The sequence below is a fragment of the Stenomitos rutilans genome, assembly GCF_059505485.1.
Genome location: NZ_JCACKR010000170.1, coordinates 1 through 57671, shown reverse-complemented (window position 1 = coordinate 57671; position 57671 = coordinate 1). Strand labels below are relative to the sequence as shown.

The window sequence follows — 57671 nt, the reverse complement described above, 5'->3', positions numbered from 1 at the left end:
TAAAAGCTTTGTTTGCTATCAGTCGATCGGAACCGTTTTGGCGGTCATGCCCTGGAATTTTCCCTTTTGGCAAGTGTTTCGCTTTGCGGCTCCAGCCCTGATGGCGGGCAATGTGGGTTTGCTCAAGCATGCATCAAATGTGCCGCAGTCGGCATTGGCGATCGAAGACATTTTGCAGCGAGCAGGCTTCCCGAAAGGCGCGTTTCAGACCTTATTGATTGGAGCCGATCAGGTGGCAGCAGTAGTTATGGACGATCGAGTAAAAGCCGCAACGCTTACAGGTAGTGAACCCGCAGGTGCAAGCTTGGCAGCTACGGCTGGCAAACAAATTAAAAAAGTAGTGCTGGAATTGGGTGGTAGTGATCCATTTATTGTGCTGCCCAGTGCTGATCTAGAAACGGCGATCGCTACAGCGGTAACCGCACGCATGATTAACAATGGACAGTCCTGCATTGCTGCCAAACGCTTTATTGTGGCAGACCCAATCTACGATGAGTTTCAAACTCGGCTGGTGGAGAAGTATCAGGCACTTAAAGTAGGCGATCCTATGTTGCCGGACACTGATGTTGGGCCTTTAGCGACTCCTGGCATTCTCAAAGATCTGGATCAGCAGGTGCAGACCGCTTTACAGCAAGGCGCACGGGTACTAGTTGGTGGTAGACCGCTGGATGGCGTTGGAAACTTTTATCCACCAACGATTTTGACGGAGATTCCCGTTGATAGCTCCACCGCTCAAGATGAACTATTTGGCCCTGTAGCCATGCTGTTTCGCGTAACTGATCTTGACGCGGCTATTCAGCTTGCAAACAGCACTCCTTTTGGTTTGGGAGCCAGTGCCTGGACAACTGACGAAGCGGAACAGACTCGTTTAACGCACGAAATTGATGCTGGCTCGGTGTTTATCAACAGCATGGTGAAATCTGATCCACGCTTACCGTTTGGCGGCACCAAGCGATCAGGCTTCGGTCGTGAATTGAGCATTCAGGGCATTCATGAGTTTGTGAATATCAAAACGGTGTGGGTGAAGTAGAAAGACAGAGGGCAGAAGACAAAGGGCTAAAGGAGTTGTAAAGCTTTCGGCATGGCTTCGTTGGAGTAGTTGGTTGTTAGTTTTTAGAAAAAAGCTGATAGCTAACCGCTGACCGCTGAGCGCTTTTACTCGCATTTAAAGGGCAGGGCAGGGGAGTAGGCTAAGTAACTCTACTTACTGCCGCGTTTTTCTGTGGTGGTAATATCAGCGATACGCAACATTTTCCTTTTCATGACTGTGTTCCTTGTAACAAAATAGAATAGGAGCCTTTCTGGATCGTGTTAAGAAGGGGAGAGAACATCCCGAAGAAAGGCGCTGAAAGAGAAGTGGTTTCGCGATCGCGAAAGACGCATGACGATGGGGTGAAGGGAATACTTAGTTTTTGTGAAGGGGGTAACGGCTATGGGAGAGATGAATACGGCTGAACTACTGGTACGCTGCCTAGAAAATGAAGGTGTGCGCTACATTTTTGGGCTACCGGGTGAAGAGAATTTGCACGTGCTAGAAGCACTCAAACACTCATCGATTCAGTTCATCACCACTCGTCATGAGCAGGGGGCCGCATTCATGGCCGATGTGTATGGGCGGTTGACGGGCAAGCCAGGGGTTTGTCTTTCAACCTTAGGACCTGGTGCCACCAATTTAATGACTGGGGTTGCAGATGCGAATCTCGATCGCGCCCCCTTAGTCGCTATCACAGGGCAGGTTGGTACCGATCGCATGCACATTGAGTCCCACCAGTACCTCGATTTGGTGGCGATGTTTGCTCCCGTTACCAAATGGAATGCCCAAATCGTCCGTCCCAGCAATACCCCTGAGATTGTCCGCAAAGCGTTTAAGATTGCTCAATCCGAAAAACCAGGTGCCGTACATATTGATCTGCCAGAAAATATTGCAGCAATGCCTGCTCCCGGTAAGCCGTTGGTAAAAGACAACAAAGAAAAAACCTACGCTTCATTTCATAGCATTGAAAAAGCGGCTGACTTTATTTCTCAGGCAGAAAATCCGCTGATTCTTGTAGGCAATGGTGCCATTCGGGCCAATGCGAGTGAGGCGTTGACGGAATTTGCGACGCGGCTCAATATTCCGGTTGCTAATAGCTTTATGGGTAAGGGCGTCATTCGTTATACCCATCCCTTAGCGTTATGGGCTGTGGGGTTACAGCAGCGTGACTATATTAGCTGTGGCTTCGATCGCGCCGATCTGATTATTTGCGTAGGGTACGATTTAATTGAATATTCACCCAAAAAATGGAATCCTGATGGCACGATTCCGATTGTTCACATTGGGGCTATGTCCGCTGAGGTTGATAGCAGCTATATTCCGGTAGCCGAAGTGGTGGGTGATATTTCCGATTCGCTTCGAGAGATTTTGTACCGTGCCGATCGTGTCAACAAACCCGATCCCCACGCTCTAGAGTTACGCACGGACATCCGCAACGATTACGTGCAGTATGCTAAAGATGACGGCTTTCCCATCAAGCCCCAAAAAGTAATTTACGATCTGCGACAGGTCATGGCACCCGACGATATCGTTATTTCCGATGTGGGCGCTCATAAAATGTGGATGGCGCGGCACTATCACTGCGAGCAGCCCAACACCTGCATTATTTCAAATGGGTTTGCCGCAATGGGGATCGCGATTCCAGGCGCGATCGCGGCAAAACTGGTGCATCCCGATCGGCGAGTGGTTGCAGTGACGGGCGATGGCGGCTTTATGATGAACTGCCAGGAGCTAGAAACTGCGTTACGGGTTGGGACACCGTTTGTCACGCTAATTTTCAACGATGGCGGCTACGGGTTAATCGAATGGAAGCAGCAAAACCAATTCGGCAGTTCTGCCTTTATTAAATTTGGCAACCCTGATTTTGTGAAGCTGGCCGAAAGCATGGGTTTAAAGGGGTATCGCGTGGAATCGTGCCTAGATTTGATCCCCATTTTGAAAGAGGCACTGGAACAAGATGTGCCCGCTGTAATTGACTGCCCGGTCGATTATCGGGAAAATCTTCGCTTTACCCAACGCGCTGGCGATTTGAGTTGCACAATCTAATGACGCTTAAATAACATTGGGAATGGCCGCAGAGGCACAGAGAACGAAGAGTTGTCTTTGTTCCCTCCCTTTTCAGCGATCGATCGATTGAAGTCATTTCAGCAGAACGATCAGCGTTTTCCACGGCTTTTTGCTGCGATTTAAAGAGGCGCAACCAAGACCACCGTTAGAAACGCTGAATCTAGCGCTGCGTAGGCTGTTTGTCTTTTGCGTTAGTGAAAGCTTTCTGAAATAACCGCAGGTCGATAGTCAGACGGCTTGACCTTGTATTTCACCAAATTTGCCAACTCTTGAAGTTGGCTGATGGCTTCTGCGCCTTCTAGCTTCATCAGTTCTCGATCGTCTCGCATCTCAGTCCAGGTGATGCCGTAATCAGACACGAGGAAGCGAATGAGGTGGTTATCTGCCAGACTCACCATAAACGAGGCGCTATTCATCTGCCCGCCACAGGTATAGCAAGATGCCAGATAGCCTTGGCGCTCCAACACGGTGGCAAGTGCCTGAAGATTCATGACGAGATCTTGTACAAACTGACGGTGTTGCTCTGCAAGTCTTAAGAACACGATCGCCCTCCAATCACCACACCTAACCTTATACCTTTTTAATACTTTCTTAAGAGTTTCAGTTGTAAACGTTAGAAATATCTATCAATCGATGCAGCCTACAAGCTAAAATCCACGAATGCAAGGACTTTCCAGCCCTTGTCAGCTTAGAGGTGACCCCAGCCTTAAGGTTAGCGAAATAGCCAGGAAAGAAAGTATTCAGAAAGACACTCACTTAAAAGTTTACGTCTGCCCACTAACCTTTGTAGTGCACTCTGCGAACCATAGCTGAACACAAACAGGAAGCTATGGCTTCTGTGACTCCAATCGCTTAAAAAAGTTCCCTAGTTTGAGACATTTGAAGTCTAAACTAATGTAACAAATATTGGCTTGTGTTGGTTGCTGACAACTAATCCACCTGCCACCACCCAAAAGCCGGACCGACGAAACGAATCGTAATCCAAACGGCAATCAGCGCCCCAATGCCAATCCATGCGCCTTTTGTTGATAGCTGCACAAACTGATTGGCCTGAGTTTTTGTGATTGGCAACCATGAAAAAATGTGATCTTCTTGACCGTATTTTTCTCCTAAAGCTTCTTTCCGCCGCTTTGATTCGCCCATAACTGTTACACACACGACACTCAACTTCTTGATTTTAGTGGAAAGACAACCCATTGTTGCTTGATCTTTCTAAAGCAATCGGAACATAAGTTGACCTTACTGGGAAGCAAACCGCATCGCTGTTCTCCTTGATGCCTTGCAAATTCATGCGGCACTTGCCACTGAGCAATAAGGCGCGTAGTGCTCCTTAATCTAAAATTGAATAGTTTGACTGTGAAAACAAGTTGGGTTCAAGATAGTTGAGGCGTGCGACGGGATGTAGGGCGTTCAGGACTTGCTGTCCATAGTTGCGGTGAACGACCCGGCTATCGAGCAAGGCAACAATCCCTTGATGGTCGCGGACAGGAGCGATCGCGCGCTGTAGCTCTGACAACGCTTCTGGCAGTAGATACAGGCGAAACCAATCTTGCCGCAGCTTTTTGTAGTAAGCGACTCGTCCAGCAACCAACGGGTTTTCGAGTGAGGGAATGGGGAGTGTGGCGATCGCCAGCAAGTGAGGTGCAGGCAAAACGCTTTGATGCTGCCGCCAGAACTCCCAACCAGCCACCAGTACTCCGTTGTCATCTAAACAGGTACGCTCAACCTGCACTCTCGAACCAAACTCTGATGCCAAGGCAGAGCCAACTTGTGCTTTGAGCGGCACATCATCCACTAACAGAACGGTCAGCCCGTTCATGCCTGAGCTAACCCTGAGTAACGAGTGCATTTCTCGAATGAGCGCCCACTGAAACTCTGGCGTATTGGGCATTGGCATCCGCTCAGGTAAATAAAGCTGGATGAGTTCATCCTGGCGATCGGGCGTAAACTTCAAGCACGTCAGATCATCCAGTCCCAACCGTTGACGGTAGACAGTCGCTTCCGCATCGACATCGAGCGCACCCCCAATCAGGATGACCGATTGCTGCGACCAGAGGGATGCTAACTCGGTTGAAACGGAAACGGGGCCACAGTGAAGGGTGAATTGCCCCTGACGACGCGAAATATCTGCCCAAAGAAGCTGATGATCAAGCTGTAAGGCTCGCCCAAACCTTTCCCAGACAGTTGGTAAAGCTTGAGCCTCTGCTTCAGGCGCAGAGCGGTGTGAGTCTTGAGATTGTGGGTCTTGAGACTGTGATTCTTGAGCGTGTAAATCTTGGAAGAGCGCTGCCAGCACCTTTTGCTCAAAGAGTTCCAGCAAGCAGCATTCGTAGGGATTAGCTGGGCGTTGAAAGATGGAGCTTGTAAGCTGAACACGGGCATCTCGAATGGCTTCCGTATGACTGGGACAGGCAAGCATCAACTCATCCCAGTCTGCTGGCTGAATATGCGTGGTCAACTGATCAAACGCCCAGGCTTCCAAGTCATCCACACCATCAAAAATCGTTGGCAGCCCCTCTGGAAAGCGCCTTTGCTGATAGAGCCGATCGCTCAACCAGGCTTCTGGTGTGGTTAATAACAGCCCTTGAAAGTCTGCACTGGGAATACGATCGCCAGTACGAATGGCTTTTGATGTTTGAATGCAAGTACGCAGTTGCGGAATTTCAACCATGAGCAACCGCTGCTGCACTGCTTCAGTCGCTACCAGGACAACAGGGCCTTGCCACATGAGTACTGGAACCAAGTAACTCAGCCTGTAGCGTCCGTGGTAGCGCGAAAGCGCATCTGTTTGCATCAGTGCACTGCGACCCAGGCGTAAAGCACGCGCCACCAACCGCGCCATTGTTAGATGATGCGACCAATAGGGCTTTCCTTGCTCTCTCAGAAAAGCTCGGAGTTGTTGGTGGACTTCTACCTCAATCACGAATCTTCAGTTCTCTCATGTTGGGTGACTTCATTTTGACACAGATGCTGGGCTGACCCTAGAAGGAGATGATTCTAAGGCTCAGTCCTAAATACGGTCGCGATCGTGCAAGAGGAGAGACCGTCTTCGCATGCAGGAGGGAGCGGCATGGCCGACGAGATCGCTGCTAGCCATGTAGATGGTTGACCTTTTCGTAGGGACGTTATGGGTAGCATGCCTACAAAAGGAACTTTACCCGCCGTCAGCCGCTACAGGTTGAGATCTGTGACCGCACCAAGGCTACTGGAGGAGACAAGCTTGGCGTATTTTGCCAACACTCCTGTTGTGTAGCGGGGTTTGGGCGGCTGCCACTGAGCACGACGACGATCGATCTCGGCATCGGCAACATTCAATTGGAGCAGACGGGCATGGGCATCAATCGTGATGGAGTCGCCTTCCTGTACCAGGGCGATCGTGCCACCGACGTAGGCTTCGGGTGCCACATGACCCACGACCATCCCGTAGGTGCCACCAGAAAAGCGTCCGTCAGTGATCAGCCCGACTGAATCACCCAAGCCTGCGCCGATGATGGCAGATGTGGGTGCCAGCATTTCGCGCATACCGGGTCCACCTTTGGGACCCTCATAACGAACGACGACAACATCGCCTGCACTGATTTTGCCTGCCAGAACTGCTTCGAGACAAGCTTCTTCAGATTCAAAAACGCGAGCGGAACCTGTAATTTGAGGATTTTTGACTCCGGTGATTTTGGCGACAGCTCCTTCACTAGCCAGGTTGCCCCGCAAGATTGCCAGATGGCCTTGTGCATAGAGTGGCTTGTCCCACGGACGAATCACATCCTGATCAGGGCGAGGCTCATCGGGAATATCCTTCAGCAACTCGGCAATGGTTTGTCCAGTAATGGTGACGCAATCATCATGCAGCAACCCGTGTGTCAGCAGCATTTTCATAACCTGGGGAATGCCACCTGCTTTGTGGAGATCAGTTGCCACATAGCGACCAGACGGTTTGAGATCACAAAGAACGGGTACTCGACCCCGAATGGCTTCAAAGTCGTCAAGAGTGAGGGGGACGTTGGCTTCATGAGCGATCGCCAAGAAGTGTAGCACCGCATTCGTGGAGCCGCCGATCGCCATGATGACCGCGAGTGCATTCTCGATGGATTGGCGCGTAATGATCTGACGCGGTAGGCGTTGGTGTCGAATGGCATCCAGCAGCACAATGGCAGACTTCTCGGCACTATCCGCTTTTTCGGCATCTTCCGCTGCCATTGTAGAGGAATACATCAGGCTCATGCCCATCGCCTCAAATGCCGACGACATGGTGTTGGCGGTGTACATCCCACCGCAGGAACCTGCACCCGGACAGGCATTGCGCTCGACAGCCAGCAGTTCTACTTCAGGGATTTTGCCTGCGCTGTACTGTCCAACGGCTTCAAAGGAACTCACAACGGTGAGATCGCAGCCGTTGAAGTGACCCGGCTTAATGGTGCCACCGTAGACAAAGATGGCAGGAATATTCATCCGCGCCATCGCCAGCATCGCACCCGGCATATTCTTGTCGCAGCCGCCGATCGCCAGTACGCCATCCATACTCTGGGCACTGCACGCGGTTTCGATCGCGTCGGCAATGACTTCCCGCGACACCAGCGAGTACTTCATGCCTTCAGTGCCCATCGAGATCCCATCGCTGACGGTAATGGTGCCAAAGGTCTGGGGCATCCCACCCGCCCCGCGAATGCCTGTTTCTGCCCGTTTGGCTAACGGTTCAATGCCCATGTTGCAGGGAGTAATGGTGCTGTGCCCACTGGCAATGCCAATAATCGGCTTCGTAAAATCCTCATCCTTAAAGCCCACGGCTCTCAGCATGGCGCGGTTGGGCGATCGCTGGACTCCCTGAGTCACCGTGCGACTTCTCAAGTTTTGGGGTAAGGATGATGCGGACGAAGAGGGTTCAGACATGCTCGATGTTTCCAGTAAAAAGGGCGATTAGCTGTCAGCGTTCAGCGGTCAGCCTTCAGCGATGAAAGTGATAAGCGGAGTCGGGTAGCTAGGGCTTACGCACTTGAGGTCTAAACTTAGATCCCCCCTCACCCTCCTTAAAAAGGGGAGAATGCCGAAGGCTCCCTTAAAAGCGGTTTGGGGAATTTCTTCTGCGTAAGCCCTCGTCGATTGTGTTGGGATGACTGCCGCTCCTCTCCAATTCTCCCAGAACATTGGGCGATTGTGTCAGCGCGAGGGTTGGCATAGAGACATGAAGCCACGTTACGGAATGGGGCGATCGCTCTTTTGCACGGTTATTTTAGCAACAGTCAGTTTCTCTTTGCGATGTTGAGTGCGCCATGTCAGTGAATCAGCGCTTTAGCAGACGGATGCTTCGCTACGTCGGTTTTTTTGCGGCAATGCTTGCCTTGATTGGATTGACAACGGTTTGGCAGGTCAAGGCACAACCAGAACCACATCAAGGGCAGATGGCGCAAACTCAGACGACGATCGTCGCGCGTAATGCTCCGTCAATCCCGGTTGTGTCTATCAATCGGTTGCCACCCGAAGCGCGATCAACCATCAACCTGATCAGGCGGGGTGGTCCGTATCCCTACCCCAAAGACGGAACGGTGTTTCGCAATCGAGAGCGACGGCTACCGCAGGCAGCGACAGGCTATTACCAGGAATACACCGTGAAAACGCCAGGAGTCAGGCATCGAGGAGCGCGGCGAATTGTCACCGGGCAGGGAGGCGAAATCTACTATACTGGCGACCACTACGCCACGTTTGTGAGGGTGCAGTAACGATGGATAACTTGATTGCAGTCCTCAAGGGTACGTCCAGCCCTGGACTTTACACGCTGGAAACGCCCATCAGTACAGATGAACTCGTCACCTTGAGCCAGAAGCATGGTGCTCGCCTGTTCTCTCTAAATGGTGCAGGGATCAGCAATAAAGCAGAATTTCTGCACGCGATCGCAACCGCTCTGTCCTTTCCAGACTACTTTGGGCAAAACTGGGATGCCCTGGAAGATTGCCTCACAGACCTCGACTGGCTGGAGGGCGATCGCCTTGTTTTGCTGTACGACCAGCCCGATCGCTTCGCCCAAGCCGACTCATCTGAATGGTTAGTGGCACTGGATATTTTGAGATCGACTGTGGATTACTGGCTTACGAACGATCGTGCGTTCTCTGTCTTCTTCAAAGGCAGCAACACCAATTTGGTTGGGCTAGAATCGCTTTGAGAAAAGCTTTAAACGCCTACAGCATCCCCAATTTGAGTAAAGTCACGGCTCCCAAAAATCGCTTCCGGATGGCGGTAAAACTTAAACTCCATCAGGTTGTAAAACGGGTCTTGCAGAAAGAATGTGCGATGCTCTAGCGGTAAGCCCGGAAACCGATGTTTTGCTTGCTGGTAGAAGGTCAGGTTGTGCTGGCGCGATCGCTCTAACAACGCTTCCCACTCGGCTTCTGCGGTAAAAATTAGCCCAAAGTGTCTGGGGTAGATGCCTTTTTGGGGTGTCAGCGGCTCATGTACCACATGGGCAACGAGTTGATGCCCGTACAGATCGAGAATGACGGACTCTGAATTTTCGCGCCCAACGCCACAGCCCAAACCACCAGCGTAGAAGGTTTTTGTCTGAGGAATATTGCTGACCGGGAAGGAAAGGTGAAAGAGGGGAGGCATGAAGAAGATGGGGGATGAAACGTTTTCGTATTCCTACTTGAGTGAAGACGTTGATTGGCGTAGCAGGAGGACGGAAGCAAGCAGTGTGAAGACGAAATAAGTTCCTAAAACCATGTTGCGAAGCTGCCAGACAAGCGGTTGGTTCGTTGACAGCGATCCGCCTTCAGTTAATTCTAGAGAGCCGTTTCGCATCACCATGCTTGTATTGTCAGCAGCAAACCCCTCAAACCGAACAGCTTCTTTGGGTGGGCTTGGTGCCAAGAAAAGCATCCCAAGCGTTCCCACACAGACGCTCACGCTTAAGACGAGACCCAGATAGCCGACCGTTTTCTTGAAGGTATTCATACTGACACGGATTATGACTGAGTGAAGGTTCCAACGTTTTAACTAGGGGCTGTCATCAATTACGACTACACACCACTTGCAGCAGGGGTCCAGCCCCTAGCTTGTTTGTTGGGACGGGCGCGACAATACTGATACCACAAGCTTTCGAGCTGAACTGATGACGCGCCCTAGAACGGTTTTAGCATTCTTCCATCATGATGTGCTGCAATCTTTATCTGGTTTCTCTTGACGGCGATCGCTGACGATTCCTCTGCCTTTATCTTCTATCCTTTATGGAATATCCTTTTCTTTTACCTTCCTAACTTTTGTGATTTTTGCAGTTGTCCTGAATACGGTTCTGCTGGCGATCGTCTGGTTCCTGCCCAAAAAACTCTTGACCCCGGCTGGCATTATCCACGCCTGGATTTTAGGCGTACTGATATGGGTTTCCTTAGGCTTGCGGGGGTACGCGGTCGTAGCATTCTACTTCGTGGTGGGATCGGCGATAACGCGGGTTGGCATGGCACAAAAAGAGGCAGCGGGCATTGCGGAGAAGCGATCGGGTGCGCGCGGTCCAGAGAACGTGTGGGGATCAGCGTTAACAGGAGCCTTGTGCGCGATCGGCAGTTTCCTGTTCTCTTTATTTTTTCCTGCTGCTGAAGTTAGGTGGTTAGTAGCGCTGTTGCTGTTAGGCTATGTAGCAAGTTTTAGTACCAAATTGGCAGACACCTGCTCTAGTGAAATTGGTAAAGCGTATGGCAAGCGGACGTTTTTGATCACCACGCTCAAGCCTGTACCGCGTGGCACCGAGGGAGCAGTAAGTTTGGAAGGGACGCTGGCAGGAATTGTGGCATCGGTGGCGATCGCGCTAGTCGGCTGGGGCGTGGGACTGATTCCCCTCTGGCAAGTTGCCGTTTGCGTGGTGGCAGCCTTCGTTGGCACAAACCTGGAGAGTGTGATTGGGGCAACATTGCAACACCGCTTTGCCTGGTTAACCAACGAAGTCGTCAATATTCTAAATACGCTAATTGGGGCGATCGTTGCCATGTTGTTGGTTAAGGGGCTGCAAGTATCAAACCTGGTTCTTTAGAGAAAACAAACCCTTTGAATCTAACTCTTCAGGTAGATAGAGCAAGACCAAATTTTTAGTGAAACTTTCAGTGATCGCCAGTTATTCATGACTTACTCAGCTAAGCTCTTTAACCCCTTTTTGCAGGGGACGAAGAGAGTGCTAGATGAACGTTTCGCGAACGAGCTTTCAAGTTCTAAGCGCGTAAGTCCCATTAATTATTTAGTTGTTGATTAGTTTTTCCTGTTGTTAGACACTTACCACTTCATGTTTACTGTGTCATCCAGAGTTTTAAAGATTACCATTTGAGTTATGTTGTCTGACGCTTCTACCAAACAAACTTTAGCCAACGCAATAGTACCTGGATCAAGCCTTGTTGCAGGCACTATTTCTACGACGATCGATCGCTATCTCCAGAGCAAAATTAACGATAGTGTTTTGAGCTATCACAAGCCGCATGCCTCTTACACTCCTCAGTCGCCAACTGTCAGTACGAAGGCAGCACTGGGTACGTTCAACGATGTAGCCAGTCAACAAGCTTTTAGTCATAGCTCGCCTACGTTAGAGGCAACAGGCAAATCAGGTTGGATTCATGCTGTGATGACAGCGATCGAGCAACGACCGCTGACGCCAGGTACATACTCGGTACAGGTGAATGAGCCCACCAGTGGCTCTAGCAGCGTCCTGAGCCTTCTACCATCGGCGGCAGCAACGGCAACAGGACACACACTAGCAACGGCGGTTAGCCTGAATGTGGAAAATACTACTCAGACAGTGATTGGCGCTGTAAAAACGGCTGCTACCGATGCTTACTATCGCTTTACCCTCAGCACAACCAGTCATCTCAATCTATCTTTAAGCAATCTGACAGCAGATGCAGACCTACAACTGCTTCAGGACACCAATAATAATGGTGTCGTTGATCTTGGTGAAGCGATCGCCGGATCATCTCAACCCGGTACGCAAGCAGAGTCGATCGACACGGATCTCACGGCTGGCACTTACTTTATCCATGTTTATCAATATAGCGGTGACACGAGTTACACCCTGAGCGCTGCCTCTTCGCCGATTCCCCAGCCTCTAGGCTATGACAAGACCTATGGCTATGGTTTAGTGAACGCAGGTAGCGCCGTTACGGACGCGATTGGGCTGAGTCCGCTAACACACGTTTTGAGTACAGGCAGTAATGCCTGGGAGCTTAACCAGGTGAACGCACCGACTGCTTGGGCGCAGGGTTACACAGGGCAAGGTATTGTTGTGGCAGTGGTAGATACAGGCGTTGATATTACTCATCCTGACCTGAAGGACAATATTTGGACGAATGCCAAAGAAATTTCTGGCAATGGCATTGATGACGACAAGAATGGCTTTGTGGATGACATCAATGGTTGGGATTTTGTGGATCGAGACAATACTCCCCTCGACCTCACTGGGCATGGAACACATGTTGCTGGCACGATCGCCGCAGCGCGAAATGATATTGGCGTAACGGGTGTTGCCTACAACGCAAAGATTATGCCTGTTCGAGTGATTGGCTCCGATGGCGGTAGCGATCTCAATATTGCGGCTGGTATCCGCTATGCTGCAGAGAATGGAGCCAACGTGATTAATCTCAGTTTGGGAGGCAGTGCCTCAACCGCGATCGCCGATGCTGTGCAGTACGCCAGTCAAAAAGGCGCTCTGGTTGTCATGGCATCCGGCAACGATGGAGGCAATCAACCCGTCTCGCCCGCGAATTTAGCAACCCAATGGGGTCTTGCTGTCGGCGCAACCGATATCAATCAACAGGTCGCGACCTTCTCCGATCGCGCAGGAGCCATTCCACTTCACTACGTCGTTGCTCCGGGCGTGAATGTCGTTTCCACCACACCCAACAACACTTACCAGAGTTACAGCGGGACATCAATGGCCGCACCTCATGTTTCTGGCGTTGCCGCTCTAGTTCTCAACGCGAACCCTAAACTGACGCCCACTCAAATAACGAGTTTGCTCACAGCCGATGCTACAGTCCAGGGCTTGACCGTAGCTACAAGTACCGTAGCTTAGACTTAGACAGGACTTACGCAAATTCTCTAAAACGAGCCCCCCAGTCCCCAGATTTGGGGGCGACTGCGTAAGTCCTATTGGAGTGAAAGCCTTCTCCGTAGTTGACACGATCGACGAGGGAGAAGATATTTCACAGCAGGGTTTAGTCAATGTCTCTCGACCTGTGCTTTACCAGGTTGCGATCGCCGTTTGAATGGCAGCATGGGCACTTTCTAGGGATTTTTCTCTCGTCTCGTCACCCAGATTCAGCCCATCGGCATAAATAAAGCTAACATCTGTAACTCCGATAAAACCTAAGATAGCACGCAGGTAGGGCTCGTGGAAGTTGTAACCGCCTGTTTCGCTGCCTAGTCGAAAGGTGCCGCCCTGAGCCGTGATGATCAGCGCTTTTTTGCCCTCTATCAGACCCTTATAACCCGTTGGCTCTACGGCAAATGTGCGACCTATCCGCACAATTTGATCAATGTACGCCTTGAACGTGGACGGGACGGACAGATTGTACATGGGTACCCCAAACACATAGCGATCGGCAGCAAAGAGTTCGTCAACCAACACATCCGAGGTTTGAATGGCTTCTGTCAGTTCAGGCGTGTGGGTCTCTGGTGGTGAAAACGCTGCTGCTACCCATGTTTCGGTGACGTGGGGAACGGGGTGGTGACCCAAATCTCGATAGGTCAGCACGTCTTCTGGGTGTGCTGTATGCCATGCGGCAATAAATTCGTTAGACAGGGCGCGTGAAATCGAACGCTCAGCGCGGGGGCTGGCATCCACATGCAGAATATGAGCCATAAAGGTTTCCTGGTGGGAGTAACTGGAATAGTTGAACTGCGTCTGCAAGGTGCAAACTGTCGAGACCGTCAGCTTGCCTGATCTCGCTAACAAAGCGTTACACTGTTCATATTAAAGGGAGCCACTTTCTTTTGAGAAGTAGTTTCCCCAAAGTAACTAGTAGCCTTTAATTAAGCATCCTTTAGCACCGATCGTTGTTGCCCAGTCCAATGCATGAACTTTCTCCCCCGCCTGACGATCCCAAAGCGGTATGTCCCATTAACACGCTGATGTCCGTACTGTCTGGTCCGTGGACGCTTTACCTCCTCTGGGTTTTGAGTACCAAAGGACCCCAACGCTTTGGCGAACTGCGACGACAAATTAACGGCATCTCTACCAAAGTGCTCACCGAACGCTTGCGGATGTTGGAAGCAGAAGGTATCGCCTACCGCGACTACAAGCCGACCATTCCCCCCGAAGTGACCTACGGCTTAACGGCTAGAGGTGGCGAACTGATGGAAATTCTTGACCAACTCGCTAGCCTGGCAAACCGCTGGTACGGCGAAGCTCCGTCAAATGAAGGCGATCGGCAGAGGGGATAGGGGACAGGGTTTAGGGTACTGTCTCCATAACGTTCCAAGGATGCCTAAACGCCTAAATAACGCCGCAGAAACGTTTCTAACGGTTCGAGCTGAATGTTAAAGGTTGATTCCAGACGCTCAGTTTCGGCTGCTGTGGTGAAGAATTCGTTTGCCAGCAGTGTCCGGAAGGTACCCAGGCTAGAACGCAGTTTGGGGTTAAAGAGACCAATCGCGTTGCGTAATCCATCTACCGCTAGAAGGGGAGGATTCAGCAGAAACGGCTCACGGTTGAAGATGTGGCTAAAAATCTGGGGAATGTCTTCGCGCTTGAGAATTTCTGGCCCACCCACTGCAAAGATTTGATTGTGTGCGCCTTCTGCTGAAACGGCGGCGATCGCCAGTCGCGCTAAATCATCGGTACTGACGATCGAGGTACGACTCAGGGGATCACCAATCAGCACATACAAACCCGTCTGCCGGAACTGTTCTGCCAGAGATAACAGGTTTGAAGCAAAGCCAGATGGTCGCAGAATGGTGTAGCTTAAGCCACTCGTTTGTAGATACTTCTCAACTTCTCGCTTTGCTTTGAATACAGGCGCGTCTTCGTAGCCTCGATCAACACCCAGGACGGAAATAAAAACAAAGTGCTGCACTCCGGCTGCTTTGGCTTGGTCAATCAGTTCAATACTTGCCTGGTAGTCAATCGTTTCCGCATCGCCGTTAGATGTCTCGCCAGAACCGTGTGCACTGATGACGTACTGAATGCCCTGACAGGCTTTATGCAGATCTCGTTCGCGGCGTAGATCACCAATAAAGATCTCAGAACCGCGATTTTCTAGCTCGGCATAGCGGGCATCCAGGCGCACGAACGATCGCGCAGACACATCACGCTCTCGCAAGAGTCGCACAATGCGACGACCCAGATCTCCAGTGGCTCCAGTAACTAAAAACATGAGTAGTTTTTGATTGTTAGTTTTTGGTTGCTCGACAAACAATAACAACGCTGTCGATATTAACTTAGGAGAAAGGGTCGATCCTCGACCCTTAAGAGGATTTCTGAGAAGTTACGCTTCTCTCGTGTAACGGCAGCAACTAACAACTGCTTTTGCACCGATCTAAAGTTCGACCCAAACTGGGACATGATCGCTGGGTTGTTCGAGTTTGCGAGGTTCTGGGTTGATCGCACAGGCGATCAACCTCGTATAAAGATCTGGTGTCAAGTAAATGTGGTCAATTCGCCAACCAAGATTGCGCCGAAACGCGGCTGCACGGTAATCCCACCAGCTAAAATTACCGCCATCTGGGGTGAATTTGCGAAAGGCATCGGCCAGTCCAATGTCTAAAACGGACTGTAATGCTTGCCGCTCCAAATCAGTAGCCATAACCATTTTCTCGCGCCCCGTTGGGTCATGGATGTCAATATCTTCGAGCGCAATATTAAAATCGCCGCAGATGAGAAGGGATTGGGGAGCGGGGAGTGAGGTGGAGTTTTGAGTTTTGAGTTTTGCTTCCCCTGCTTCCCCTTGCCCCCCTGCCTTCTGCCCCCTACCTCCTAGCATTTGCACGTAGTCCCGCAATGCCTCTAACCAACGCAATTTGTAGGCGTATTTTTCGCTACCCACTGAGGAGCCGTTAGGAACGTAAAGGTTCAGAATGCGAACGTCGTCGAGGACACCTGTAATAACCCGTTTTTGCTCGTCCAGGTCGATCGCGCCTTCTCCTAATAAGGGCGCAAACCCGGTGCTAACTTCACTGAGAGGTTGCCGACTGAGGAGAGCAACCCCGTTGTAGCTTTTCTGCCCAGAAATATACGCGCGATAGCCCAAATCAGCAAACCGCTGTTGAGGAAAGCCGTCATCCATGACTTTCGTTTCTTGTAAGCACAGCACATCGACTGGATTTGCTTGCAGCCAGTTCACAACATGGTGTAGGCGTGTGCGAATTGAGTTTACGTTCCAGGTCGCAACTTTCATGATTGAATTAACGCGATCGGCTTCATGAGAATACAGCAATCTTCAACCCAACGCGCTAGGAAATTGCAAGACAAAACAGGTCTGATGCCTGCCACTCTCCACCCAAATGTTACCGTCTAACCGTTCTACCAGTTTTTTGACCAGAGCTAAGCCAAGGCCGGTACCACCATGCTTCCAGGGATCGTTGTGGGGAATGCGATAGAACTTGTCAAAAATACGATCGCGCTCGGTAACCGGAATTTCAACGCCTGAGTTTGTGACGGTGATGGTAATGGTGGCACGATCGCTGGGCCAGTCGAGCAGGTGTTTGGCTGAGTGGCGCTCCTCTGGCAAGAGAACTGTATGCGCACTAAGTGAAACAGCTTCGCCACGGGGGGTATATTTGCAGGCGTTGTTTAATAGTTCGCTGATCACACGCTCCAGGTAAGAAAAGTCGGTTGTCATTGCTGGTAAGTCTGGAGCCACTGTGATCGCTAGCGTCTGCTGTTGGGCTTTAGTACGCTCAAGGAACGGTTCAGCTAGATGCAGCAACCACGTTTGAAGCTGAAGTGTAGAGAGAAACAGCGGATCTCGTCCCGAATCAAGCCGAGATAGGTCGAGTAAGTCATTGATCAGTTGAATCTCACGTTCGCCTTCATCTTTCAAAATCTGAAAGTAGCGGCTGACTTTTGGGCCAGCGATCGAATCAACCGTGAGTGCTTCAGGCTCATGGTTTAGCTTGCCGTCCTCCCGGTTAAATAAGATGACTTCAAGCATCTGGGTTGCCATTTTAATGTTGGACATGGGAGTGCGCAGTTCGTGGGAAACCGTACTGAGAAAATCATCCTTCAACTGATTGAGGCGTTCTAGCTCAATGACCTGCGTCTGGGCCGCTTGATAAAGGCGCGCCTGACGAATAGCGATCGCGCATTGATTGGTCACCTGCTTTACCAGGCGAATATCCATCTCGCTAAAACTGTCGTCTCTGGAGCGAAAGAGCCATAAATCGCCAATCATCTCTAGTTGCACATCCGCTTGCCGGGTCTCAATCGTTAGATCCGCTTCGATGGCAATAAAAATGGGACAGGCAAGAATCGTATATTTCGTCTGAATGGGCCGAACAGTATTGGAGAACTCTGACAACGGGCAAAACTGAAGATGCTGTCCCCGTATCATTTGACCGTAAATGGCTGGTTCGTTTGCGATCGAAAGCTGTTTTCCCAGTGCTGTGGGTAAATCGTGGCAAATATGCTCAGCGGTAATCGTTAACACTTGTCGATCGACGTCATACAGGCCACCACTACAACCGTAAAGTTGCAGTCCGATCGCCAATTCCTGCACAACCCTTTGAAAAATTTGGGTTTCGTCTAAACTGTCGCGCACGCTGTCAGTAATGCGCTTGAGTAACGCTTCATACGCCAGGGCTTGCTGAAGTTGATTAATATGCTCCCGAATTTGACCTTTGAGCACCCCATTAAGTTGCTGCACCTGCTGAAACAACTCCGACTGCTGGATGGCGATCGTCAGTTGCGTTGCGAGTTGTGTAAGCAGCTCTGCTTCCCAGACCTGCCACGCTCGTGGAGCATCACACTGATTGACAATCAACAGCCCCCAGAGGTGTTCACCGATCCACAGAGGCAGCAGCATATGGGCTTTTACCTGGTACCGTACCAAAACATCCACGTAGAGTGGTTCTAACCCTGCCTTTTGAATATCGGCAATCACGGTTTGCCCGTTCTTGTAGCGGATTTTAAACGCGTCGATCGTCATGCGAGGGTCATGAATGACTTCACCGAGCAGCGATCGCCACGAGTCGCCGACTGATTCAACCGTAATGACACCCGTGCTATCCGGCTGATAGCGATAGATCATCACCCGATCAGCTTTTAGCAGGCTCCGTACTTCATTGACAGTGGTGTTGAGAATATCATCCAAATGCAATGATTGCCGAATGCGTTGGGCAATCGCGCTAAACAGGCGATCGCGCTCGGCCTGCTGTTTAATTGCTTCTTCCGCTCGTTTTCGTTCATGCAGTGCGGCTTGCCGCGCGCTTGCATCCATGATCAGCGCGTAGTAGCCCTGCACCTGTTGGTGGGCATCGACATCTGGCACCAGGACACCGCTTACATAGCGATGTCCCCCAAAGCTGTAGGGTAACGCCATTTCATAAGTTGTGGTTTCGCCAGCCAGTGCCCGATCGACGTGCCCTTGAACTAAGGCATAAGCAGCTTCACCCAATACCTCAGACAAGTGCTTGCCGCATAGCTCTGCTACCGTCAGTCCAAACCAGGTTTCATAAGTTTTGTTTGCAAATTGCAGCCGTCGATCGCGATCGACGTAGGAAATGCACACGGGCAGCGAGTCTGTAATCAGCTTGAGGCGCTCTTCACTGCGTCGTAACGCGGCTTCAGTTTGCTTCAAGGCGGTAATATCTAGCACAACGCCATCAAGCCAAAGGCCCTTACCGTCTGCATTGTAAACACCGTGGCCCTGCTCACAGACCCAGACTATTTGCCCATCGGCGCGGATGTTGCGATACTCCAGCATGAAGGGCTGTTTGGCTGCAATCGCCGCCCTAATCGTATGATTGACGTACTCTAAATCATCAGGATGGCAAATTTTGTTGAAGCTCTGCGCCTGATTTTGGATAAAGGCCGCTGCTGGATAGCCAGAGAGGTTGGCGATCGCGTCGCTGATGAAGGCGATCGTCCAATCATCGTCAAACGCAGCGCGGTAAACAGCACCAGGAACGTTATTCACGAGGGTTTTAAACTGCTCTTCGCGCTGACGCAAGATGGCTTCTGTCTGCCGATGTGCTTGAAGCTCTGCTCGTAGCCGTTCATTTTCTTGCTGTAGAGCCTCTATACGGGCCTGTGCCTGCTCGTCTTGAGTCTCACCCAGTGGCTGCGGCAAAGCGATCGCAGTGGTTTCCTCTAATTTTTGCGGTTGTCGAGGCCGTTTTGTCATGCGTTTGCTCTCTCAATGAGCACAAGCGGTCTAGCGATCGGGTTGCTTTGATGGGCGTAAACTTCAATGTCGCGCTTTGAAGCAAGAATGCTACGTCGTGCCTCTATGCAGACGCAAACGCTCAGCCCCCAAACCTTCAACCTGGCTTCTAACGTTCTAATGCCACGTTCCTCACCCTAATGTAGCCGACCATCAGAGATTTATGCGCCAACGATTAGATGCAATCGAGCCACTCTGTTACCAGGGGCTGCCGATGAGCGTAAACGCGGCCCAGTAGTAGGGATGAGACAAACGATGATCCTCTATTCGATCGACCAGCGCGATCGGCAACTGAACAGCACCGCCGCGAGTGATACGCAATTGTCCATTAACAATTTGCACATCCCCTTTCAGCATGGCAATTTGAGCCTGCCGAAGCGCTTCTGCTTTGATAGGTGCCGTTTTTAACTGACGATAAAACTCGGTCATCAGCCCCAGGGTGCCCTCGTCGCTCACGTACCAGAGACTCGCTAAAGCTGACTTGACCCCTGCCTGTACTGCAAACCCAGCAAAGCCCAGTTCGGCTTCATCACTACCCAGGGCGGTACGACAAGCACTGAGCACCAGTAGTTCAACAGGTGGATTATTCCAGCCCAGTTGCCGGAGCTGGTTGAGCTGTAGCTTTGTCTGCCAAAGCTGAATATAGGAGTTGCTGAGCGCCCCAGGCTGAAACTCGCTGTGGGTAGCTAGATGGATGATTTGAAAGGGTTCTTGCTGCCGCTCGGCTTTTAAATTCTCTAGCGTAAATGCCTGGTTGAGCAGCGTCGTACCAGTCCATAAATCCCTGGTGATGAGTGATAGCTCCGTTGGTACGGCTGGCAGTGGCGGCTGGTCAGTAAACTCAGATGCGCCCATTGCCAGAACTTTCGCGTTTTTAAGGCTGACGTAGCGAGTGTCTGTCAGGCTCAGGCTCGGCATTAGCCCAACGCTGTACTTTTCGACGAGAAATTGCCGCCCATCGTGCAGTGCGCCCATCGGCAGAAAGCGAAGCCCGGTATCGGAAATGTACGCTAAGTTGCCAATGCCGCGTGCCTGTAGCTCTGGCTCGATCGGCGCGACGAGCCACTGATAAAGCTGTTGTGAGGGCGCTAAATAAGTGGTTGTGCGATTCTTGCGCGGGTCGGTAATTTCGTTGAGAAATTGATGAACGACTCGCAAGACACGACTGCGGGTGGCACCGGGAACAAGGCGACGAATCGGCTTACCGTTGGCAGTGACCACAAGCAATTCAAGCTGGTCGTTGCCATTTGCCAGTGGTTCTTTTTGCCCTTCAGCGTAGAGCAGACGATCGTGGCGGGATGGCTGCAATGCCCCTTCAGTCTTTGCCACTGGTTCGATCGAGTTAGGCTTCTCTAAAGCAAAAGACTTTGCTGACGTGAGCGTCTCTTCTTGCTTCGCCAATACCGTTCGCGGTCTTACTCGACTTGCAGGGATAGAATTGATCGCCACATTGGGCGGCACAAAAGAGGCGTAGACCAGGGCTGGCTTGACCCCCGAAACATCTCCAATCTGGCCCAGGATATTGCCTGCTTCTAAAGTGGTGGTGGGAATATCGTCTGGCAAATCCAGATAGGCATCAAACTCATCGATCGCATTTTCCTCAAGCGTAGCTTCAGTTGTAGCAGGGTCATCCCAACCGCTAGCCGTGCTTTCAGGGGCCTCTGGCAGCGGTGGTGCTTCTGGTGTGTCAATGAGGACATCTGTAGGATCATCCTGAGGTAGTTTGGGTGGTTCCGGTGGCGACGGTTCGGGTGTGGGTTCTGGCAGTGGTGGTTCGGGTGGGGGTGGCGCAGTCGTCAAAATCTGAATCGACCCCTGGCTGAAACTTTGAGAAAAGGATAGCGTTGGTGAGATGGTATTGGGTGCGGTAGAAGAGCCATTGACGATCGCGCCAGCCGTACCGTTCGTGGTGGCATTTCCTACAATGAACGGCACATTTAACCCACCGCCACCATGTTGAATCGTGATGGCACCACTGCTATCAGCCGCTGTGGTAATGGTTGCTAGAGGGTTGGCGCTGGTAAACCCTGTACCGCGCACAAATTGTCCAGCCGTCAGGGTGACCGTTCCGCCAAAGCCGCCCGCTTGAGAGGCACTAGCATCGATCGATGACACCGTGATATCTGCATTGCTGCTGGATGCCTGTAGTGCAACATTACCGCTTTGAATGAACCCAGTGGTCAAGAGATTGCCTGCGGTAATAGAGCCAGCCGTACTGGTGATCGCGATCGCCCCACCGTTGCTTCCCTCTCTGCTAAACGGCACCGCAACACTTGTGGTGATGTTGCCAGTTGTAATATTGCCTTGTGCCACAAGGGACACATTACCTGCACTCTGTGCGCCTACAGTCGTAATGTTGCCAATAGCTAAACTACCGCCAGCCGTCACGTTGACTGCTCCGCCTGTATTGCCAACTCCCATGCCGCTTTCAAAACTCGTGGTGTCGATCGCGGTGGCTGTAATGTTTCCGGATGCCGATAGTGTAGTGGTTCCAGCATTGGCAAACGGTACAGCTGTGGTCAGCGTACCTAGAGTCAGGCTTGCCCCAGAAATGGTTAGATCGCCAGACGTTTTCCCCGTACTGGTGGTAATGGTATCGCCTGCACTCATTGAGAAAGAACCGACACCATTGCCATCGGCATCGGCTCGAAAGGTAACGGATGTCACGCCCGCTGTGAGAGCAAGTGTGCCGTTGACCAGTGGCTGAATGACGATATCATTGGTGGCTTCTAAAATGACAGTGCCCTCTGTACTTTGGAGAGCGTTCTGCGAGATGGTAAGCGTCGCGCCTGGAAAATCACCGCTAAAGATGGTGGGAAGTTGCCCATCCGCAGACCCATAGCCAGCGCCTGACACGATCGTGATGTTGGCCGGATCTAGCAGCACAGTCCCCAACGTACCCACCGGAGCGGTAGCATCGACCATCCCCCAATAGGCAAGGCTCCCTTTACTAGACACTTCAACAAACCCACCGTTGCCTGCCTGAGCGCCACCACGCGCACGAATACTGCCGATAAATTGCGTTACGTCATCTGACCAGAGTGTGACCCGCCCACCCGATCCGGTTGTACCTCCATCAGCCGTAATGACCGAGCTAGCATCCACTACTGTGTTGGAGGCGTTGGGGACAGCATCCTGCCCTCGTTCGCCACCTCCTAACAAAATATTGCCCCCGCCTGTGGCACCAGACGCACCAATGGATGCTCCGATCGCTGCCACCTGCTTCCCTAAAACCTGCACCGTACCACCCATAGAAAAGGCTCCTATGGCAGTACCTGATGCATCGACAAGTCCACTGGCGATTGCGGTGCTTGACTCAATGGCAATACTCTGCTGGGGCACGGCGACTAAACGAATCGTGCCATCGGGATTGACCGTAATGCCCGTCGCGCTTTGCAGGCTACCACCCGTGAGGAGAGCAGGCAAGGAAGCGATCGGCAATGTCCATGTATTAGGCAAAGACGACTGCAAGCCGTTTGAATGCAGCTCAAAGCTCAGCAAACTTCCGGGCTGAGTTAACCGAATGACCGACTGCCCCGGAATGGCGGCGATCGTGATTTGCCCTCCCGGTGCTGCTAGTGTACCTGTGTTGACCACCGTGCCACCGAGCAAGTTGAGGCTCTGTCCAGCGGCAACCGACAGAGTACCCGCATTCACAATTGATCCAGGCTGTTTCACCGTAAAGGCAAAGGCATTCGGGTCACCTATCAACGTTGCGTAGTCATTGGAGCCGATCGCGCTAAACCAGCCATCATTCAACCCAATCCCAGTTGCCGTAGTAGCAGTAAAGGCACCCGGTACATTTAAGCTGGCATTTGCCCCAAAAATGATGCCAGCAGGATTCATTAAATACAGGTTGGCAGCGCTGCCAGTCACCTGAATCAAGCCGTTGATCACAGAGGCATCCCCACCCACCACACGCCCCAGAATATTGCGCGTTTGCGGCGTGGCTAGAAAATTAGCAATCTGGTTCGTTGACACTCCAAACTGCTGGAAGCTCTGGAAGAGATTAGCGCCATCCTGCGATCGCGTGCCACCGCTAATATCAAGCTGATTGCCATTGGGAGTCACGATCGTGTTTGTTCCATCGGCAGCAGGCACGATCGGCTGAGCTTGAGCCGTCTTTGTAAACAAGACATTCATACTGGGCAAAAAGGCCAGTGCCCCCATCGCAGCCACTTGCGGCAACAGCGAACATATCGGCTTCAACGCCTTGATTGAACACACTTTACGACGCAAGTAAAAGCGGCCCGTTGGCAGTTGCACCTGAAGCTCAAATTGTCTATCTAGCCCGCGCCGCTGCAACGCCCGCTGAATCACGGTTTGCGATCGCAGCACCTGCTCTAAACGCCATTGCTGGGACGCATTGCCCTCGTGATGGCGGTAGTAATAAAGCGGCTGTTCAAGATGGCGCACCTCCGTTACTTCCGAAAGGCGCAAGCAGAGGTCGTAATCTTCAACATAATCAAGCGACTCATCAATGCCGCCAACCGCTTCAAACACTGATCGCCGCAGCAACCGAAAGTGAAACGTCATAAAATCGAGCAGCAGACGCTCTTTGCTATACGGAATCTGACAGCGCTGCCCATAGCCCAGCATGCGATCGTCGCTATCCACATCCCAGTAGTCGGTATAGACCATACCAACGGCAGGTTGCTGGCGAAGGATCGGAATAGTGTCCTCCAGAGCGTTTGGAGCCAAGCGATCGTCGCTATCGATCCACCCTAGATAGGCTCCGTGGGTGTGGTTAATAACTCCCTGTAGCGATCGCACACGTCCCTCATGGGGCGCTGTAATCACTCGCACTCGCGCATCACGATCGGCATACGTGCGAGCAATCTTCAGCGTGCGATCAGTGGAGCCATCATCCCATACAACTAATTCAAAATGTGGGTAGGTTTGCGCCAGAACACTTTCAATGGCAGAACCCAGAAACCTCTCCCGGTTGTAAGCTGTGATGATGAGAGAGACGCATTCTCCAGAGCGATCGTTGCAGCGCTTCATATCAGTTAAGCCATCTTTTGTGAGCGGGATTCTTGATCAGGTTGGCACACAGGCTTCTAAGCCCTGCGATCGTGTCCCTTGATTGGATGCTCAAGTATGCCCATTCTCCCCAACCAAAAATCTCTCGCTACATCATACTCAGTGCAATCACCAAGGTCATAGATATTCTTGAAGGGACACGAGTGTTAATGTTTTTTCAAAATGAGTGTGCGATCGAATTGATTGCAGTCGATTGCCTTAAACGCCTAAACGGCAAAGATCGCTTCCATGAAATGATCTTTGCCGTTTGAAAAGATGGGAGCGTCAACGCTTATACCGCAGCAAGCATCGGAGCTGGAGCGAAATACGCATTCTGCTCAGCCCGCAGCTTGTCGCAGAGGCGGTTCGGTGGCAATTCTACATCGTCATATGTGAGTGCCTGATCTTTAGGAATATCGCGCTTCAGGCGACAACCCTCAGCTAGTCCCATCGGCAAGAGGTTTTCTGCCTGCACAACTGGTGAGTTTTCGCACTGTCCATAGGTCATGTAGTAACCGATGCCATCCAGGGTTTCGCCCGCTTTCAGGTCAATCTTAGCGACAGTGATCACATCCACAACAGGCCCCGCGATTGGAGCCATAACCGCATCATGAAACAACACGACACGCGCGACAGAGAGTGGTACTTCAAAATGGCACAAGTGATACGGTGTGTAGAAGCTGTACAGTGGGCCTTCGCCTAACTTATAGAGGTTGAGGTAATGCTGCTGCTTTGGATCATCATGGGTGCCGAAGACAAAGACCCCAGGCCCAGGCTTTGAGCCAACCACATAATCGACGATGCCACCCAGTTCCTTGAGTTGGTCTACATCGTACATGTCGGTCATTTCATCCACATGGCCTTTGAAGTCGTAACCCAGCATCCCACGCTTAGCCACCTTCATGCCTGTCGCGTTCGCCACGATCGCCTGCTCAAACGAGATTTTGCTCCCATCGGCAAAACTTGTGACCATATGCGCTTGCTGTCCCCACTTCTTAGCAAACCCTTCTTGCGTGGTGGGATTGCGATACGGGTCTTGCAAGCCTTTGATATTGCCACACAGCAAGGGGGTCAGCCCAATGCTCTTCACAAAGCGATAGAGGTTCATCTCCACACCGGGCTGGTCACCATCGCAGGCAGAGAGAACGACTCCAGCCCGATCAGCATACACTTTAAGAATAGAGCCGATGGTACCATCCAGTTCGGCATTCATTAAAATGACATGCTTTTTGTGCGCGATCGCTTCTAGAACAACCTCGGCACCAAATTCGATCGTGCCTGTCACTTCAATCAGTGCATCAATGCCCTCAGCACGGCACAACAGCATCGCATCATCCGTCACCGCATACTTCCCCTCGGCGACAGAGGCTTCCAGGCCAGCTACCGTATGCACAACCTGAAACGATTCGATGCCCGCCTCAGTGTAGGCACGTTTTGCCCCATCTAAATTGCGATTAAAAATCGCTACTAGCTCCATTCCTGGAACCGAGTTTGCAATTTGGTTCGCAATGCCACGTCCCATAAAACCAGCACCAATCATGCCAACTTTTACAGGCTTGCCCGCTTCTGCACGGGCTTTTAAGGCGGTATCGACAATAAACATGGGTAACTCCTGGTAAAAAATCTTGCTTAGACTGATGTTTCCTTATTGAGAATTAATGCGCTCTCGTCTTCACCTGGCGCAATGAGGCCACTTGCTGAGGCTCTGGGTACCCCTGAAACACATACTTGATAAGCCCTTGAATTTCTCCAATCCGAAAACCTAATCCCCATAGCCACCAGGCAAAGCCTCCCCGCCCTCGCCGAACATTGAAGATCGACATCACGAGCAGCCTGAGTCCATTCATCAACGTTGAACTCAGCCCTGCCAGCCGATTCAAAATGACGAATCCACCCGGTGTTACCCCGTGGTATCTGGCAAGCAGCGGCGAATCTTTGCCCCAGTTATGCCCTTGTCGGAAAAGGGCTTTTAGCGTATGACGCAGACGGTAATGAATCAAGGCATCCGGCACAAAATGAAGTGCGAAGCCTGCGAGTTGAGCCTGCCAGCAGTAGCCCGTGTCGTAGCAACAGAGAATGGAGGTGTCCAACGGCCCTACCGTTTCATAGAGTCTGCGCGTCATCCCAAGGTTGCAGCCACTGGCATACATCAGGTAGGGAGGCGCATCTGTACTACCGATTAAGCCTGTTTGCTGAGGTTGATGACCGCCAGCAACCGTCAACCAATTGGGATTTAGCTTGTTGTACTCCAGACGGCCTGCAACGAAATCAACGGTTGAGAGTGCGCTGCCCATCGCGGCAACCCAACCAGGGGCAACCTCATCATCTGACTCACAAAAAGCAAACGCATTTCCGGTCGCCGCCTGTATGCCTACGTTATAGGAGTGAGCAACAGGTTGTCGCGGTTTTGATGGGTCATACGCATTGACGATGCGAAGGTTGGGGAGGCGATCGCGGTAACGCTCCACAATCGCCATCGAATCATCCGTAGAACCATTATTGGAAACAACGACTTCCCAGCTGCCAGACCACTGCTGTGCTGCCAGTGCTTCAAGTTGGGTCGCAATGGTTGCAGCACCATTAAAGCAGGGCAAAATCACACTCAGTTTCATAGAATTACTTTAGTTTTGGTAGATCACCTCACTACTTTAAGTTAAAAGGAAATTAGTTCTGCCACTCTATCTACCGTTACGGGTTCAACCGACTGGGGTAGGGATAGCTTCAAACAGAGACCAGGCTGCATCTTTTTCGGAAATGACCGTCACAGGCATGGGCCATTCGATACCAAAGGTTGGATCGTTGTAGCGCAGACCTCGCTCATAGCCTGGAGTGTAGAATTCTCCAACCTGATAAACGACTTCAGCTCCGTCGGTTAGTGCTTGATAGCCATGAGCGAACATCTCTGGCACATATAGCGCTCGTCGGTTCTCTTCTGTTAACTCCACCCCGATGTGCTGCATATAGGTCGGCGAATCAGGACGCATGTCGATAATGACATCGTAGATAGCGCCCTTGGTGCAGCGTACCAGTTTGGTTTCGCAAGCAGGCGCAACCTGGTAGTGCATGCCTCTGAGTGTGCCTGCCTTGTAGTTGAAGGACAGATTGCATTGAGCAACGGTTGGCTTCAGCCCATGGTCTTCAAACTCTTTGGCACAAAAGGTGCGGGCAAAACCACCGCGATCGTCACTCCGCACCTCCAAGTCAATAATGAATGCGTCTTTCAACTTTGTTTCGATGAATTTCATTACTTGCTCCAAAAGAAATCTTTGTCAATTTGCTGGGTGCGAATCAGGTACTCAAGCTGCTTCAAACGAGTAAAGCCGCGTGACTCAAACACCTCTTTCGTCATATCAATCCGGTTGAACAGATCAAAAAGCTGCTGTGCGCCCCGTTGAGCGTTCCAATCGCATTTGAAGCCCGGTAGCTGAGTATTGATCTTCTCAAAGGAGACTCGGTAGCTCCGGTTGTCTGAACCACTGTCGCCAAAGCTCAACTGGCAACCCTCGAACACGCTGGCAATGATTTCAGCAATTTCCTTCACACGATAGTTATTTGCGGTATCGCCAACGTTAAACACTTGATTGTGCACGATGTCGCGGGGTGCTTCTAAGGCGCAGGCGATCGACTTCGCAATGTCCAGCGCATGAACCAGCGGTCGCCAGGGGGTGCCATCGCTGATCATTTTGATCTCTTTGGTTGTCCAAGCAAGTCCTGCCAGGTTGTTCAGCACAATGTCAAAGCGCATCCGGGGCGATGCGCCAAATGCCGTGGCGTTTCGCATGAAGGTCGGCGAGAAATTGTCATCGGCAAGTGGTCTAACATCCCGCTCTACAAGTGTTTTGCATTCAGCATACGCAGTTTGAGGGTTGACCGGAGTTTCCTCAGTGGTCAGACCGTCGCCACTGGCAACACCATATACGCTGCACGAAGACATATAAACGAAACGGCGAACACCAGCGGTTTTTGCAATTTCAGCCAACCGTACTGAGCCTTTGTGGTTGATGTCGTAGGTGATCGTGGGTGATAGTTGCCCAGTGGGATCATTGGACAATTCGGCCATGTGGACGATCGCCTCGATACCTTTCAAGTCTTCAACCGTGATGTGGCGAATATCTTTGTTAAGGGTTTTAGCGGTCAACTCGGTGCCGTTGTAAAGCCAACCGACTTTGTAGTAACCCGTGTCAACAGCCGTGATTTCATGCCCACGCTCCATCAGTAGGGGAGCCAATAATGAACCAAGATACCCTTCTGTTCCGGTAACCAATACTTTCATTGTTTCTTCCTAATAAGCGTGCTAAACGTTGACGGTTGTGCGTAAGTGCTGTGGTGCTGGGATTTGCGCCACAACTGCTTTACCAATTTCGATTGAAGAGGTTGCCGCAGGAGAAGGAGCATTGCAAACATGGACAGAATTCTGACCTTTGATAATCAGAAAATCATCGACCAGCTTGCCATCGTTCATCAGTGCCTGCGCTCTAACACCTGCATGAGTGGGAATGACATCCTCGGCTTGCACTTCTGGAATCAGACGCTGCAAGCTATGAACAAACGCCGCTTTGCTGAAGGAGCGGATAATTTCCTTGATGCCTTCATCGGCGTGTTTGGCAGCCAGCTTCCAAAAGGCGGGATAGGTCATGACTTCAGCAAAGTCACGCAAATCAAAGTCGGTCTTTTTGTACCCTTCGCGCTTGAGGCTAAGCACGGCATTGGGGCCTGCATGAACGGTGCCGTCGATCATGCGGGTAAAGTGGACACCCAGGAACGGGAAGTCAGGATTGGGAACGGGGTAAATCAATCCTTTGACCAGGTAACGCTTTTCGGGGGTTAGCTCGTAGTATTCCCCACGAAAGGGCACAATCTTTGCTTCGGGGTCAACGTTGCCCATCTTGGCGACGCGATCGCTGTGCAGACCAGCACAGTTAACGACAAAGCGCGTTTCAAAGCTGCCTTGATTGGTTTCAAGCACCTGACCTGCCGATGTTTCAACAATCTTGAGTACCTTGGTGTTGAGCCGTAAATCACCACCCCCCAGTTGAACCAGTTCGGCGTACTTTTGGCAAACCTTCTTGTAGTCGGCAATGCCTGTCGAAAAGACCTGCACTCCAGCAATACAGTTGACGTGGGGTTCAATCTCCCGGACTTCTTCTGCGGTGAGCCGTTTGACTTGAATGTCGTTTTGCAAGCCGCGCTGATAGAGATTTTCTAGCAACGGTAGCTCTTTCTCTTCAGTCGCAACGATCACTTTGCCACAGACTTCGTGGGGAATGTCATGTTCCTGGCAAAAGGCGACCATTGATTGGGCACCCGCGCGACAAAAGGTTGCTTTGAAGCTCCCCGGTTTATAGTAAAGCCCAGAGTGAATCACGCCGCTATTGTTGCCCGTTTGGTGAAAGGCCCAGCGGCTTTCTTTCTCAAGCACCAGTATCTTTGCATCAGGATAGCGCTGGGTCAGGGCAACGCCCGTAGAAAGACCGACGATGCCACCACCGACGATCGCAAAATCGTACATAAATCTTTGCCCTTAATGAGTTTGCTTTGAGTAAAACGGTCGATCGCGTGGTGCAGTCTACTGTCAGGTTCGCCAGACCTACCAGACTTTCCAGGGGGCCTTCCCTTTCTGCCACAAATCGTCTAGATAGTTTTTATCCTTGAGAGTATCCATTGGTTGCCAGAACCCATCATGCCTGAAGGCTGCCAGCTTGCCATCATGAGCAATCTTTTTAAGCGGTTCGTGTTCCCACATCACGGTGTCGTCTTCGATGTAGTCAATGACTTCTGGTTCTAGAACGAAGTAGCCACCGTTAATCCAGGCTCCATCGCCTTCTGGCTTTTCATGGAACTGCTTAATTTTAGTCTGCTCTTTTGTCAGGGAAATTGCGCCAAAACGTCCAGGAGGTTGTACGGCTGTCAGGGTAGCCGATACGCCTTCAGCTTTATGGAATTCAATCAGCCTGGTGATATCAACATTGCTGACACCATCCCCGTAGGTGAAGCAGAAGGTTTCATTGCCAATATGTTCGCGTACGCGCTTGAGTCGTCCACCTGTCATTGTATTTTCGCCTGTATCGACGAGCGTGACACGCCAGGGTTCGGCATTCCCAGCGTGAATATTCATCTGGTTAAAGCGCATATCAAAGGTGACATCGGACATGCGCAGGAAGTAGTTTGCAAAGAACTCTTTGATGACATAACCTTTGTAACCACAGCAGATGATGAAGTCATTCACTCCGTGAGCTGAGTAGGTTTTCATAATGTGCCAAAGAATTGGCTGACCACCAACTTCAACCATTGGTTTCGGCTTGATTGTTGTCTCTTCACTTAATCGCGTACCTAATCCGCCAGCCAATATCACTGCCTTCATGCAACACCTCTTAGGAATCTGCGGCAAACAAAAGATTACGCTCACTATGCTAAACGCCGTACTTAGGTATGTCAGTAAAGGGATGGTGAGTCAGTTAATGGATTCGTGAAAAAACCAAGAAGTTCTGAGATAACGTGCTGAACTTTAATACACAGTCACGTTTTACTTTTAATAAATTTTAAATACGGTTGCAGTTAAGCCGTTTAAGGCTGGACTTAGTCATAGTCATCAGCTTTAAGCGCTTTAGTGAGCGACGTTGACCCTGGGCGAGACTGTTAATAAGAGGCTGTGGAGATAGCGTTTGGTAATGGAAAACACGGTTTCTGCCTACAACCATCGCTCAGGATAGGGCATTCTGACATGATTCACACGTTATGAGCTTCTTGACCAGTGCTACCGATGTTGCGATCGAGAAAGACCTGAAGCAGTTTCTCTTCATCTTGCTGGTTGCCTTGAGTGCGGCAGGTCTACCCAAAATCTTTTCGGCGCTGCGCCAAGTTCCCTATACGTTGCTGTTGGTCATTGTGGGCTTGGGTCTGGCGCTGGTGGATGTGCGGTTGCTGGATTTGTCTCCGGGCATGATTTTGATGATTTTTTTACCGCCACTTTTATTTGAGGCGGCGTGGAATATGCGGTGGTCAGAGCTGCGAGAAGAATTACTGCCGAGTGGTCTTTATGCGATTGGTGGGGTGGGGTTATCGATCGCCACAGTCGGTTGGGCGCTCCATGCGTTTGCACATATTCCCTGGATGACAGCGTTGTTGGTTGGTGCATGCCTATCGGCAACCGATTCGGCAGCGGTGATTGGGTTATTTCGTGAAGTTGGGGCTGGTAAACGGCTCACAACGCTGCTTGAGGGGGAAAGCCTTGTCAACGATGGTGCCGCGGTGGTCGCCTTTGGAGTGCTAGTCGAGTTGGCGGTTGATCCACAACCTGTGCAGCTTTCAGCCACCGTGCTGCGCTTTCTCGTGGTTACGGGGATTGGCTTAGGTATTGGCGGACTGATCGGTATCTGTGTAGCTTTTTTGACGCAGCGGTATGAACTGTCGTGGGTGGAGCAGTCGCTGACGATCGTGACGGCTTATGGTACCTATTTGCTGGTGGAAGAGCTTGGGGGGTCTGGCGTGATTGGAGTGGTCACAGCAGGTTTGGTGATTGGCAATTTTAGCGCCAAAGCGGGAGTTTTACCCACGAAGCGATCGACAATGGTAGAGTTTTGGGAATTTATCATCTTTTTCGTCAATTCCATCCTGTTTCTACTGCTCGGCGATCAGATTCATCTACCCAATCTGGTGCGAAATCTTAGCACCACGAGTATTGCGATCGCGGCGATCGTGCTGTCTCGCGCCTTAACTATTTATGGCTTTAGTGCGCTGACCAACTGGCTGGCAAACACCAAAATTCCCTGGCGAGAGCAAACAGTTTTGTGGTGGTCAGGTTTGCGTGGCTCGGTGTCAATTTCGCTGGCGCTCAGTATTCCGATCGTGGTTATGGGGCGCGAAGAAATTATCGCAAACTCTTTTGGTGTGGTGTGGTTTACGCTGCTAGTGCAGGGTTTGACCGTCAAGTTTCTGTTAGAGAAGCTGCATTTATTGGATGATCAGTCTTTGCAACAACAGTATTTAGAATTAATTGCTCGTCGAGATGCACTTAGTCAGGTGGCCTCTCATTTAAGTCAAACTGATACTCAAGTGACGATTAATCCCGAAATCCTACGATCGCAACTGGAGTTTGTCCAACAGCAGCTTCAGCAGTTACAGATTGATATTCAGCAGATGCAAGAAAAACATGCTCAGCTGAAAGCCTTTAGCTTAGAGCAACATCAAAAAGAACTGCTGTCGATCGAGGCTGGCATTTATGCAAAATTTGTACAGTCTGGCTTATTAAAAACCTCTCCGCTACCCATGATGCAAAAGGCATTTGACGGCTGAGTTAGAAGGAGGCAGAAGGATAGGAGTGGGAAGTAGGGAATGGGAAATGGGAGTGAACTGACCGCTGATGGCTCAAAAATAAAAGGCTGAAAGGAGAGGGGAAAGGCGGCTTGAGGTTTATGGCGATCGCCTGATTAAGATACGCCTGCATCTTTAAGCTGAATACTGAACGCCAAGCTAGCGAACAAAGTCTCTCTTCGTAAAAATTGCCCTGGAGCATCATTCATCGCCTAGTCAAGGTTTGAAGGGAATGAACGCGCTAGACTTTTCACTAATGACTGACTGATCGTGCAACCAGCATCCAGAACGGGGGAAGTGTTATGACTAGCATCGGCAATGGGGCTGAACTACTGGAGCGCTATGCTGCCGGAGAGCGGGACTTTAGCCATACAACGCTTGGGGCGATCAATTTAAAGGAAGCCAATCTGCAAGGGATCAATCTCCAGCACGCGGATCTGGAGCACGCAAACTTGCTCGATTCTGACCTGATGGCCGCAAATTTCAGCAACGCGAACTTGAGTCAGGCGAGTTTGCAAAAAACAGATCTGACCCAGGCAACGCTAGAAGGTGCAACTTTATACAAAGCCGATATGCGGCAAGCCAAGCTGCATGGCACCAAGCTACGAGGCGCTGATTTGAGGTGTGTTAATCTTTCCAGTGCCGATCTCAGGGATGCCGATCTTAGGGATGTGAACCTCGGCGGTGCGGATCTGCTCCACACGAGTTTTTACCGAGCAAATCTGGTTGGGGCTGATTTGAGAGGAGCAGACTTGTTTCAGGTGCATCTTCAAGACGCTTACTTTGATGAAAAGACTCAGTTTGATCCAGGGTTTGATCCAGTGCTCTTAAAGATGCAACGCTTGGGCTGATCGCTTTGGGATGCCTCTAAACCAGTACGATCGGGCGTTGCGCTGGCTGTGTAAACCAGGTAAAGAATTGAAGTAACTGCAAAAAGCATTAGGTAACCTGCATGGCTAAGCCGGTTGTTCTGACCGTTGATGATGATCCTGAAGTGCTACAAGCCGTAGCGCGAGATTTGCGACAGCAGTATGGCGATCGCTTTCGCATTATGCGTGCAGAATCGGGTGCGGTGGCAATGGCAACCGTCGAGAAGCTCAAGTTGCGGAATGAACCGATCGCCCTTTTCCTGGTTGATCAGCGCATGCCGCAGATGAACGGCGTTGAGTTTCTGGAGCAAGCCCTGCCCGTTTTTCCAACCGCTAAGCGTGCTTTACTCACGGCATATGCGGATACCGATGCGGCCATTCGTGCGATCAACTCGACGCAAATCGATTATTACTTGCTGAAACCGTGGGATCCGCCTGAAGAACGCCTTTACCCTGTGCTGGATGACTTGCTGGCTGACTGGCAGGCTAATTTTCATCCTCCGTTTGAGGGCATTCGTGTGGTGGGTTCTCGCTGGTCGCCGCGATCGCATCAGGTCAAAAGCTTTCTGGCGAGTAATCAGGTGCCGTACCAGTGGCTCGACGTTGAGCTAGAAGCAGAGGCAACGCAGTTACTAGACTACGCCACGATAGGCGAGCAGCAACCGTTACCACTGGTGTTGTTTCCCGATGGGACGCAGTTGATACAGCCATCTAACGCCGAAATTGCAGAAAAGGTTGGGTTAAAGACCCATGCAACTCGCCCTTTTTATGATCTGGTTATTGTGGGTGGTGGGCCTGCGGGTTTAGCCGCCGGGGTTTACGGAGCGTCGGAAGGCTTGAGTACCCTGATGCTTGAACGACAGGCTCCGGGTGGTCAGGCTGGCTCTAGTTCTCGCATTGAAAACTACCTGGGGTTTCCCGTAGGTTTAAGTGGTGCTGACTTAGCACGCCGTGCGGTGACGCAAGCGCGCCGCTTTGGGGTCGAAATTTTGGCACAAGAGGCGATCGACATTCGGGTTGAAGACCCCTATCGCATTGTCAAATTAGCTGATGGGAGTGAGGTAAGCTGCCATGCCTTGATGATTGCGACGGGCGTATCTTACCGCAAGCTCAATGTGCCGGGGATCGATCAACTGAATGGTGCTGGCGTTTACTATGGTGCTGCGATGACAGAGGCGATCGCTTGTGGCGGCGAGGATGTCTACATCATCGGGGGGGCCAACTCAGCCGGGCAGGCCGCAATGCACTTCTCAAAATATGCCCGCCAGGTGGTGATGCTGGTGCGGGGCGAATCGCTGACTAAGAGCATGTCGCAGTATTTGATTGATCAAATTGGTGCAACAGAGAATATTAGCGTTTGCACGGGCTGTAGCGTGGTTGAAGTGAAAGGGACGGAACACCTGGAGGCGATCGTCATTGCCAATGCCGAAACAGGCACGACCGAAACGGTTCCAGCCGCGTCCCTATTTGTGTTCATTGGCGCTAGTCCGCGCACAGACTGGCTGGACGGTGTGGTGGAACGAGATCAGCAGGGCTTTATTTTGACGGGTCGAGATTTAACGCGGGAGAAACAGCGACCAAAAGGCTGGCCGTTGGAGCGTGACCCATTCTTGCTAGAAACCAACGTTCCCGGTGTGTTTGCGGCAGGGGATGTGCGGCAGGGGTCTGTAAAACGAGTAGCATCAGGAGTGGGTGAAGGCTCGATCGCCGTGCAGTTCATCCACCAGTATCTCAGCAAGTTGCTGTAAGGTCTTGTGACCGCATTGATCGGTCACCGTCTCCAATCAGAGCCGACTTGTGCCGTGCATCATGCCTTGAGCTTGGCGACGATCGTCGCCACATTGGCACCAAGGCTTTCTACGCTTGCCTGCTGCTTAGGGTCTTTGAGCTGACCATCATCGCCGAATGCTTCATAGGCTTTGGGCACGGCAATTTGGTCTGGCAGCACGATAACTTTGATGTTGCCCAAAATTGATCGTGCATGCATCAGGCCACGTAAGCCACCCAGCGCACCCGGAGAAGCACTCATTAGCGCTGCCACCTTACCTACAAAACAGCCTAGTGGGGCTTCCCCTTCGGCGGGGCGAGAAGCCCAGTCGATCGCGTTTTTCAAAACTGCCGTAATGGAGCTGTTGTATTCCGGCGACGCAATCAGCAGCCCATCGTGCGCCAGCAGAAGGTCTTTGAATTGACGTGCCCCTGATGGAAGACCTTCCTTTGCTTCCAGATCTTCATCAAACAACGGCATGGCAAACTCTCGTAAATCTGCAAACGTAGTGTCTGCGCCTACCGCTGTTGCGCCCTGAGCCGCAATCTTCACGAGACGTTTGTTGAACGAATCGGTTCGGGTACTACCCGCAAAAGCCAGGATTCTGGGTGTATAAGTCATGGAATATCACCGTGTCTGCAAACAATGGAAGGACGCAGTTGCTTCTCAAGTGTAGGACAGACCATCCCCTACTGGGCTTGCTGCTTCAACGGGATTTCGATCGTAAACTCAGTGCCTTCTCCAGGCGTTGAAGCACACTGCAATGACCCGCCATGTCGCTCAGTGACAATCTGATAACTGATGGATAAACCCATGCCAGTTCCCTTACCGACAGGTTTGGTGGTGAAGAAGGGATCAAACAGGCGTTGGCGAGCGGCTTCAGGAATGCCAGAACCGTTGTCCGCGATCGTAATAATGATGCGATCACTCGCTCGAATGTCAGTACGAATCCGAATGGTGCCAGGGGGTTGCTCGTTCCCTACTACCGCAGTGCGTTCGTATCCCTCATCAAGCGCATCGTTCGCAGCACGTGACGCACTTCTTTCAAAACTTTCTTCTAAAGCGTCAATCGCATTGCTAAGGATATTCATAAACACCTGATTGAGCTGCCCTGCATAACATTCGACCAGTGGCAAAGCGCCATAATCTTTGACGATCGCAATTTCAGGACGATTGTATTCCCGCCCCTGGCTGCGTAGCTGTTGGGCCTTGAGGCGACTTTGCAAGATCATCAACGTGCTGTCAATGCCGTCGTGAAGATCGACTGCTTTAAACTCGGCTTCATCCATGCGAGAAAACGTTCGCAGAGAGGCCACAATTTTTTGAATGCGGTCTGCTCCCACCTTCATTGAGGCCAGTAATCTGGGCAGATCGGTCATCACAAACTGAATGTCGATCGCGTCTGCAACCGTCTCAATCTGTGAAGTGGGGGTTGGGTAATGCTGCTGATACAGGTTTAGGAGGTTGAGCAAATCCTGGGTGTATTCATTGGCGTAGGTCAGGTTGCCATAGATAAAGTTGACGGGGTTATTAATCTCATGGGCGACCCCTGCCACGAGTTGCCCCAGGCTCGACATCTTCTCGCTTTGCACCATTTGCGCCTGCGCTTGCTGAAGCTCTTGCAGCGCTTGTTCTAGCTGCTGTGCCTGCTGCTGAGCGGTATTGGCTGCTGTGACACTTTGATTGTAAAGTTCTGCCTGATTGATAGCGATCGCCAGTTGGCTGGCAACCGCTTGCAGCAGTTCAATTTCCGAGTCGCTCCAGGGTCGTACTGCGCTGTGATGCCCACAATGAATACCGCCCAACTGCCCAGAGAGAATGTGTACTGGCAGCAACAGCTCGGAGTGATAGCCGTAAAACTGTAGAATGTCGCGCGCTTCTGGCTTGAGATGGGGATCGGTCGCGACATCATCCACGCGATAAAGCGTCTGGTTCAGCAGGCTTTCCACGATCGGGTTATGGCGATCGGCAGGCTTGCTAAGATCTTGCGGGTAGGTGCCAAGAAAGCTGGGGAAGGCAGCATCGCGTGATTCGTGCGTAAATTCCAGGCTGGCAAACTGGTCTGATTGAACGTGATACCAACAAAAGCTACAGCGATCGATTTGCAGCAAGTTGCGGACTTCGTGTACGGTCGTTTGCAAAATGGTGTCCAGATCTAACGAACTGCGAATCTGGTTTGCCACCCGATTGATCAATGCTTCGCGCTGCACTAGTTCCCGTAACTGCGCTTCGTTTTGCCGTAGCGCCGCTTCAGCCTGTTTCCGTTCGGTAATATCTTCGGTGATGGCTAACAGGTACTGCGGCTTACCCTCTTCATCAAACACCGCTGTTTTCTTGGTGTGTAAGATGCGAGCCTCACCATTCGTTATGACCAACTGTTCTGGAATATCGAGAATGTGCCTGCTTTTTAGCACCTGGCGATCGTTCTCAGTCAATGCTTCGGCTTCTTCAGGAGGCAAAAGATCATAAGCATTCTTGCCCATTACGTCTTTAGCAGTTGCGCCCAGCACGGCTTCAGCGGCTGGGTTCCACAGCACATAGCGAAGGTCTTTTGCCTCTTTCGCGATGACGGCTACGGGCAGCGTTTTCAGCACAGACTCTAAAAATTTGCGGGTGTGTTGCAGTTTGGCTTCAGCTTGATCCCGCTCGTGTAAGGCTGCCTGACGTTCATGGATCTCTTGCTGAAGCTGCATCACCGTTTGCTGAAGCTCTTGTGTGCGTTCCTTCACCCGCATTTCCAACTCGTCCTTCGCTTGTTTGAGCGCGGCTTCTGCCTGTTTGAGTGCCGTAATGTCGCGCATCGTGCCTACCATAAACCGATTGCCAGCCGCATCATAAAGGCATGATTTCTTCGTTGAGAAAATATGGGTCACGCCATGCAGGTTGGTAATGCTTTCTTCTTCTTCTCGATCGATTCCGTCATCCAGCACAAGCTGATCTGCATCCCGAAAGAAGTCAGCCTGTGCGGTATCGGGAAAGACATCATGATCATTTAGCCCGATCACCTCAGCCCGGTTCCAGCCCATAAATTGACAGAATGGATCATTGAGGACAACGTAGCGATGCTGCTGATCCTTCACAAAGAGGGGATCGGCTGTGGCGTTGATGATATCGTTTAAGAACGTGGGCGAACTGTGCGCGATCGCGTCTGCCTGAATCGGTTGCGTGAGACGTTCTGGTGTGGCAGTGGTGGATGGGTGATGGTCTAAAGATTCACACCGTAGTGCCGCTTGCTCAGAACAGGCTTGCACCATCGACACTAGCCCTGTGATCTGCCCCTGTAAGTCAATCAGCGGTGTATTATGCCACTCACACGTTATGAGGCGGCGATCTTTGGTAAGAGTTGGGTTGCAGGTGCGATCGCTTTCGCGCTGTTGCAGCCATGTCTGCATCACCTGATGGCTATGTTCTGGTGCTAACAAAGTTGTGGCGTGACGACCCATAACTTCTTGTCGGGTATAGCCTAAAAGCCTCTCCGCTGTAGAGTTCCAATCCACAACTTCTAAGGCGGCACTCCATTCAATAACGGCGATCGGTGCCTGCTGCAACACCACTGAGAGCTTCTGCTGCGAAGCGTTGAGTGTGTATTCAATTTGCTTCGAGTGCAGCAACCGCTGTTCAACCTGCGTTAGCATTGCCGTCTGCTCAGCCAACCGTTGGCGCAGAACGATTAATTCTTGGGATGACGATTCAGAAAGCATGGTGACTCTTTAAAGGGCACTCTGAAAATCCACGGAACTCGGTCTCAAACAGCGAGAGGGAGGCGATCGCGAAACACGTTTGCCTGAGGCGTCCATCCAACGGTTGAATGGATACGAAGCATCTACGGCACAATGCTTCTCTTAAATAATCTTAATGCTCAAGCGAGGTGAACCAAGCTTGATCCTGTCAATTCTGCCTAATCGATTGATGAATTTTGGATAAAGACGATACCCGTGCCTTACTTTCTTAACTAATAGGACTTACGCAGTCACTCCCTAAATCCCCCAATTCTGGGGGACTTTGAGTGCTTGCTCCCCCAAATTTGGGGGCTGGGGGGCTAGTTTTAGAGAATTCGCGTAAGTCCTGACTAAGCAAGTACTTGATTAATCTCTGAAGTGCGCCTTTTCACAGATCATCGATCGTGTCACTAGAGTAAATTTATGGCTGAGGGCCGAGAACAGCTACCCTGGATTAACGGCTAAGTCTTTGGGGTCGATTGGGGTGCATCGTTTGAAACCCAACACTAGCGATGCTTTTACTGGGTTTCGCTTTGCTCATGCCCAGCGTGCAACTCATCAAGCGATTCAGATGATTGATGAGTCAAGTGTAGAACCAAATTTACTGTGGAACCAGATCCAGATCATGCCAATGTTCTTAACGCCAGCTTTGTATTTCTACCCCGCTGTCGTGCTTAAGAGTGAGCATTCTGCTGCGTTTGACCTCTAGGCAGTGGTTTAAAGTTTCTTCGCTGCATTGCCTAGCCGCGCCGAACGGCAGGTTCGCGCGCACAGATCCAAGTTCACTTAAGGAACTAAAGACAAGCTTGCAGTCTCTTTAGTGGACTTCATACCGTGAACCAGAATTTTCGAATTACGGGCGAGAGAGCAGCGTGATGACGGGTTTTCAAACGCGCACTAGTGGTCTGTCAAGACTTATTTTGTGAGTTTCTCACTTACAAAAGAACAACCTTTGCTAAACCCAAAGCACAAAATCAAAACTGACGAACCACTAGAGCTTTGGATTGGCATGATGGCGATCGCCCAAGTGCAATTAGTAATGTTGATCGCCCGTCTCAACGAGCAATTTTACCCATATAATTGCCCCAAAGCTGTGCCGCTTGACCACTGCTGCCAGAGGTTGGTGAGTTGTTATCATTGCCTAGCCAAATGCCCGTCACCAAACTGTTAGGGATGTAGCCAATAAACCACAGGTCTACGTTATCGTTTGTGGTTCCAGTTTTACCCGCTTCGCCCTGACCGATCGCCGCCGCTCGTCCGGTACCCCCACTCACAACCCCTTGTAGAAGGTTGGTCATGGTTTCGGCAACGTCTGGCTTCAGCACAGGCTGGTTCCGTTGAGCGTCTTGCTCCATGCTGTAAATGACCCGACAGGACTTAATATCTTTGGGGTTTTTGCAGTCGCCGCCATCTAAAACGCGCCGAATCGCGCGTGGGGGATTGCTCACGCCACCATTGGCAAAGATGCTAAAGGCACCTGTCATCTCTAGCGGCGTGACCTCACTCTGACCAATGATTAATCCTGGGGTGGCTTTTAACTCAGACCGAATGCCCATACGCTGAGCGGTACGAATCACGTTATTCAACCCTACCTGCTGTGCAATCCGCAAGGCCACCACGTTTTCGGACTGTGCCAACCCGGTGTACATGTCCAGGCTACCGCTGCCTGCATGACAGCCTGCAAAGTATTGTCCATCCCAGTTTAGGGGCGCACAGGAGTAAGCATTGTTGGGTGAAATACCCTGCTCGATCGCCGTTGTGTAGGTAAACACCTTGAAGGTCGATCCTGGCTGGCGCATGGCCTGGGATGCTCGGTTGAACTGACTTTTCTTGTAGTCCACACCGCCAACCAGGGCAAGAATTTCGCCTGTTTTGGCATCCAGGGTAACGATCGCGCCCTGAGAGTAACCATTGCTGATACCTGGGCCATCCACAGCATCGCGGAGACTGGCTTCTGCTTTAGACTGCATCTGAAGGTCAAGCCCGGTTTCAATAATAAAATTGCCTTCCTCGGCAAGCTGTTCACCCAAAAGCTGCTGGAGTTCGCTGAAGACATAGCTGTAGTAATAAGGCGCGATGACGCTATCCAGTTCAGCCTTTGCCTTGGGATTTACGTCTATACGCGATCGCCGTGCCCGCTGAATCTCTTCGGCACTCGCCATGTTTAACACGGCCATACGATCGAGCACCCCGTTGCGAAGTTCGATCGCTTTGTCGTAGTTGCGTGCTGGGTTAAAGCTATTCGGTGCAGGCAAAATCCCCACCAGCATTGCCGCTTCAGATAGGGTTAAATCCTTTGCCGACTTACCCAAATAAAGCTCTGCCGCATCCTCAAACCCGTACGCCTCATTGCCCAGGTAGACCCGATTGAGATAAGTCAGCATCAGAAAATCTTTGCTGTAAACCGTTTCCAGCTTCAGCGCTACCGCCGCTTCGCGCAATTTGCGTCCAGCAGAATCTTCCGTGCCCACGTATTGCCGCAGTAGACTGCGAGCAAGCTGCTGAGTGAGCGTACTGCCACCTTCTTTAATGCCGCCACCGCGGACATTTGCCACCAGTGCCCGCAGGGTGCCGATCGGATCAACGCCTAAATGCCAGTAATAGCGAGAATCTTCAGAGGCGATCGCGGCGTTGGCTAAGTAGGGTGAGAAGTCCGACAGGTTCTTAAACTCGGTGTGAGTTCGATTGGTCACAGGGCTAAGTGGCGTTTGCCCATCCCGTGCATAGACCACAAACGGCCCCTGCACCGACGCAGGCAAAGGACTCACGGAAAACTTTTGCCATTCGATGAGTACAGCGACAACAGCCAGTGCCGTGATCCCGCCAAGGCCGTACATGCTGTAGCGAACGGCTAGAACGTACCAGGGGGGCGGATCGATAAATTGAATGCGGACAGCCGCCGCTAATTCCGGTGGGCCAAGGGTATAAACGGCGTTATGACGCAGTTGGGTCGATCGCACCCGTCGCTTACCCCGATAAATGCCGTTGGTAGAATTTTCGTCTTTGAGGAAAAAGGGCGGACGAAAGAGTGCCCCCAGTAATCGTTGTCGGCGGCTATCTCGGTTCAGCGTCAAATGTACCTGGCTCACAACCGGGTTGCGTACCACGATGTCGCACGACTTGGAACTGCGCCCCAGCACATAACGATCGCCTAGCAGTGGGTAGACATCTGCCTGGGTTGCCGCTGCATCCTGCACGCGCAGTTCAGGCACCCGTGCATTTGGCTTCAGTTGCAGCTTAGAAAAATTGATCTTCGCATGAACCGTCTGCACGGCCTGGGTAAGCGCGCCTAACAGCGTTTGCGATCGACGAGGGGGCGGGGTCATGAGTTATCTACGCAAAAGATTGCCACCAACACGGTCAAGCTTCAGAAACACAGTCGCTTCTGTGCGTTCCGGTCTACTTCAGCCTTATTCTAGACAACCGTTGTCATTTCGACGCTTGACTTCTGCCCCTGCTTGACGAAACTATAAGCAGACAGTGGCGATACGGCGGTCAGCTATCAGCTTTCAGCCATCAGCCTTATTTCTACTGAACCATTGACCACAAACCGAACTTTGAGTATCGCGTTTTAACCCTGCTTCTGCCAGCCGATAGCCGCCCTCTGCCCCCTGCCCCTGATAGCTGACCGCTGATAGCTGACCGCTCATCACTGTCATTTGCCAGATTTGCTTGCACAAAGGATAGATCATTGGCAGGTTAAGTTATAAACTTTAAACGATGAGCAATAGGTATAGTTGCTTACTGTTCGTAATCTGTATAATCATTAACAGCCTTTGTTCGCCCTTGGCTGTCTGCCGCTACCTGTCTGCCCACCCCCACGCCGTTATTAAATTAAGAGAAGTCATGGCTGTCGCAACCACCCAAACCCTCGAACAACTCTGTATCAACTCGATCCGCTTCCTGTCTGTGGATGCGGTTGAAAAGGCAAAATCTGGTCATCCTGGTTTACCAATGGGCGCTGCACCGATGGCGTTCGTGCTTTGGGATCAGTTTTTACGGTTCAATCCCAAGAACCCCAAGTGGTTCAACCGCGATCGCTTTGTGCTGTCTGCGGGGCACGGCTGCATGTTGCAGTACTCGCTGCTGTATTTGACGGGGTATGACAGTGTGTCGATCGACGACATCAAGCAGTTTCGCCAGTGGGAATCGAAAACACCAGGGCACCCTGAAAACTTTGAGACTCCTGGGGTAGAGGTGACGACTGGGCCACTGGGTCAGGGCATTGCGAATGCGGTTGGGCTGGCGATCGCCGAAGCGCATTTAGCCGCCAGGTTCAACAAGCCGGATCTCACTCTCGTAGACCACTACACCTACGTGATTTTGGGCGACGGTTGCAACATGGAAGGCGTATCGGGTGAAGCCTGTTCTCTGGCAGGGCACCTGGGTCTGGGCAAATTGATTGCGCTGTACGACGATAACCACATCTCGATCGACGGCTCAACTGACATCGCCTTTACCGAGGATGTTTCCAAACGCTTTGAGGCGTATGGCTGGCATGTCTTGCACGTTAAGGATGGCAACACTGATTTAGAAGGGATTGCCAAAGCGATCGCGGAAGCAAAAACCGTGACTGACAAGCCCACCATGATCAAGGTCACGACGACAATCGGCTACGGTTCTCCCAACAAGCAGGGTACCGCCGATGCTCACGGTTCTGTGCTGGGGCCTGATGAAATCAAGCTGACCCGCGATAACCTGGGCTGGGAATACGAACCCTTTGTCGTACCCGATGATGCTCTGGCCCATTTGCGCAAAGCGGTCGATCGCGGAGCCAGCCTGGAAGCGGAATGGAATGAAACCTGGGCGCAGTACAAGACCAAATATGCAGAGCCAGCCGCCGAGTTCGATCGTCTTTTGAATGGCAAGCTGCCCGATGGTTGGGAGAGCGTACTGCCCACCTACAAACCCGAAGACAAGCAATTAGCCACTCGCAAGCACTCCGAAATCACTCTAAATGCACTAGCTAAGGTGCTGCCAGAACTGATTGGCGGGTCTGCTGACCTGACCCACTCCAACCTTACCGAGTTGAAAGGGTCTGGCAACTTCCAGAAAGGACACTACGAAAACCGTAACGTTCATTTTGGTGTGCGCGAACACGGGATGGGCGCAATCTGCAATGGTATGGCTTTACACGGATCAGGTCTGATTCCCTATGGGGCAACGTTCCTCATCTTCACCGACTACATGCGGGGTGCAATTCGCTTGTCTGCACTGTCGCAAGCGGGCGTGATTTGGGTGATGACTCATGACTCTGTGGCACTAGGTGAAGATGGCCCAACGCACCAACCCGTGGAGACGATCGCCTCCTTGCGAGCGATTCCCGACCTCATCGTACTGCGTCCTGCCGACGGCACAGAAACATCTGGTGCTTACAAAGTAGCGGTACTCAACGCCAGCCAGAATCGTGCTACCTTGATCGCCTTTTCGCGTCAGGCCGTACCAAACCTGGCAGGTTCGTCGATCGACGGTGTGGCAAAAGGAGCCTATGCGGTCATTGACTCCGACGGGACACCGAATGTGATCTTGATTGGCACAGGCTCTGAAGTGGGTCTTTGCGTCAAAGCTGCCGAACAGTTGACCAGTGAAGGCACTAAAGTCCGTGTGGTCTCAATGCCTTCGTGGGAACTTTTTGAAGCGCAGGATGCTGCCTACAAGGAATCTGTGCTACCCAAAGCGGTGACCAAGCGACTGGTTGTAGAAGCGGGTATCAGCATGGGCTGGCAGAAATACGCTGGCGACCAAGGCGACATTCTTAGTGTTGATCGCTTTGGCGTTTCGGCTCCCGGCGGCACAATTATGGATAAGTTTGGTTACACCGTCGAGAATGTGGTTGCAAAAGCAAAAGCATTGCTGGGTTAAACCGTTACAGAAACGTCCTGACTGTGTTTTCAAGGCTCCCTGAAGCATCAGGGAGCCTTTTGTGATGCATACTGTTGGCTATAGTCGTTTACCAGCGTCTGGCGCTGCTGCACCTTCTTCCTCTGCTTGTGCAGGCAACTGTTTGTGCCGGAACTGTGTCGATCGGCGATCGCTCAGGGGCAAAAAGCGCTGTGCTTCAGCGTCATACGACCAACTCACGCCGTTAGGATCACGGGTTTGGCTCCAGGCAAGCAGCGTGGGCAAGTGCTTCTTGCGGCTGATGGTTTTTGCCGCCACACCGAGTCGTTTGGCAAGTTCAGTCTGAGTGAGTGCATCAAGTAGCGGCAGTACATCCGCACTATCGTCTTGAGTTACAGTCGTTGCGGTTAGCGTTGGCTTTAAGCGAGAAAATTGCAGCGTTGAGAAAACGTAAACCACATCACCCTGCTCTGTCACCTCAAAACGGGCGGCAAATTCTTTGGCGCGGCTATCAAGGTAATGACGCGCCACAACGGCAGGAATGGCAGCTGTCATGGCAAAATCTAACAGCGTCATGCGTCCGCTATGTTCCTGTAAGAGGCGATAAAAGAGCGTGTTTAGCTGTTTTTGCTGGCGCTGCTGCGTCTTACGATGTCGTTGCCAGACCCACCACACCCCTAATACAGGCACAAGGATTTGCAGAAAGGGCAGCAGACGATGAAGCAGCGTTAGAGCAAGACCAATGCCCCCCAAGGCCGCACTCAAAAAAAGGAAAGAGCGAATCAAACCACTCACATTTGGAGAGGTTGTTTTAGCCATCCGTGCGAGTTTAGCCATACGTACTCTGGTGGTATTGCGATAAGCGCTAAGGGTTTGCGAAGCTTGAAGCAAAGCTGTCAACAGGCATATCTGATGTTGCTCTGTCAAACGTGACTGCTGATCAATCGACTATTCGCCAACGATCGCGTGTGATCGCGCGAACAGACTACATTTTAATACAAAAGTACTATAAACATTCTGCGATCGCAAAGAACGACCAGCGTTCACTCTTGCAGCCGTGATCAACAACAAAAATCGTAGAAGAGGGATTGCCTCACGCCTCGCGCTTCCCAACACCTTCCTCTAATGTCAGGGCAAGGCAATTTCCGGGAGGCAAAACCTGGCGTTGTATAAGAGTTGTATTAAGACAAGAGAGGCACATCTATCTGTCATAGCAACGGCACAGAGTGATGCAACGATTGCAAAAGCTAAACGGCGCGCTGTTCCTTACCTGGAAGCATGATCACGAAGAGGAAGGGGTAGAACTCAGTCACACTGAGAATCTCAACACAGACGCTTCTAGTCATTCGCATGATTAAGTGTAGTCTTGCCCTGTTCGTTCCTTCCGCCAATGATTTGATTAAGCTCAAGTTCAGATTAAGCGTATACCCTTAAGAGGCTCGACCCGCTCCGGAGATGATTGTTAGCAATTCTTTGCTAACAATCATCTGAAGTGTAGTACACTCTGCCTGTCGCTTATCCTCGACCCAGACATCCAAATGCCTGATCCTTTGTATAACCTAACCGCATTTCTGGTTTCTTCGCTGGTTGTCCTCCTGGCAACCCCGATCGTTAAGAAAATTGGGCTTAAAAGCGGACATTTTGACAAACCAGGCGGCAGAAAAATCCATAAGCGCCCAATGGTGCGTCTGGGGGGCGTTTCGATTTTTTTAGGTACACTCGCTGGGCTGCTCATTGTTTGGTGGACGGGTGGCTTTGGTGTGTTGCCCCCCGAAAAGGAGTATGAGGTTTGGGGAGTCACGATCGGCGGCTTAGCCTTCTTCTTGATTGGGCTAGCAGATGATTTGTTTAGCCTCTCTCCCATCACGCGCTTGATTTTGCAGGCGCTTATTGCGGGGTTAGCGTGGAAAGTTGGCGTGCAAATTGACTTTTTAACCATTCCAACGATCGGGTTGGTATCTCTTCCTGATTTAGTGAGTTTACCGATCACGATCGTCTGGCTGGTGGGCATGGCAAACGCCATTAACTGGATTGACGGACTGGACGGTCTGGCAGCAGGGGTAAGCGGCATTGCTGCGGTCGTCATGTTTATCGTTTGCCTATTTATGAAGCAGCCAGCCGCCGCATTGATTGCAGCCGCCCTCGCAGGTGGAGCGCTGGGCTTTCTGCGCTATAACTTTAACCCTGCCCAAATCTTTATGGGGGATGGGGGCGCATACTTTATGGGCTTTTCTCTGGCCGGGATTGGCATTATTGGATTGGTCAAAGGAGTCACCACTGTCGCGTTGACGGTGGCGGTTGTCTTGCCTTACTTGATTCTGGCCGTGCCTATTTTGGATATGTCAGCCGTGATTTTGGATCGGCTCCGACGTGGTAAGTCTCCCTTTGTGGCCGATAAACGCCATTTGCACCATCGGTTGCTGCAAGCGGGGTTGTCGCAACGTTTGACAGTCTTGTTTATCTACTCGCTGACACTTTGGGCGGGAACTCTGGCCTTAGCTGTTTCTGGTATGCCCAGTGGTCTGGGCTATGCGATCGGGGCTACGGTGCTTTTAAGCTTTATTGGCTGGCAAGTCTGGAAAACAGCCCGTCAATCGCAGGCGTAATGTAAGAAGGGCGCTGGGAGTTGGGAAAGCTGGTAAAGGCCGTGATTGTGGGGATGTGCGCTTGAGTGGCTTCCATTAGAATCAGGGCAATTGCTGGCACGATCGCATGAAATTTCATCAAAGAATGCATCGCCAAATTAGACAACTTGGTCTGGGCAAACAACTTGAACGTGCCTCCGATCGTTCTTCCCCGCACTTCACACGCACCCAGCGGCTGTTGCTAGGTGTGACGTTGACGCTTGCGATCACGCTTCTAATAAGTCGCGGAGCATACAACGCCTTTGTTGAGCGTGGTGTAGAGCTAGAGCAGCAAGGCAATCTCAGTGGAGCGATCGCCATTTATCAGGACGCTTTGCGACTCAATCCAACAGACGCGTTTACTTCTTTCAACCTGGGCGCTGCTTTAGAGAAGCAGGGGCAGCTAGCTGAGGCGATCGTGGCATACCATAGGGCCATTCAACTTGATGCCCGTTACACTTTTGCCTACAACAGCATTGGGTTTGTGCTGGAAAAGCAGGGAAAACTGGATGACGCGATCGCCGCCTACCAACAGGCCGTCGCGTTCAATCCAGGCTATGCCTTTACCTACACCTGCATGGGTGATTTGTTCAGCAAGCAGCAGAAGTTCGCGGCAGCAGCGGTTGCGTACCGTCAGGCGATTCAGGCCGATCCGAAACATGTGCTGGCCTACAACCATTTAGGGTCGGCACTCAAGCAACAGGGCAAACTGGCAGAGGCGATCGCAGCCCATCGCCAGGTCATTCGCCTTGACCCAGACTATACTGCCGCCTACCGCGATCTGGGCAGCCTTTTGGCAATGCAGGGAAAATTGGATGACGCGATCGCAAACTACCGTAAAGCGCTACAGCTAAACCCTAAGAGCGCTGAAACTCACTACGGCTTGGGCGTAGTGCTAGACCGTCAAGGACAGCGACAGGCAGCAGCAGCGGCCTACCAGCAGGCGATCGCGCTCAATCCTGCCAATCGTTCTTACCAAAAGGCGCTTAACGAGGTACAGACACCGATCAGGTAGCAGGATTTTTGAAGAAAGAACGGGCGATCAGCCCAAGCGTCATCCCCGACAGCAGATGAACAAGCAAAGCATGTAGTGAATCGGAGGCTATTGTGAGGCAGTTACCAGTTGCAGCAAAATCGATCGCGGCACCAATGGGCAAAACGAATTACCCAGAGCCGTATGCCTCACTCGTTGAAGGTCGCTTAAAACGCAAGCTGGGAGATGTTTTTGGGTTGACCAACTTTGGAGTCAATTTAACCCATCTATCACCAGGCGCAATCTCTTCTCTCGCCCACAGCCACTCAAAGCAGGACGAATTTATCTTTGTGCTGGAAGGAACCCCAACATTGGTGCTTAGAGAGGAGGAATTTATGTTGAACCCTGGTGACTGCTACGGGTTGAAAGCAGGCACAGGCATTGCACATCAACTGATCAATCGATCGGATGCAACCGTAACGTATCTTGAGATGGGCGATCGTGCCGCAGACGATGACGTTACATACCCAAACGACGATCTCAAAGCCACCCAATTAGCGAATGGTGCATGGGCCTTCACCCACAAGGACGATCGTCCGTATGAAGCTACTTGCAGTCGATGAGTGGGAGCGTTAGACTGCGCGTGCAGACCACAGCGAATACCCACATTATCTATGTCTGAAGCGTTCTGGCAGCACAACACAATTCATACCAACGGCATTCAGTTGCATTATGTGACCCAGGGCGAGGGGCCGCTTATGCTGCTGCTGCACGGCTTTCCAGAGTTCTGGTACTCCTGGCGGCATCAAATTCCAGAATTCGCTAGAGATCATAAAGTCGTCGCGATCGATCTACGCGGTTACAACGACAGTGATAAGCCAGAAGCCGTATCTGCCTATGCCATGCCAGAGTTGATCAAGGATGTGAAAGGGGTTATTGAAGGCTTGGGGTACGATCGCTGTATCCTCGTTGGTCACGATTGGGGAGGCATGATCGCCTGGTCGTTTGCTTACGCCTATCTCGAACTCGTCGATCGGCTGATTGTGCTAAACCTGCCGCATCCGGCCAAATTTGCTGAAGGCTTACGCACACCACAGCAACTCCTCAAAAGCTGGTATATTGCGTTCTTTCAGCTTCCTCTCCTGCCTGAACTACTGATTCAGTTTGATGACTTTAAGTTGCTGGAGGAAGCGTTTCGCGGCATGTCGATCAACCAGAGCGCGTTCACCAACGAGGACATTGAGGCGTACAAAAATGCCTTTGCCAAACGGGGTGCCCTGACCAGTAGCATTAACTATTACCGCAACCTATTTGCCCAGCTTTCATTGGAGCGATCGTGGGGCATCTTGACCGTCCCTACTTTAATGATTTGGGGCGAAGACGACATCGCACTGGGGAAAGAACTCACTTACAGTACAGAGCAATACGTACAGGATTTTCGGATTCGCTATATTCCCAATTGCAGCCATTGGGTACAGCAAGAACAACCGCAAATGGTGAGTCAGTTGATACGAGAGTTTTTGGCTGAGGGAGAGAATGGTGGGGAGGGGGAGAAGTTTTGAGTTTTGAGTTTGACTGCAATAGCTGACCGCTGATAGCTGACCGCGAAGCAATAACGCCAGCATTCATGCAAGTAGATGAAGTAGCACCATCCCGAATCTGGTAATCTGATGCGTCAGATGGTGTAAGGCGCACGGGCAAACTGGCAGGCAGCATGAACCCCCAACTCGAAGCATTTCTGATGAATGTGAATCGACTCATTCAGGCATCCTTATTTAAGGTGGGGGATGAGTCGATTTCGTTACTGTGGTTGTCTAAGCTGACGATCGCGTTTCTCATCGTCATCCTTCTTTCGACTCTTTTTAAGCGCCTTCTCAAAGATCGCATCCTGGTGCGACTAGGGATGAGCCAAGGGCATCGGGAAGCGCTATCAACTCTGCTAAGTTACGGTATTGGTGCACTTGGCTTTGTGCTTGTCTTACAAGTAAATGGGCTAAACCTGGCACCGTTAATCGTCACGCTGGGAGGGTTGGGCATCGGGGTTGGCTTCGGGCTGCAAGAAATTACTAAAAATCTTATCAGCGGGTTGACGTTGCTGGTGGAAGGCAAGCTTCAGGTGGGTGATTACATTGAGTTCGATGGCTTATCGGGCTACATCAAAGAAATTGCCATGCGCTCTACCGTCATTCGTACCTTTGATGGTGGCGATGTGGTTGTGCCAAACAGCAACTTGACGAGTAATCGGGTGCTGAACTGGAGCTATAAAAGCCTGACGGGCAAGATTCATCTACCCGTGCAAGTCGCTTACGACAGCGACCCCATTCTGGTTACAGAGACCTTGTTGGACTCGGCGTATATGGAAGCAGCCGTGCTGCATGACCCACCGCCCAAAGTCATCTTTAAGGGGTTTGGCGACAGTTCGCTAGAGTTTGATTTGTGGGTATGGGTGGCTCAGATTGATGAGGGCATTTCGGTCAGAAGTTCGTTGAACTTTATCATTGAGCATAATCTCCGTCAGATGGGGCTTAAAATTCCGTTTCCTCAACGAGACGTATGGCTGCGAAATGCGGATGTGCTCAATCTAGGCGATCGCCGTCAGCCTCGCTTAGACGTGGTATCCGCAGAGCAAACGGTGAAAGGGAAAGCAGGCAAAGAGCAAGCGGACATAGCACCAAGTCAGGCGATCGCTCACCTGATGCGTGAGCCGATATCTATTCGAGATTCCCTGCGCCAGCTACCACACCTCAGTCTTTGTTCTGACTTAAGCTTGCGAGAATTGATTGAAACAGGCTACCGCAAGTATTTTGACGCGTCAGACATCGTGTTTAATGAGGGGGAGCTAGGCAACGACTTTTACCTGGTGCTGTCCGGTGCAGTTGAAACGGTCGTGACTCGACTCAACCAATCTATCAAGGTTTACCGTGCTGGAGAGGTATTTGGAGAAGTGGCAGTGATGTTAAAGCTCCCTTATACCAGTACAGCTCGTGTGCTGGAAGATACGAGCTTGTTTGTTATCCATCAGAAAAGCTTTGAACGGCTGTTGCGCTTGCATCCGCATTTAGCCAATGTCTTCAGCCAGGAATTAACGAAAGAAACAGAGCTGTACCAGTCTGTGCGACAACAGCTACAAGACCTTGGTTTGCTGGCGATGAATGAGCATCAAAATCAATTTGTGAACTGGGTGCAGACACGGGTCAAAAGCTTTTTTCCCATCCGACCGCCGCTCAAACGAGATATTCCTCAGAGTGGCATTCATTCCTAATTGACTTTGCAAGCACGCATTGATGCCAAAATTGCCGATAATGAAGCTGTTGCCTTTCAACAACTGCCATGCAGACCAGTGATGTCACAGAGTCACGGCATGAACGCCTCACGACTCTGGCCCAAAATCTAAATGTACCGAGCCGCGTGGCTACAGTCAGCCGCAAAACGGGCGAAACCGATGTGCAAGTGACGCTAAATCTGGATGGAACAGGGCGGTGTACCGCGCAAACGGGCATTCCCTTTCTGGATCACATGCTGCACCAGATTGCCTCTCATGGGCTGGTTGACCTGGACGTGCATGCCACAGGCGATATTGAGATCGATGATCACCATACCAACGAGGATGTAGGCATTACGTTGGGGATGGCGTTAGCAAAGGCACTGGGCGATCGCAAAGGCATTGTGCGCTTTGGTCATTTCGTCTCTCCGCTAGATGAAGCGCTCATTCAAGTAGCGCTCGATTTTTCGGGTCGTCCTCATTTGAGCTATGGGCTAACCATTCCCACACAGCGCGTCGGCACTTACGATACGCAACTGGTACGGGAATTTTTTGTGGCGATCGTCAATCATGCTCAGATGACCCTGCACATTCGCCAACTGGATGGTATCAACTCGCACCACATTATTGAGGCAACCTTCAAAGCCTTCGCACGATCGCTCCGCATGGCAACCGAAACTGACCCTCGACGGGCACAGACGATTCCCAGTTCTAAAGGGGTGCTGTAAACGGTTTAGGGCTGAGGTTTTTAGCGTTTAACCTTTGGTCTTTTTCCATCTAGACAGACTGTAAAGAAACGCTTAACATTCAAAAATAGTAATGGTTTACTCGATTTCGCGCTATGGCTCTTAACGTTGGTGATCCTGCTCCCTTATTTAGCCTACCGGACGGTAAAGGCAACATTGTTAATTTGGCTGATTTGAAAGGTAATCGTGTAGTGTTGTATTTTTACCCACGTGATAACACCCCCGGTTGCACCAAAGAAGCATGCAGCTTCCGGGACGCTTACGCCCAGTTTCAGGCAAAAGATGTGGTTGTTCTGGGTGTCAGCACAGATGATGCGAAATCTCACGAAAAATTTGCCACTAAATTTGAGTTACCCTTTCCACTGCTAATTGATGAAGATGGTCAGGTCGCCACTGCTTATGAGAGCTATGGACTCAAGAAGTTTATGGGCAAAGAGTACATAGGCATCAGTCGTAACACCTTTGTGATTGCGACCGATGGTACGATCGAGCAGATCTATAAGAAAGTGAAGCCTGAAGCTCACGCAGAGGAGATCTTGGCGGCACTAACTTAAGCAAATCGTCACTATACTGGGTGCAAATGCCTCTGTGCTTGGTTATCAGGAAGCCTTTTTCTTAGCTAAAGATTTACCTATGCGTCGGTTGTGGCATTTTGGACAAGCAGTGTTAGGCATTCTGTTTCGGCACCCGGTAACAGGCACCAGTATTATCCCGCTCTTACCAGATGGGCGGATTGTTCTGGTTCAGCGTCGTGACAACGGGCAGTGGGGGCTACCAGGCGGCATGGTTGATTGGGGAGAAGACCTGATTACCACCGTGCATCGCGAGTTAACTGAAGAAACTGGGTTAGAAGTTGCTAAGATTCGGCGTCTGGTCGGCATCTACTCTTCGCCAGAGCGTGACCCCCGCATTCATTCCATCTGTGTCGTGGTAGAAGTGGAAGCGCAAGGCACTATGCAAATCAGCGACCCGATGGAAGTACTGAATGTAAAAGCCTTCTCACGGACAGATTTGCCATTGGGCAAGCTCTCGCACGACCACGATCGCCAGCTTCAGGATTACTTTAACGGGCAAACGACTTTGGCGTAAGCAGGTCTGAGGGTAAAAAGTGCCGTTAAAAGCACATGGCATCACTAGCGTTGCATGTCCTGTTTTGGTCGATCGCTGAACGCTCATAGCGTCTTGCTTCTAAGCTGATTGCTTTTAAAAATGGCGATCGACGCTTAGTATTAACTCAAAACTCAAAACGATTCAGCTCAGGATGCCTCTACCTCTCCGAAATGCTCGCATTAGACTTACACAAGGACAGATTTTCTGGCGTGAAGTGGGTCAGGGAGACACGATCGTCTTTCTCCACGGTGCTTGGGAAGATAGCAGCCAGTGGGTGCCCTTAATAGGGCGGCTGAGTGCACAGTACCACTGCCTTGCGCCAGATCTGCTAGGGTTTGGGGAGTCAGAGCAGCCCAACATCCATTACTCGATCGGTCTTGAGGTTGCCAGCTTGGCAGAACATCTGGATGCCTTAAAGTTGCGGCGAGTATATGTCGTGGGAGTTTCTTTGGGTGGATGGATCGCCGCTAGCTACGCGTTGAAATATCTAGAGCAAGTTGAAGGCATCGTGCTGCTAGCACCAGAAGGCGTGCAGGTAGAAGGGATGGGCAGGCGCTGGTGGCAAGCAAGACTCTTGAAGCAACCGATCGTCGGCTGGGTGTTGCGATCGCTTTACACACTCCGAAAAATCTTGCCTTACCGAGCGATCGAACGATTGCTACAGCAACGGCAACAGCTACTCAATTCCCCCATTGCCTGCGCACTACTCTTTCAGCGACGACGCACAGAGCTACGGTCAGAGCAACTCCAGGAACAGTTGAAGTGGCTTAAACGCCCTATATTGATACTACAAGGGGAGCAAGATCAAGCTGACCTTAAGCGTCTAAACCATGCCTATGCTCAACTTGCGCCACAGGCCAGGCTGCAGCAACTACCCAGCACCAGCATGGATCTTCTAGCGACTCAGCCTGATATCGTTGCGCAAGCGATTCGAGCCTTTGTAGAAAAAGGGAGAGAGGAGAGGGGGTAAAGTGTGGTGCATGCAAACGAAAGCAGCTTCCAGCGATTAGCGGTCAGCCATCAGTAGTCAGCTATCAGCGGTCAGCTATTGAAGTCAAAACTCAGAACTCTCAGCTTGTCGGCGCAGAGCGCTACTCCAAACTCAAAACTTCTCTTGACAGTTAGCGGTGAGCTATCAGCAATTGGAGCCAAACTCCAAACTCCAAACTCCAAACTTCCCCTACTCCCTACTCGCTGCTCCCCACTCCCTCAGCGATCGCAATCCCCAAAAAATCAACTCTGGCTCGATCGTGACTCGACTGGCTAAAGCGGGATCATAAGCAGTGAGATACGCATAGAGCCGCTCGCTATCGCCACCTCTTAGCAGCACTGGACTATTGGGAAACTGCTGCCACCAAGCGGTTACAAAATCTCGTAGTCCTGCTAGAAACGTATAGAGAATGCCGCTAGCGATCGCGTCAGTTGTGTTGAGTGCCCAGCGAGGCGGTAGGTGGTGCTGTTCTGTAAGACGGTCTCCCAGATCAGGTAGGGCGGCTGTTGCTTGATGAAGGAACTGAAACTGTAGCCCCAAGCCTGGCAAAATGGCCCCTCCTACAAGCTGTTGCGTTCCATCTGCCCCTGTAAACGTCAGTGCGGTGCCTGCATCAATAACTAAAACAGGGCACCCAACGGTGTCGATCGCGCCCCATACGGCCAGCGCACGATCGATCCCCAGCGTGGGATACAGTCCCTTTAAAGGCACTTGCTTCAGCGTAATCACATGGGCAAACGGGTAACGTTCCCAATATTGACATTGCGCTGGGACAACAGAGGCGATATAAAGATCAGGGTTCTGCGTTAATTGAGTCTCAATGATTGCTTGCACTTCGGCTATAGAGAGATGCGGGGTGTTCCAAGTGCGATGGAGGTCGTTGCCAATGAATGTTGCCCAATGTAAGCGCGAATTACCGATCGACAACGCAAACCAGCGATCGACGAGCAATTTAGCTTTTGGGGTATCAAACTGTTCCATGTGCTCCTACGCTTTTGCGCCCTGCAAGCAAGATAAGCGTTTATTCTCATAACACCCTCGTGTCCAGAACGTGATTATCTCACTGAAGTGTGTTGCTAGACGTGTGCTGTATAAGGATCAACGATGAAACAGAAATTGACTTTACCGGAAGCATTAGACCGTGTTTTTGAGCCATTTACGGAACCAGATGACCTCTTTACAGCGTTAGTGTCCACTTTAGGAACGGTACTGCCGTGCGATCGCTGCTTTCTCTATTTGCGTGAACCAACGCAAAATCGAGGTGTGATCACCCATTGTTGGTCACGCGATGGTCGTGCTGCCGCATGGATTGGAGCCGACTGGTTGGAAGACCCAACGGCACCCGAAGATCCGCTCATGACGATCGCCCTTCGCACACCTATAGCCGTCTTTGTAGATGATGTTGAAACCGCAGGTAGTGACGTGGTTGATCTCACTTACGAGCGAGAGAAATTCCAACACCGCGCACTGGTTCATGCGCCCATTGATCACGACGGTTTACTCATCGGTATTTTGGAATGTTCCATCTTTGAGCAACCGCGAGTATGGACAGAGCGCGATCGTCACCTCATTGCCTGTCTGCAAAAAAAGCTCGCGGAGCCAGCAAGCGCTTACATCAAGCAATACAATCTTTTTCAACCACAGCAATAGGACAACTCCAAACTAGGGTTTGGTAGAGCTAAGGGATATACAGTCTGGAGTGTACAAGCCTGAGACAATAGCGCTGGCAGAGACGTTAACCGCTTGAAAGGAGCCAATTATGTCAGACATCGAGATTCCGGCAATTACTGAGAAACTACTCGCCGCTAAGCAGGCAAAAGGACTCACCTTTACTGATTTAGAATCAGTCATTGGTCGTGATGAAGTGTGGATTGCAGCGGTGTTCTATCGGCAAGCCAGCGCTTCAGAAGATGAAGCCAGCAAACTGCTGCACGCGTTAGGTCTGAGTGCGGATCTGATTCCTGCTCTAACAGCTTCCTCAGTCAAAGGGCTAGGGTCGATCGTGCCGACCGATCCGCTCATCTACCGCTTCTATGAAATCATGCAGGTGTATGGCATGCCTATGAAAGAAATCATTCACGAAAAGTTTGGCGATGGTATCATGAGCGCGATCGACTTTACCCTCGACATTGAAAAAGAGATTGATCCCAAAGGCGATCGCGTCAAAGTAACCATGAATGGTAAATTCTTACCCTACAAAAAGTGGTAGTGCATCACATCCAATTCACTCAACCCGCTACCCGTCTTCCTGAGACTGTGGCTGATTGGCTTGAGGCCGCTGCAAGTAAATCGGTGAAACACTGCTTCACTGTTTGCCAAAGCGCAGTTTCATCAATTGCTGCTGAGCATCGGGATCTAGAGCATGGGCAAGGAATCGGCTGGAAGGCTTTTTGGATGTTTTTTGTTGGCGCTGCACCCGACGCGCGATCGCCTCTACTTCTGCGCCCAGACGCTCGGCGGATAGCCACTCTGCTCCATACCCCACAACTGTTAACTGCTGAGCACGATCGGACGTTGCAACAATGAGTCGCTGCTGAAACTTGCGCATGTCGTAGCGAAAATCAGCGCAGGCTTTTTCAATGTAAGTATCGGCAGTCTGCCCGAAATCTGTATAGCAGACAGACAGATTAGGGGTAATGACTTCACGGTTGCTCCCAGTCTCCCGGTATTGCGAATCAAAGACAACCTGGGTGTCAAACCCTTGAAACGCACTATAGCCTGCTAACGCCTCAATCAATTGACGACGCGCAGGTTCCAGCCCGTCGCGATCGCGGATTCGTCGCAAGTCAGCCCATAGCCCGACGACATTATAGCCATCTACCAGCAGCACTGCTTGGGGAGACGATCGTGGCATAGCTAAAAATGAAAGAATATGACTGGCATTCACTTAACTTCAAACTAGTTTAATCATCACATACTTTATTGAGTTCTGTTACAACCCAGGGGTTGTGCATCAGACAAGGGTGGGATAGGTTAAAAGGTCATGCCAAGTCCAG

General features: G+C 51.2%; 48 protein-coding genes (1 of these 48 running past the window's edge). 24 read left to right on the top strand and 24 right to left on the bottom strand.

All coding sequences use genetic code 11. The features are described 5' to 3' along the window. Together AC5JLP_RS33945 and AC5JLP_RS33940 are read left to right on the top strand one after the other, a co-directional pair. Positions 1-1030, top strand: partial view of an NAD-dependent succinate-semialdehyde dehydrogenase gene (locus AC5JLP_RS33945; RefSeq protein ID WP_496072298.1) — the 3' portion only. 335 nt of this gene lie to the left of the window's left edge; 1030 of the gene's 1365 nt are visible here — the last part of the coding sequence; its start codon lies off the left edge, out of view; the stop codon is at positions 1028-1030. Positions 1031-1432: 402 nt separating this feature from the next. Continuing rightward, positions 1433-3079, top strand: coding sequence for an acetolactate synthase large subunit (locus AC5JLP_RS33940; RefSeq protein WP_496072297.1), 1647 nt, complete (start codon positions 1433-1435; stop codon positions 3077-3079). Positions 3080-3291: 212 nt separating this feature from the next. Here AC5JLP_RS33940 and AC5JLP_RS33935 read toward each other — a convergent pair whose 3' ends face one another. The 4 genes from AC5JLP_RS33935 to ilvD all read right to left on the bottom strand — a co-directional run bounded on the left by AC5JLP_RS33935 (position 3292) and on the right by ilvD (position 7984). Continuing rightward, complete coding sequence (locus tag AC5JLP_RS33935; protein ID WP_496072296.1) at positions 3292-3642, bottom strand: DUF1815 family protein; 351 nt, start codon at positions 3640-3642, stop codon at positions 3292-3294. Positions 3643-4030: 388 nt separating this feature from the next. Further along, complete coding sequence (locus tag AC5JLP_RS33930; protein WP_496072295.1) at positions 4031-4243, bottom strand: DUF2839 domain-containing protein; 213 nt, start codon at positions 4241-4243, stop codon at positions 4031-4033. A gap of 187 nt (positions 4244-4430) precedes the next feature. Next, positions 4431-6023: an ATP-dependent DNA helicase gene (locus AC5JLP_RS33925; protein WP_496072294.1), complete on the bottom strand. Its 1593-nt coding sequence runs from the start codon at positions 6021-6023 to the stop codon at positions 4431-4433. 248 nt (positions 6024-6271) lie between these two features. Then, positions 6272-7984, bottom strand: coding sequence for a dihydroxy-acid dehydratase (gene ilvD, locus AC5JLP_RS33920; RefSeq protein ID WP_496072293.1), 1713 nt, complete (start codon positions 7982-7984; stop codon positions 6272-6274). A 380-nt stretch (positions 7985-8364) separates the two neighbouring features. Between ilvD and AC5JLP_RS33915 the strand changes: the two genes are divergently transcribed. Next, positions 8365-8811, top strand: a complete 447-nt coding sequence (locus tag AC5JLP_RS33915) for a guanyl-specific ribonuclease (protein WP_496072292.1) — start codon at positions 8365-8367, stop codon at positions 8809-8811. Positions 8812-8813: 2 nt separating this feature from the next. Then, positions 8814-9251 carry a barstar family protein gene (locus tag AC5JLP_RS33910; protein ID WP_496072291.1) on the top strand — a complete coding sequence of 146 codons (438 nt, stop codon included), beginning with the start codon at positions 8814-8816 and terminating at the stop codon, positions 9249-9251. A gap of 8 nt (positions 9252-9259) precedes the next feature. On the opposite strand, the gene AC5JLP_RS33905 is transcribed toward AC5JLP_RS33910, so the two are convergent. Beyond that, complete coding sequence (locus AC5JLP_RS33905) at positions 9260-9694, bottom strand: VOC family protein (protein WP_496072290.1); 435 nt, start codon at positions 9692-9694, stop codon at positions 9260-9262. Between the two features lie 33 nt (positions 9695-9727). Further along, positions 9728-10039, bottom strand: coding sequence for a hypothetical protein (locus AC5JLP_RS33900; protein ID WP_496072289.1), 312 nt, complete (start codon positions 10037-10039; stop codon positions 9728-9730). Between the two features lie 307 nt (positions 10040-10346). Here AC5JLP_RS33900 and AC5JLP_RS33895 point away from each other — a divergent pair, with 307 nt between their 5' ends. Both AC5JLP_RS33895 and AC5JLP_RS33890 read left to right on the top strand, forming a co-directional pair. Continuing rightward, positions 10347-11108: a TIGR00297 family protein gene (locus AC5JLP_RS33895; protein WP_496072288.1), complete on the top strand. Its 762-nt coding sequence runs from the start codon at positions 10347-10349 to the stop codon at positions 11106-11108. Positions 11109-11399: 291 nt separating this feature from the next. Continuing rightward, the gene (locus AC5JLP_RS33890; RefSeq protein WP_496072287.1) at positions 11400-13133 is read left to right on the top strand and encodes a S8 family serine peptidase; all 1734 of its coding nucleotides are present in this window, start codon (positions 11400-11402) and stop codon (positions 13131-13133) included. A 168-nt stretch (positions 13134-13301) separates the two neighbouring features. Here AC5JLP_RS33890 and AC5JLP_RS33885 read toward each other — a convergent pair whose 3' ends face one another. Continuing rightward, complete coding sequence (locus AC5JLP_RS33885) at positions 13302-13922, bottom strand: FMN-dependent NADH-azoreductase (RefSeq protein WP_496072286.1); 621 nt, start codon at positions 13920-13922, stop codon at positions 13302-13304. Between the two features lie 209 nt (positions 13923-14131). Between AC5JLP_RS33885 and AC5JLP_RS33880 the strand changes: the two genes are divergently transcribed. Beyond that, positions 14132-14503 (top strand): winged helix-turn-helix transcriptional regulator, encoded by a 372-nt coding sequence (locus tag AC5JLP_RS33880; protein WP_496072285.1) that lies wholly within the window; start codon positions 14132-14134, stop codon positions 14501-14503. 44 nt (positions 14504-14547) lie between these two features. On the opposite strand, the gene AC5JLP_RS33875 is transcribed toward AC5JLP_RS33880, so the two are convergent. The 4 genes from AC5JLP_RS33875 to AC5JLP_RS33860 all read right to left on the bottom strand — a co-directional run bounded on the left by AC5JLP_RS33875 (position 14548) and on the right by AC5JLP_RS33860 (position 24444). After that, entirely contained in the window at positions 14548-15435 is an 888-nt protein-coding gene (locus AC5JLP_RS33875) for an SDR family oxidoreductase (protein ID WP_496072284.1), read from the bottom strand. Between the two features lie 162 nt (positions 15436-15597). Next, positions 15598-16494: an exodeoxyribonuclease III gene (locus tag AC5JLP_RS33870; RefSeq protein WP_496072283.1), complete on the bottom strand. Its 897-nt coding sequence runs from the start codon at positions 16492-16494 to the stop codon at positions 15598-15600. A gap of 3 nt (positions 16495-16497) precedes the next feature. Continuing rightward, positions 16498-19401, bottom strand: coding sequence for a sensor histidine kinase (locus AC5JLP_RS33865; protein WP_496072282.1), 2904 nt, complete (start codon positions 19399-19401; stop codon positions 16498-16500). 237 nt (positions 19402-19638) lie between these two features. Continuing rightward, the gene (locus AC5JLP_RS33860; protein WP_496072281.1) at positions 19639-24444 is read right to left on the bottom strand and encodes a CHAT domain-containing protein; all 4806 of its coding nucleotides are present in this window, start codon (positions 24442-24444) and stop codon (positions 19639-19641) included. A gap of 71 nt (positions 24445-24515) precedes the next feature. Here AC5JLP_RS33860 and AC5JLP_RS33855 point away from each other — a divergent pair, with 71 nt between their 5' ends. Then, the gene (locus tag AC5JLP_RS33855; RefSeq protein ID WP_496072280.1) at positions 24516-24734 is read left to right on the top strand and encodes a hypothetical protein; all 219 of its coding nucleotides are present in this window, start codon (positions 24516-24518) and stop codon (positions 24732-24734) included. Positions 24735-24754: 20 nt separating this feature from the next. On the opposite strand, the gene AC5JLP_RS33850 is transcribed toward AC5JLP_RS33855, so the two are convergent. The 6 genes from AC5JLP_RS33850 to rfbF form a co-directional block, all read right to left on the bottom strand. Continuing rightward, a complete protein-coding gene (locus AC5JLP_RS33850) occupies positions 24755-26065 on the bottom strand; it encodes an NAD(P)H-dependent oxidoreductase (RefSeq protein ID WP_496072279.1) in 1311 nt (436 codons plus the stop codon). A 52-nt stretch (positions 26066-26117) separates the two neighbouring features. Continuing rightward, positions 26118-27074 (bottom strand): glycosyltransferase family 2 protein, encoded by a 957-nt coding sequence (locus tag AC5JLP_RS33845; RefSeq protein WP_496072278.1) that lies wholly within the window; start codon positions 27072-27074, stop codon positions 26118-26120. A gap of 84 nt (positions 27075-27158) precedes the next feature. Continuing rightward, positions 27159-27707 carry a dTDP-4-dehydrorhamnose 3,5-epimerase gene (gene rfbC, locus AC5JLP_RS33840; RefSeq protein WP_496072277.1) on the bottom strand — a complete coding sequence of 183 codons (549 nt, stop codon included), beginning with the start codon at positions 27705-27707 and terminating at the stop codon, positions 27159-27161. Then, complete coding sequence (locus AC5JLP_RS33835) at positions 27707-28735, bottom strand: NAD-dependent epimerase/dehydratase family protein (RefSeq protein ID WP_496072276.1); 1029 nt, start codon at positions 28733-28735, stop codon at positions 27707-27709. Before AC5JLP_RS33835 ends, rfbC begins: the two co-directional genes overlap by 1 nt. A gap of 21 nt (positions 28736-28756) precedes the next feature. After that, complete coding sequence (gene lhgO / locus AC5JLP_RS33830) at positions 28757-29971, bottom strand: L-2-hydroxyglutarate oxidase (protein WP_496072275.1); 1215 nt, start codon at positions 29969-29971, stop codon at positions 28757-28759. A gap of 78 nt (positions 29972-30049) precedes the next feature. Then, the gene (rfbF, locus tag AC5JLP_RS33825; protein WP_496072274.1) at positions 30050-30823 is read right to left on the bottom strand and encodes a glucose-1-phosphate cytidylyltransferase; all 774 of its coding nucleotides are present in this window, start codon (positions 30821-30823) and stop codon (positions 30050-30052) included. Positions 30824-31197: 374 nt separating this feature from the next. Between rfbF and AC5JLP_RS33820 the strand changes: the two genes are divergently transcribed. The 3 genes from AC5JLP_RS33820 to AC5JLP_RS33810 all read left to right on the top strand — a co-directional run bounded on the left by AC5JLP_RS33820 (position 31198) and on the right by AC5JLP_RS33810 (position 35389). Further along, a complete protein-coding gene (locus AC5JLP_RS33820; protein ID WP_496072273.1) occupies positions 31198-32754 on the top strand; it encodes a cation:proton antiporter in 1557 nt (518 codons plus the stop codon). 320 nt (positions 32755-33074) lie between these two features. Further along, positions 33075-33623, top strand: a complete 549-nt coding sequence (locus AC5JLP_RS33815; protein ID WP_496072272.1) for a pentapeptide repeat-containing protein — start codon at positions 33075-33077, stop codon at positions 33621-33623. A gap of 101 nt (positions 33624-33724) precedes the next feature. Beyond that, complete coding sequence (locus AC5JLP_RS33810) at positions 33725-35389, top strand: FAD-dependent oxidoreductase (RefSeq protein WP_496072271.1); 1665 nt, start codon at positions 33725-33727, stop codon at positions 35387-35389. Between the two features lie 59 nt (positions 35390-35448). Here AC5JLP_RS33810 and AC5JLP_RS33805 read toward each other — a convergent pair whose 3' ends face one another. Then, positions 35449-36030, bottom strand: coding sequence for an NADPH-dependent FMN reductase (locus tag AC5JLP_RS33805; RefSeq protein ID WP_496072270.1), 582 nt, complete (start codon positions 36028-36030; stop codon positions 35449-35451). 68 nt (positions 36031-36098) lie between these two features. Further along, complete coding sequence (locus tag AC5JLP_RS33800; protein ID WP_496072269.1) at positions 36099-39110, bottom strand: PAS domain S-box protein; 3012 nt, start codon at positions 39108-39110, stop codon at positions 36099-36101. Positions 39111-39621: 511 nt separating this feature from the next. On the opposite strand from AC5JLP_RS33800, the gene AC5JLP_RS33795 reads away from it, so the two are divergent. Further along, positions 39622-39837 carry a hypothetical protein gene (locus AC5JLP_RS33795; RefSeq protein ID WP_496072268.1) on the top strand — a complete coding sequence of 72 codons (216 nt, stop codon included), beginning with the start codon at positions 39622-39624 and terminating at the stop codon, positions 39835-39837. A gap of 346 nt (positions 39838-40183) precedes the next feature. On the opposite strand, the gene AC5JLP_RS33790 is transcribed toward AC5JLP_RS33795, so the two are convergent. Continuing rightward, positions 40184-42454, bottom strand: a complete 2271-nt coding sequence (locus tag AC5JLP_RS33790; RefSeq protein WP_496072267.1) for a transglycosylase domain-containing protein — start codon at positions 42452-42454, stop codon at positions 40184-40186. Positions 42455-42637: 183 nt separating this feature from the next. Continuing rightward, on the bottom strand, positions 42638-42820 hold the full coding sequence (locus tag AC5JLP_RS33785; protein WP_496072266.1) for a hypothetical protein: 183 nt from the start codon (positions 42818-42820) through the stop codon (positions 42638-42640). 154 nt (positions 42821-42974) lie between these two features. Between AC5JLP_RS33785 and tkt the strand changes: the two genes are divergently transcribed. After that, positions 42975-44990 (top strand): transketolase, encoded by a 2016-nt coding sequence (gene tkt / locus AC5JLP_RS33780; RefSeq protein WP_496072265.1) that lies wholly within the window; start codon positions 42975-42977, stop codon positions 44988-44990. 78 nt (positions 44991-45068) lie between these two features. Here tkt and AC5JLP_RS33775 read toward each other — a convergent pair whose 3' ends face one another. Next, positions 45069-45806: a hypothetical protein gene (locus AC5JLP_RS33775; RefSeq protein ID WP_496072264.1), complete on the bottom strand. Its 738-nt coding sequence runs from the start codon at positions 45804-45806 to the stop codon at positions 45069-45071. 701 nt (positions 45807-46507) lie between these two features. Between AC5JLP_RS33775 and AC5JLP_RS33770 the strand changes: the two genes are divergently transcribed. From AC5JLP_RS33770 to AC5JLP_RS33730, 9 genes are all read left to right on the top strand, one after another. Beyond that, positions 46508-47575: a glycosyltransferase family 4 protein gene (locus AC5JLP_RS33770; protein ID WP_496072263.1), complete on the top strand. Its 1068-nt coding sequence runs from the start codon at positions 46508-46510 to the stop codon at positions 47573-47575. A gap of 106 nt (positions 47576-47681) precedes the next feature. After that, positions 47682-48608, top strand: coding sequence for a tetratricopeptide repeat protein (locus AC5JLP_RS33765; RefSeq protein WP_496072262.1), 927 nt, complete (start codon positions 47682-47684; stop codon positions 48606-48608). 92 nt (positions 48609-48700) lie between these two features. Beyond that, positions 48701-49189, top strand: a complete 489-nt coding sequence (locus AC5JLP_RS33760) for a cupin domain-containing protein (protein WP_496072261.1) — start codon at positions 48701-48703, stop codon at positions 49187-49189. Positions 49190-49240: 51 nt separating this feature from the next. Continuing rightward, the gene (locus AC5JLP_RS33755; protein ID WP_496072260.1) at positions 49241-50128 is read left to right on the top strand and encodes an alpha/beta fold hydrolase; all 888 of its coding nucleotides are present in this window, start codon (positions 49241-49243) and stop codon (positions 50126-50128) included. Between the two features lie 152 nt (positions 50129-50280). Beyond that, on the top strand, positions 50281-51828 hold the full coding sequence (locus AC5JLP_RS33750) for a mechanosensitive ion channel domain-containing protein (protein WP_496072259.1): 1548 nt from the start codon (positions 50281-50283) through the stop codon (positions 51826-51828). A gap of 68 nt (positions 51829-51896) precedes the next feature. Continuing rightward, complete coding sequence (gene hisB, locus AC5JLP_RS33745) at positions 51897-52556, top strand: imidazoleglycerol-phosphate dehydratase HisB (RefSeq protein WP_496072258.1); 660 nt, start codon at positions 51897-51899, stop codon at positions 52554-52556. Positions 52557-52669: 113 nt separating this feature from the next. Next, positions 52670-53128, top strand: a complete 459-nt coding sequence (gene bcp, locus AC5JLP_RS33740) for a thioredoxin-dependent thiol peroxidase (RefSeq protein ID WP_496072257.1) — start codon at positions 52670-52672, stop codon at positions 53126-53128. A 34-nt stretch (positions 53129-53162) separates the two neighbouring features. Then, positions 53163-53663 (top strand): NUDIX hydrolase, encoded by a 501-nt coding sequence (locus AC5JLP_RS33735; protein ID WP_496072256.1) that lies wholly within the window; start codon positions 53163-53165, stop codon positions 53661-53663. Between the two features lie 172 nt (positions 53664-53835). Continuing rightward, positions 53836-54654 carry an alpha/beta fold hydrolase gene (locus AC5JLP_RS33730; protein ID WP_496072255.1) on the top strand — a complete coding sequence of 273 codons (819 nt, stop codon included), beginning with the start codon at positions 53836-53838 and terminating at the stop codon, positions 54652-54654. Positions 54655-54864: 210 nt separating this feature from the next. On the opposite strand, the gene AC5JLP_RS33725 is transcribed toward AC5JLP_RS33730, so the two are convergent. Next, a complete protein-coding gene (locus AC5JLP_RS33725) occupies positions 54865-55656 on the bottom strand; it encodes a pantothenate kinase (protein ID WP_496072254.1) in 792 nt (263 codons plus the stop codon). A 123-nt stretch (positions 55657-55779) separates the two neighbouring features. Between AC5JLP_RS33725 and AC5JLP_RS33720 the strand changes: the two genes are divergently transcribed. Both AC5JLP_RS33720 and cynS read left to right on the top strand, forming a co-directional pair. Then, the gene (locus AC5JLP_RS33720; protein WP_496072253.1) at positions 55780-56325 is read left to right on the top strand and encodes a GAF domain-containing protein; all 546 of its coding nucleotides are present in this window, start codon (positions 55780-55782) and stop codon (positions 56323-56325) included. 109 nt (positions 56326-56434) lie between these two features. After that, a complete protein-coding gene (cynS, locus tag AC5JLP_RS33715; protein WP_496072252.1) occupies positions 56435-56884 on the top strand; it encodes a cyanase in 450 nt (149 codons plus the stop codon). Positions 56885-56980: 96 nt separating this feature from the next. On the opposite strand, the gene AC5JLP_RS33710 is transcribed toward cynS, so the two are convergent. Beyond that, complete coding sequence (locus tag AC5JLP_RS33710; protein ID WP_496072251.1) at positions 56981-57529, bottom strand: NYN domain-containing protein; 549 nt, start codon at positions 57527-57529, stop codon at positions 56981-56983. Positions 57530-57671: the final 142 nt, after the last annotated feature.

Bases quoted from the DNA above. Each gene is read 5' to 3' on its own strand.
- AC5JLP_RS33815 (WP_496072272.1), top strand. From the start codon at position 33,075: ATGACTAGCATCGGCAATGGGGCTGAACTACTGGAGCGCTATGCTGCC.
- AC5JLP_RS33710 (WP_496072251.1), bottom strand. From the start codon at position 57,529: ATGCCACGATCGTCTCCCCAAGCAGTGCTGCTGGTAGATGGCTATAAT.
- AC5JLP_RS33905 (WP_496072290.1), bottom strand. From the start codon at position 9,694: ATGCCTCCCCTCTTTCACCTTTCCTTCCCGGTCAGCAATATTCCTCAG.
- AC5JLP_RS33820 (WP_496072273.1), top strand. From the start codon at position 31,198: ATGAGCTTCTTGACCAGTGCTACCGATGTTGCGATCGAGAAAGACCTG.
- AC5JLP_RS33890 (WP_496072287.1), top strand. From the start codon at position 11,400: ATGTTGTCTGACGCTTCTACCAAACAAACTTTAGCCAACGCAATAGTA.
- lhgO (WP_496072275.1), bottom strand. From the start codon at position 29,971: ATGTACGATTTTGCGATCGTCGGTGGTGGCATCGTCGGTCTTTCTACG.
- AC5JLP_RS33725 (WP_496072254.1), bottom strand. From the start codon at position 55,656: ATGGAACAGTTTGATACCCCAAAAGCTAAATTGCTCGTCGATCGCTGG.
- AC5JLP_RS33850 (WP_496072279.1), bottom strand. From the start codon at position 26,065: ATGTTTATTGTCGATACCGCCTTAAAAGCCCGTGCAGAAGCGGGCAAG.
- AC5JLP_RS33865 (WP_496072282.1), bottom strand. From the start codon at position 19,401: ATGACAAAACGGCCTCGACAACCGCAAAAATTAGAGGAAACCACTGCG.
- AC5JLP_RS33730 (WP_496072255.1), top strand. From the start codon at position 53,836: ATGCCTCTACCTCTCCGAAATGCTCGCATTAGACTTACACAAGGACAG.
- AC5JLP_RS33720 (WP_496072253.1), top strand. From the start codon at position 55,780: ATGAAACAGAAATTGACTTTACCGGAAGCATTAGACCGTGTTTTTGAG.
- cynS (WP_496072252.1), top strand. From the start codon at position 56,435: ATGTCAGACATCGAGATTCCGGCAATTACTGAGAAACTACTCGCCGCT.
- AC5JLP_RS33900 (WP_496072289.1), bottom strand. From the start codon at position 10,039: ATGAATACCTTCAAGAAAACGGTCGGCTATCTGGGTCTCGTCTTAAGC.
- AC5JLP_RS33810 (WP_496072271.1), top strand. From the start codon at position 33,725: ATGGCTAAGCCGGTTGTTCTGACCGTTGATGATGATCCTGAAGTGCTA.
- ilvD (WP_496072293.1), bottom strand. From the start codon at position 7,984: ATGTCTGAACCCTCTTCGTCCGCATCATCCTTACCCCAAAACTTGAGA.
- AC5JLP_RS33800 (WP_496072269.1), bottom strand. From the start codon at position 39,110: ATGCTTTCTGAATCGTCATCCCAAGAATTAATCGTTCTGCGCCAACGG.
- AC5JLP_RS33785 (WP_496072266.1), bottom strand. From the start codon at position 42,820: ATGATCTATCCTTTGTGCAAGCAAATCTGGCAAATGACAGTGATGAGC.
- rfbF (WP_496072274.1), bottom strand. From the start codon at position 30,823: ATGAAGGCAGTGATATTGGCTGGCGGATTAGGTACGCGATTAAGTGAA.
- hisB (WP_496072258.1), top strand. From the start codon at position 51,897: ATGCAGACCAGTGATGTCACAGAGTCACGGCATGAACGCCTCACGACT.
- AC5JLP_RS33880 (WP_496072285.1), top strand. From the start codon at position 14,132: ATGCATGAACTTTCTCCCCCGCCTGACGATCCCAAAGCGGTATGTCCC.
- AC5JLP_RS33875 (WP_496072284.1), bottom strand. From the start codon at position 15,435: ATGTTTTTAGTTACTGGAGCCACTGGAGATCTGGGTCGTCGCATTGTG.
- AC5JLP_RS33915 (WP_496072292.1), top strand. From the start codon at position 8,365: ATGTCAGTGAATCAGCGCTTTAGCAGACGGATGCTTCGCTACGTCGGT.
- AC5JLP_RS33790 (WP_496072267.1), bottom strand. From the start codon at position 42,454: ATGACCCCGCCCCCTCGTCGATCGCAAACGCTGTTAGGCGCGCTTACC.
- AC5JLP_RS33805 (WP_496072270.1), bottom strand. From the start codon at position 36,030: ATGACTTATACACCCAGAATCCTGGCTTTTGCGGGTAGTACCCGAACC.
- AC5JLP_RS33765 (WP_496072262.1), top strand. From the start codon at position 47,682: ATGAAATTTCATCAAAGAATGCATCGCCAAATTAGACAACTTGGTCTG.
- AC5JLP_RS33860 (WP_496072281.1), bottom strand. From the start codon at position 24,444: ATGAAGCGCTGCAACGATCGCTCTGGAGAATGCGTCTCTCTCATCATC.
- rfbC (WP_496072277.1), bottom strand. From the start codon at position 27,707: ATGAAATTCATCGAAACAAAGTTGAAAGACGCATTCATTATTGACTTG.
- AC5JLP_RS33845 (WP_496072278.1), bottom strand. From the start codon at position 27,074: ATGAAACTGAGTGTGATTTTGCCCTGCTTTAATGGTGCTGCAACCATT.
- AC5JLP_RS33775 (WP_496072264.1), bottom strand. From the start codon at position 45,806: ATGGCTAAACTCGCACGGATGGCTAAAACAACCTCTCCAAATGTGAGT.
- bcp (WP_496072257.1), top strand. From the start codon at position 52,670: ATGGCTCTTAACGTTGGTGATCCTGCTCCCTTATTTAGCCTACCGGAC.
- AC5JLP_RS33910 (WP_496072291.1), top strand. From the start codon at position 8,814: ATGGATAACTTGATTGCAGTCCTCAAGGGTACGTCCAGCCCTGGACTT.
- AC5JLP_RS33940 (WP_496072297.1), top strand. From the start codon at position 1,433: ATGGGAGAGATGAATACGGCTGAACTACTGGTACGCTGCCTAGAAAAT.
- AC5JLP_RS33770 (WP_496072263.1), top strand. From the start codon at position 46,508: ATGCCTGATCCTTTGTATAACCTAACCGCATTTCTGGTTTCTTCGCTG.
- AC5JLP_RS33835 (WP_496072276.1), bottom strand. From the start codon at position 28,735: ATGAAAGTATTGGTTACCGGAACAGAAGGGTATCTTGGTTCATTATTG.
- AC5JLP_RS33885 (WP_496072286.1), bottom strand. From the start codon at position 13,922: ATGGCTCATATTCTGCATGTGGATGCCAGCCCCCGCGCTGAGCGTTCG.
- AC5JLP_RS33755 (WP_496072260.1), top strand. From the start codon at position 49,241: ATGTCTGAAGCGTTCTGGCAGCACAACACAATTCATACCAACGGCATT.
- AC5JLP_RS33750 (WP_496072259.1), top strand. From the start codon at position 50,281: ATGAACCCCCAACTCGAAGCATTTCTGATGAATGTGAATCGACTCATT.
- AC5JLP_RS33930 (WP_496072295.1), bottom strand. From the start codon at position 4,243: ATGGGCGAATCAAAGCGGCGGAAAGAAGCTTTAGGAGAAAAATACGGT.
- tkt (WP_496072265.1), top strand. From the start codon at position 42,975: ATGGCTGTCGCAACCACCCAAACCCTCGAACAACTCTGTATCAACTCG.